58 protein-coding genes and 2 riboswitches (2 of these 60 cut by a window edge) are annotated in these 55,937 nt (G+C 53.6%); of the genes, 26 read left to right on the top strand and 32 right to left on the bottom strand.

Features of this window, described 5'->3' with window-relative positions; genetic code table 11:
• Window positions 1-337: the 5' portion of a cytochrome c oxidase subunit II gene (locus XYCOK13_RS06565; protein ID WP_213411074.1), read on the bottom strand. The gene continues 131 nt to the left of window position 1, outside the view; 337 of the gene's 468 nt are visible here — the first part of the coding sequence; the start codon lies at window positions 335-337; the stop codon falls past the left edge of the window.
• A 29-nt stretch (window positions 338-366) separates the two neighbouring features.
• Complete coding sequence (locus tag XYCOK13_RS06560; RefSeq protein WP_244865038.1) at window positions 367-537, bottom strand: cytochrome c oxidase subunit 2A; 171 nt, start codon at window positions 535-537, stop codon at window positions 367-369.
• Window positions 538-742: 205 nt separating this feature from the next.
• Window positions 743-852: riboswitch (TPP riboswitch) on the top strand.
• Between the two features lie 102 nt (window positions 853-954).
• Here XYCOK13_RS06560 and XYCOK13_RS06555 point away from each other — a divergent pair.
• The 6 genes from XYCOK13_RS06555 (at window position 955) to XYCOK13_RS06530 (ending at window position 6,161) form a co-directional block, all read left to right on the top strand.
• A complete protein-coding gene (locus XYCOK13_RS06555) occupies window positions 955-2,007 on the top strand; it encodes an ABC transporter substrate-binding protein (RefSeq protein ID WP_213411073.1) in 1,053 nt (350 codons plus the stop codon).
• Between the two features lie 81 nt (window positions 2,008-2,088).
• Window positions 2,089-2,382 carry a thiamine-binding protein gene (locus XYCOK13_RS06550; RefSeq protein WP_213411072.1) on the top strand — a complete coding sequence of 98 codons (294 nt, stop codon included), beginning with the start codon at window positions 2,089-2,091 and terminating at the stop codon, window positions 2,380-2,382.
• 5 nt (window positions 2,383-2,387) lie between these two features.
• A complete protein-coding gene (locus XYCOK13_RS06545; RefSeq protein ID WP_244865037.1) occupies window positions 2,388-3,182 on the top strand; it encodes an ABC transporter permease in 795 nt (264 codons plus the stop codon).
• A complete protein-coding gene (locus tag XYCOK13_RS06540) occupies window positions 3,179-4,009 on the top strand; it encodes an ABC transporter ATP-binding protein (RefSeq protein ID WP_244865036.1) in 831 nt (276 codons plus the stop codon). Before XYCOK13_RS06545 ends, XYCOK13_RS06540 begins: the two co-directional genes overlap by 4 nt.
• Window positions 4,002-4,817: a TatD family hydrolase gene (locus tag XYCOK13_RS06535; protein ID WP_213411071.1), complete on the top strand. Its 816-nt coding sequence runs from the start codon at window positions 4,002-4,004 to the stop codon at window positions 4,815-4,817. The genes XYCOK13_RS06540 and XYCOK13_RS06535 overlap by 8 nt, the downstream gene beginning before the upstream one ends.
• 111 nt (window positions 4,818-4,928) lie before the next feature.
• Window positions 4,929-6,161, top strand: a complete 1,233-nt coding sequence (locus XYCOK13_RS06530; protein WP_213411070.1) for a glycosyltransferase — start codon at window positions 4,929-4,931, stop codon at window positions 6,159-6,161.
• A gap of 44 nt (window positions 6,162-6,205) precedes the next feature.
• On the opposite strand, the gene wecB is transcribed toward XYCOK13_RS06530, so the two are convergent.
• Window positions 6,206-7,282, bottom strand: coding sequence for a non-hydrolyzing UDP-N-acetylglucosamine 2-epimerase (gene wecB / locus XYCOK13_RS06525; protein ID WP_213411069.1), 1,077 nt, complete (start codon window positions 7,280-7,282; stop codon window positions 6,206-6,208).
• A 176-nt stretch (window positions 7,283-7,458) separates the two neighbouring features.
• Between wecB and XYCOK13_RS06520 the strand changes: the two genes are divergently transcribed.
• From XYCOK13_RS06520 to XYCOK13_RS06500, 5 genes are all read left to right on the top strand, one after another.
• Window positions 7,459-8,457 (top strand): glycosyltransferase family 4 protein, encoded by a 999-nt coding sequence (locus XYCOK13_RS06520; RefSeq protein ID WP_213411068.1) that lies wholly within the window; start codon window positions 7,459-7,461, stop codon window positions 8,455-8,457.
• Between the two features lie 222 nt (window positions 8,458-8,679).
• Window positions 8,680-8,770, top strand: a riboswitch (cyclic di-GMP riboswitch).
• 84 nt (window positions 8,771-8,854) lie between these two features.
• Window positions 8,855-9,049 carry a hypothetical protein gene (locus XYCOK13_RS06515; RefSeq protein ID WP_213411067.1) on the top strand — a complete coding sequence of 65 codons (195 nt, stop codon included), beginning with the start codon at window positions 8,855-8,857 and terminating at the stop codon, window positions 9,047-9,049.
• 151 nt (window positions 9,050-9,200) lie between these two features.
• Window positions 9,201-10,013, top strand: coding sequence for an archaetidylserine decarboxylase (gene asd, locus XYCOK13_RS06510; RefSeq protein WP_213411066.1), 813 nt, complete (start codon window positions 9,201-9,203; stop codon window positions 10,011-10,013).
• 4 nt (window positions 10,014-10,017) lie between these two features.
• Entirely contained in the window at window positions 10,018-11,283 is a 1,266-nt protein-coding gene (locus XYCOK13_RS06505; RefSeq protein WP_213411065.1) for an MFS transporter, read from the top strand.
• 146 nt (window positions 11,284-11,429) lie between these two features.
• Complete coding sequence (locus XYCOK13_RS06500; protein ID WP_213411064.1) at window positions 11,430-12,740, top strand: aminotransferase class I/II-fold pyridoxal phosphate-dependent enzyme; 1,311 nt, start codon at window positions 11,430-11,432, stop codon at window positions 12,738-12,740.
• Between the two features lie 418 nt (window positions 12,741-13,158).
• On the opposite strand, the gene XYCOK13_RS06495 is transcribed toward XYCOK13_RS06500, so the two are convergent.
• From XYCOK13_RS06495 to XYCOK13_RS06480, 4 genes are all read right to left on the bottom strand, one after another.
• On the bottom strand, window positions 13,159-14,400 hold the full coding sequence (locus tag XYCOK13_RS06495) for an ABC transporter permease (RefSeq protein WP_213411063.1): 1,242 nt from the start codon (window positions 14,398-14,400) through the stop codon (window positions 13,159-13,161).
• The gene (locus XYCOK13_RS06490) at window positions 14,397-15,143 is read right to left on the bottom strand and encodes an ABC transporter ATP-binding protein (RefSeq protein ID WP_213411062.1); all 747 of its coding nucleotides are present in this window, start codon (window positions 15,141-15,143) and stop codon (window positions 14,397-14,399) included. Before XYCOK13_RS06490 ends, XYCOK13_RS06495 begins: the two co-directional genes overlap by 4 nt.
• A 136-nt stretch (window positions 15,144-15,279) precedes the next feature.
• Window positions 15,280-16,722 (bottom strand): S-layer homology domain-containing protein, encoded by a 1,443-nt coding sequence (locus XYCOK13_RS06485; RefSeq protein WP_213411061.1) that lies wholly within the window; start codon window positions 16,720-16,722, stop codon window positions 15,280-15,282.
• Between the two features lie 126 nt (window positions 16,723-16,848).
• The gene (locus XYCOK13_RS06480) at window positions 16,849-18,180 is read right to left on the bottom strand and encodes a DEAD/DEAH box helicase (protein WP_213411060.1); all 1,332 of its coding nucleotides are present in this window, start codon (window positions 18,178-18,180) and stop codon (window positions 16,849-16,851) included.
• Window positions 18,181-18,343: 163 nt separating this feature from the next.
• Here XYCOK13_RS06480 and XYCOK13_RS06475 point away from each other — a divergent pair, with 163 nt between their 5' ends.
• Both XYCOK13_RS06475 and XYCOK13_RS06470 read left to right on the top strand, forming a co-directional pair.
• Entirely contained in the window at window positions 18,344-18,595 is a 252-nt protein-coding gene (locus XYCOK13_RS06475) for a DUF2573 family protein (protein ID WP_213411059.1), read from the top strand.
• A gap of 72 nt (window positions 18,596-18,667) precedes the next feature.
• The gene (locus XYCOK13_RS06470; protein ID WP_213411150.1) at window positions 18,668-18,907 is read left to right on the top strand and encodes a YkuS family protein; all 240 of its coding nucleotides are present in this window, start codon (window positions 18,668-18,670) and stop codon (window positions 18,905-18,907) included.
• Window positions 18,908-18,966: 59 nt separating this feature from the next.
• Here XYCOK13_RS06470 and XYCOK13_RS06465 read toward each other — a convergent pair whose 3' ends face one another.
• On the bottom strand, window positions 18,967-19,752 hold the full coding sequence (locus XYCOK13_RS06465) for an SDR family NAD(P)-dependent oxidoreductase (protein WP_213411058.1): 786 nt from the start codon (window positions 19,750-19,752) through the stop codon (window positions 18,967-18,969).
• 112 nt (window positions 19,753-19,864) lie between these two features.
• Window positions 19,865-20,323: a chemotaxis protein CheX gene (locus tag XYCOK13_RS06460; RefSeq protein WP_213411057.1), complete on the bottom strand. Its 459-nt coding sequence runs from the start codon at window positions 20,321-20,323 to the stop codon at window positions 19,865-19,867.
• Between the two features lie 154 nt (window positions 20,324-20,477).
• On the opposite strand from XYCOK13_RS06460, the gene XYCOK13_RS06455 reads away from it, so the two are divergent.
• The 3 genes from XYCOK13_RS06455 to XYCOK13_RS06445 all read left to right on the top strand — a co-directional run bounded on the left by XYCOK13_RS06455 (window position 20,478) and on the right by XYCOK13_RS06445 (window position 23,593).
• Window positions 20,478-21,380 (top strand): LysR family transcriptional regulator, encoded by a 903-nt coding sequence (locus tag XYCOK13_RS06455; protein ID WP_213411056.1) that lies wholly within the window; start codon window positions 20,478-20,480, stop codon window positions 21,378-21,380.
• A 30-nt stretch (window positions 21,381-21,410) separates the two neighbouring features.
• Window positions 21,411-22,217 (top strand): histidinol-phosphatase, encoded by an 807-nt coding sequence (locus tag XYCOK13_RS06450; RefSeq protein WP_213411055.1) that lies wholly within the window; start codon window positions 21,411-21,413, stop codon window positions 22,215-22,217.
• A gap of 437 nt (window positions 22,218-22,654) precedes the next feature.
• Window positions 22,655-23,593, top strand: coding sequence for a cation diffusion facilitator family transporter (locus tag XYCOK13_RS06445; RefSeq protein ID WP_213411054.1), 939 nt, complete (start codon window positions 22,655-22,657; stop codon window positions 23,591-23,593).
• A 102-nt stretch (window positions 23,594-23,695) separates the two neighbouring features.
• On the opposite strand, the gene sdhB is transcribed toward XYCOK13_RS06445, so the two are convergent.
• From sdhB to XYCOK13_RS06430, 3 genes are read right to left on the bottom strand one after another with little or no spacing between them, the layout of a single operon-like run.
• Window positions 23,696-24,457: a succinate dehydrogenase iron-sulfur subunit gene (sdhB, locus tag XYCOK13_RS06440; protein ID WP_213411053.1), complete on the bottom strand. Its 762-nt coding sequence runs from the start codon at window positions 24,455-24,457 to the stop codon at window positions 23,696-23,698.
• Window positions 24,458-24,459: 2 nt separating this feature from the next.
• On the bottom strand, window positions 24,460-26,220 hold the full coding sequence (gene sdhA, locus XYCOK13_RS06435; protein ID WP_213411052.1) for a succinate dehydrogenase flavoprotein subunit: 1,761 nt from the start codon (window positions 26,218-26,220) through the stop codon (window positions 24,460-24,462).
• Window positions 26,221-26,237: 17 nt separating this feature from the next.
• The gene (locus XYCOK13_RS06430) at window positions 26,238-26,903 is read right to left on the bottom strand and encodes a succinate dehydrogenase cytochrome b558 subunit (RefSeq protein ID WP_213411051.1); all 666 of its coding nucleotides are present in this window, start codon (window positions 26,901-26,903) and stop codon (window positions 26,238-26,240) included.
• Window positions 26,904-27,063: 160 nt separating this feature from the next.
• Between XYCOK13_RS06430 and XYCOK13_RS06425 the strand changes: the two genes are divergently transcribed.
• Window positions 27,064-27,996: a LysR family transcriptional regulator gene (locus XYCOK13_RS06425; RefSeq protein ID WP_213411050.1), complete on the top strand. Its 933-nt coding sequence runs from the start codon at window positions 27,064-27,066 to the stop codon at window positions 27,994-27,996.
• A gap of 37 nt (window positions 27,997-28,033) precedes the next feature.
• Here XYCOK13_RS06425 and XYCOK13_RS06420 read toward each other — a convergent pair whose 3' ends face one another.
• Window positions 28,034-28,717 (bottom strand): potassium channel family protein, encoded by a 684-nt coding sequence (locus tag XYCOK13_RS06420; protein ID WP_213411049.1) that lies wholly within the window; start codon window positions 28,715-28,717, stop codon window positions 28,034-28,036.
• A gap of 160 nt (window positions 28,718-28,877) precedes the next feature.
• Between XYCOK13_RS06420 and XYCOK13_RS06415 the strand changes: the two genes are divergently transcribed.
• Window positions 28,878-30,449, top strand: a complete 1,572-nt coding sequence (locus XYCOK13_RS06415) for a CPBP family intramembrane glutamic endopeptidase (protein WP_213411048.1) — start codon at window positions 28,878-28,880, stop codon at window positions 30,447-30,449.
• 117 nt (window positions 30,450-30,566) lie between these two features.
• On the opposite strand, the gene uvrC is transcribed toward XYCOK13_RS06415, so the two are convergent.
• Both uvrC and trxA read right to left on the bottom strand, forming a co-directional pair.
• The gene (gene uvrC / locus XYCOK13_RS06410; RefSeq protein ID WP_213411047.1) at window positions 30,567-32,408 is read right to left on the bottom strand and encodes an excinuclease ABC subunit UvrC; all 1,842 of its coding nucleotides are present in this window, start codon (window positions 32,406-32,408) and stop codon (window positions 30,567-30,569) included.
• Between the two features lie 227 nt (window positions 32,409-32,635).
• Window positions 32,636-32,953, bottom strand: a complete 318-nt coding sequence (gene trxA, locus XYCOK13_RS06405; RefSeq protein WP_213411046.1) for a thioredoxin — start codon at window positions 32,951-32,953, stop codon at window positions 32,636-32,638.
• Window positions 32,954-33,161: 208 nt separating this feature from the next.
• On the opposite strand from trxA, the gene XYCOK13_RS06400 reads away from it, so the two are divergent.
• A complete protein-coding gene (locus XYCOK13_RS06400; RefSeq protein WP_213411045.1) occupies window positions 33,162-33,308 on the top strand; it encodes a YqzM family protein in 147 nt (48 codons plus the stop codon).
• 126 nt (window positions 33,309-33,434) lie between these two features.
• Here XYCOK13_RS06400 and dnaI read toward each other — a convergent pair whose 3' ends face one another.
• The 4 genes from dnaI to XYCOK13_RS06380 all read right to left on the bottom strand — a co-directional run bounded on the left by dnaI (window position 33,435) and on the right by XYCOK13_RS06380 (window position 37,222).
• The gene (gene dnaI, locus XYCOK13_RS06395; protein WP_213411044.1) at window positions 33,435-34,400 is read right to left on the bottom strand and encodes a primosomal protein DnaI; all 966 of its coding nucleotides are present in this window, start codon (window positions 34,398-34,400) and stop codon (window positions 33,435-33,437) included.
• Between the two features lie 42 nt (window positions 34,401-34,442).
• Window positions 34,443-35,918: a DnaD domain protein gene (locus XYCOK13_RS06390; RefSeq protein ID WP_213411043.1), complete on the bottom strand. Its 1,476-nt coding sequence runs from the start codon at window positions 35,916-35,918 to the stop codon at window positions 34,443-34,445.
• Between the two features lie 63 nt (window positions 35,919-35,981).
• Window positions 35,982-36,863, bottom strand: coding sequence for an alpha/beta fold hydrolase (locus XYCOK13_RS06385; protein WP_213411042.1), 882 nt, complete (start codon window positions 36,861-36,863; stop codon window positions 35,982-35,984).
• 59 nt (window positions 36,864-36,922) lie between these two features.
• On the bottom strand, window positions 36,923-37,222 hold the full coding sequence (locus XYCOK13_RS06380; RefSeq protein ID WP_244865035.1) for a YuiB family protein: 300 nt from the start codon (window positions 37,220-37,222) through the stop codon (window positions 36,923-36,925).
• 147 nt (window positions 37,223-37,369) lie between these two features.
• On the opposite strand from XYCOK13_RS06380, the gene hemQ reads away from it, so the two are divergent.
• The gene (gene hemQ / locus XYCOK13_RS06375) at window positions 37,370-38,116 is read left to right on the top strand and encodes a hydrogen peroxide-dependent heme synthase (protein ID WP_213411148.1); all 747 of its coding nucleotides are present in this window, start codon (window positions 37,370-37,372) and stop codon (window positions 38,114-38,116) included.
• A gap of 52 nt (window positions 38,117-38,168) precedes the next feature.
• On the opposite strand, the gene XYCOK13_RS06370 is transcribed toward hemQ, so the two are convergent.
• The gene (locus tag XYCOK13_RS06370; RefSeq protein ID WP_213411041.1) at window positions 38,169-38,423 is read right to left on the bottom strand and encodes a hypothetical protein; all 255 of its coding nucleotides are present in this window, start codon (window positions 38,421-38,423) and stop codon (window positions 38,169-38,171) included.
• 21 nt (window positions 38,424-38,444) lie between these two features.
• Entirely contained in the window at window positions 38,445-39,635 is a 1,191-nt protein-coding gene (locus tag XYCOK13_RS06365; RefSeq protein WP_213411040.1) for an NAD(P)/FAD-dependent oxidoreductase, read from the bottom strand.
• Window positions 39,636-39,965: 330 nt separating this feature from the next.
• On the opposite strand from XYCOK13_RS06365, the gene XYCOK13_RS06360 reads away from it, so the two are divergent.
• Together XYCOK13_RS06360 and XYCOK13_RS06355 are read left to right on the top strand one after the other, a co-directional pair.
• Entirely contained in the window at window positions 39,966-40,961 is a 996-nt protein-coding gene (locus XYCOK13_RS06360; RefSeq protein WP_244865034.1) for an NAD(P)/FAD-dependent oxidoreductase, read from the top strand.
• 87 nt (window positions 40,962-41,048) lie between these two features.
• Window positions 41,049-41,279: a hypothetical protein gene (locus XYCOK13_RS06355; protein WP_213411038.1), complete on the top strand. Its 231-nt coding sequence runs from the start codon at window positions 41,049-41,051 to the stop codon at window positions 41,277-41,279.
• A gap of 3 nt (window positions 41,280-41,282) precedes the next feature.
• Here the strand turns inward: XYCOK13_RS06355 and sda are convergent, their stop codons facing one another.
• The 3 genes from sda to XYCOK13_RS06340 form a co-directional block, all read right to left on the bottom strand.
• Window positions 41,283-41,426, bottom strand: coding sequence for a sporulation histidine kinase inhibitor Sda (gene sda / locus XYCOK13_RS06350; RefSeq protein WP_213411037.1), 144 nt, complete (start codon window positions 41,424-41,426; stop codon window positions 41,283-41,285).
• A gap of 292 nt (window positions 41,427-41,718) precedes the next feature.
• Window positions 41,719-42,018, bottom strand: coding sequence for a hypothetical protein (locus XYCOK13_RS06345; RefSeq protein ID WP_213411036.1), 300 nt, complete (start codon window positions 42,016-42,018; stop codon window positions 41,719-41,721).
• Between the two features lie 284 nt (window positions 42,019-42,302).
• Window positions 42,303-42,656 carry a HesB/IscA family protein gene (locus XYCOK13_RS06340; RefSeq protein WP_213411035.1) on the bottom strand — a complete coding sequence of 118 codons (354 nt, stop codon included), beginning with the start codon at window positions 42,654-42,656 and terminating at the stop codon, window positions 42,303-42,305.
• Between the two features lie 283 nt (window positions 42,657-42,939).
• Here XYCOK13_RS06340 and mqnE point away from each other — a divergent pair, with 283 nt between their 5' ends.
• Together mqnE and XYCOK13_RS06330 are read left to right on the top strand one after the other, a co-directional pair.
• Window positions 42,940-44,043, top strand: a complete 1,104-nt coding sequence (mqnE, locus tag XYCOK13_RS06335) for an aminofutalosine synthase MqnE (RefSeq protein ID WP_213411034.1) — start codon at window positions 42,940-42,942, stop codon at window positions 44,041-44,043.
• Between the two features lie 35 nt (window positions 44,044-44,078).
• Window positions 44,079-45,140: an NAD(P)/FAD-dependent oxidoreductase gene (locus XYCOK13_RS06330; RefSeq protein WP_213411033.1), complete on the top strand. Its 1,062-nt coding sequence runs from the start codon at window positions 44,079-44,081 to the stop codon at window positions 45,138-45,140.
• 210 nt (window positions 45,141-45,350) lie between these two features.
• Here the strand turns inward: XYCOK13_RS06330 and XYCOK13_RS06325 are convergent, their stop codons facing one another.
• Window positions 45,351-45,602, bottom strand: coding sequence for a YuzB family protein (locus XYCOK13_RS06325; RefSeq protein ID WP_213411032.1), 252 nt, complete (start codon window positions 45,600-45,602; stop codon window positions 45,351-45,353).
• A 291-nt stretch (window positions 45,603-45,893) separates the two neighbouring features.
• Here XYCOK13_RS06325 and XYCOK13_RS06320 point away from each other — a divergent pair, with 291 nt between their 5' ends.
• Window positions 45,894-46,139 carry a NifU family protein gene (locus XYCOK13_RS06320; protein ID WP_213411031.1) on the top strand — a complete coding sequence of 82 codons (246 nt, stop codon included), beginning with the start codon at window positions 45,894-45,896 and terminating at the stop codon, window positions 46,137-46,139.
• A 65-nt stretch (window positions 46,140-46,204) separates the two neighbouring features.
• Here the strand turns inward: XYCOK13_RS06320 and XYCOK13_RS06315 are convergent, their stop codons facing one another.
• The 3 genes from XYCOK13_RS06315 to XYCOK13_RS06305 form a co-directional block, all read right to left on the bottom strand.
• On the bottom strand, window positions 46,205-46,906 hold the full coding sequence (locus tag XYCOK13_RS06315) for a Cthe_2314 family HEPN domain-containing protein (protein WP_213411030.1): 702 nt from the start codon (window positions 46,904-46,906) through the stop codon (window positions 46,205-46,207).
• A gap of 159 nt (window positions 46,907-47,065) precedes the next feature.
• Window positions 47,066-48,010, bottom strand: coding sequence for a COX15/CtaA family protein (locus tag XYCOK13_RS06310; protein ID WP_244865033.1), 945 nt, complete (start codon window positions 48,008-48,010; stop codon window positions 47,066-47,068).
• Window positions 48,011-48,182: 172 nt separating this feature from the next.
• Window positions 48,183-49,709, bottom strand: coding sequence for a copper amine oxidase N-terminal domain-containing protein (locus tag XYCOK13_RS06305; RefSeq protein ID WP_213411029.1), 1,527 nt, complete (start codon window positions 49,707-49,709; stop codon window positions 48,183-48,185).
• Window positions 49,710-49,878: 169 nt separating this feature from the next.
• On the opposite strand from XYCOK13_RS06305, the gene XYCOK13_RS06300 reads away from it, so the two are divergent.
• Window positions 49,879-51,102: a DUF2515 family protein gene (locus tag XYCOK13_RS06300; RefSeq protein ID WP_213411028.1), complete on the top strand. Its 1,224-nt coding sequence runs from the start codon at window positions 49,879-49,881 to the stop codon at window positions 51,100-51,102.
• On the opposite strand, the gene XYCOK13_RS06295 is transcribed toward XYCOK13_RS06300, so the two are convergent.
• The 4 genes from XYCOK13_RS06295 to asnB form a co-directional block, all read right to left on the bottom strand.
• Window positions 51,095-52,717: a putative polysaccharide biosynthesis protein gene (locus XYCOK13_RS06295; RefSeq protein ID WP_213411027.1), complete on the bottom strand. Its 1,623-nt coding sequence runs from the start codon at window positions 52,715-52,717 to the stop codon at window positions 51,095-51,097. The two genes, XYCOK13_RS06300 and XYCOK13_RS06295, sit on opposite strands and share 8 nt — an antisense overlap.
• Before the next feature lie 72 nt (window positions 52,718-52,789).
• A complete protein-coding gene (locus tag XYCOK13_RS06290) occupies window positions 52,790-53,278 on the bottom strand; it encodes a DUF456 domain-containing protein (protein WP_213411026.1) in 489 nt (162 codons plus the stop codon).
• A gap of 19 nt (window positions 53,279-53,297) precedes the next feature.
• The gene (locus tag XYCOK13_RS06285; RefSeq protein WP_213411025.1) at window positions 53,298-54,035 is read right to left on the bottom strand and encodes a Cof-type HAD-IIB family hydrolase; all 738 of its coding nucleotides are present in this window, start codon (window positions 54,033-54,035) and stop codon (window positions 53,298-53,300) included.
• Window positions 54,036-54,063: 28 nt separating this feature from the next.
• Window positions 54,064-55,937: the 3' portion of an asparagine synthase (glutamine-hydrolyzing) gene (gene asnB / locus XYCOK13_RS06280; RefSeq protein ID WP_213411024.1), read on the bottom strand. 13 nt of this gene lie beyond the right edge of the window; 1,874 of the gene's 1,887 nt are visible here — the last part of the coding sequence; the start codon falls outside the window, past its right edge — the gene reads right to left on this strand; its stop codon occupies window positions 54,064-54,066.

The raw sequence follows: 55,937 nt of genomic DNA, 5'->3' as shown, positions 1-55,937 counted from the left end.
TGTTCACATTCGTATTCGGGATGGCAAACCCGTGAACAACATCCGGGCTGGTCACGGTGAAATGCACGGTTGCTCCAACAGGCACGACGAGATCGTTCGGCTTGTAGCCAAAAACATAGGCGATCATAACCGCTTCATATTCGTTCTCACCTACCTGCTTCAGACCCGGCTGGTCGAAGGGAGGCGTCGTGTCGACCTGTTCCGGATCAATAGCATGGGAATGGCTTGGCGGGGCCATGCCCATCGAGAATGTCGATACGCCCAGGACGACAAGAAATACGATCAGCATGGCAATCCCGAAGGCGAGCCAAATTTTCTCCAACTTGTGAATATGCACGTTTCTTCCTCCTTTTGGTTCGCAAAACCTTATTGTCTGGCCAGAAATAAAAAGAAGACCAGCAGCCACGATACCGCCAAAAACCCGCCCAGTATCATGACGGACACGAATGTCCCCTTTAACGTCGGCTCTTTGGCAGTCTGCTGCTCTACAGGCTTGCGCGCCTCCGTGCTGCCCTTCGTCATTACAGGATCTGACATGGCTTATCCCCCTTCCCGCTTTCGGCCAAGCATGAACGGCTCAGCTTGCTACCGGGTTCATTGTAAGCCCCTCGCTATCGGTTAACTGTGAGCAATGTCACACCTGCCCTCGCCAATTTTTAAACATTTTGTTACAGCGGCAGCCAGAACTTAGCTGGACACATGCGGCCGATTTGCTATAATAGAGGCTGGAGTTGACGAACCAAAAAAGCTTCAGGGGTGCCGGAATGGGCCGGCTGAGAGTGTATCCCGCAAAGATACTGACCCTCTGACCTGATCTGGGTAATGCCAGCGTAGGGATTCCGAGCGCACTTTTGTGCTTACGCACGCTCTCGCTTCCCTATGGGAAGCTTTTTTGCGGTCCGGCGGCTTCAAGCTATCCAAGCAGGACTCATAGATAAAGGAGTGGAAACAGCCATGAAGAAGACTTGGATTATCCTGCTCTCTTTCGCCTTGGTCGTCATACTGGCGGCAGGCTGCGGGAACAGCGGGAACCAGAGTGGAACACAGGGCGGGGAACAGCAGTCGAACGGGGGACAAGAACAGAATCAAGAATCGCCCCAAACCTTAAAGAACGTCACTGTCATGCTGGATTGGGCACCCAATACGAACCACACGGGCATGTATGTGGCGCAAAGCAACGGATATTATGCAGAGGAAGGACTTGACGTTACGATCATTTCTGCAGGCGAAACAGGCGTAGAAACGGCTGTGGCAGCAGGCAATGTAGAGTTCGGCGTCAGCTATCAAGAGAACGTGACCGTTGCCAGAACGAGCGAAAGCCCGATTCTGATCGTATCGATCGCGGCAGTCATTCAGCATAACACATCCGGCTTCGCATCCCCGGCTGACAAAGGCATTGTGTCGCCGAAGGACTTTGAGGGCAAGGTGTACGGGGGTTGGGGCTCTCCGTCCGAAATTGCGACGATTCAATCGGTTATGCAAGCAGCAGGCGCCGACTATGACCAGCTGACTGTTCTGGATACTGGTTATACGGAGTTTTTCACAGCGGTTGAGAAGGATATCGACTTCGGTTGGATCTACTACGGCTGGGACGGCGTGCAGGCCGAGCTGAAGGATGTGCCTCTCAACATGATCTACCTGCGCGACCTCTCCGAAAAACTGGACTATTATACGCCGGTGCTCATCGCCAGCGAGCGAATGATCGAAAACGACGCGGACACAGTACGGGCATTCCTGGCAGCTACCTCCAAAGGTTACGCCTACGCAATCGAGCATCCTGAAGAAGCTGCGGACCTCCTGCTGAATGCCGAGCCTGACCTGGACGCCGAACTGGTGAAGGCGAGCCAAGTTTGGCTGGCGGACCAATACCAAGCCGATGCGTCTCGCTGGGGCGAACAGAAGCTTGAAGTATGGAAAAACTATGCGGATTGGATGCTCGAGCATGAATTGCTGGAGCAGGAGCTGAACGCTGAACAAGCGTTTACTAATGAGTTTTTGCCGGAGTAAGGCAGATTGCACCAGACGCCGGGGACGCTGACAGCGTCCTGCGGCGTCTCTTTCCATTTCCAACTCGAGGAGGACCAAACTATGGCCAATGCACTAGTCAGCATTCAAATTTTACCGAAAACCAAGAACAATGAGGACATCATCCCCTATGTAGACCGGGCGATCTCCGTTATTCAGGCATCCGGCGTCAACTACCGGGTCGGCCCGCTGGAAACGACAATGGAAGGCGAGCTCGCCAACCTGTTGGACATCGTCAAGCAAATGAACGAGGAAATGATTGCGTACGGCAGCCCCAATGTCATCTCGCAGGTGAAGATCTACTACAATCCTGCCGGGGCTTCCATGGACAAGCTGACAGAAAAATACGACGGGTAAACCGCATGAAGATGCGCGCATTTCTTTACAAATGGTGGCCTCCGGCACTGGTCTTGGCGCTGCTTCTGATTGGTTGGCAGGCTGCCGTGGACATTTCCGGCGTCGAGAAGTGGCATGTGCCCTCTCCCGTTGACGTTGCGCAAGAATGGGTGAAAAGCTATCCGCAGGTGCTTGCGCATACCTGGGTGACGGTTAAGGTGATGCTGGCCGGAACGTCGATCGGCATCATCGTCGGCATTGCGGGCGCTCTGCTGCTGCACGTCTCTCCATTCATGAATCGGGCTTTCTATCCGCTCATGATACTGTCGCAGAACATTCCCATCATCGTGCTAAGCATGCTGCTTATTTTCTGGTTCGGGTTCGGCTTGACGCCCAAGATCGTCATCATCGTACTGGTCTGCTTCTTTCCCGTGCTTGTCGCTACTATGAACGGACTCGCACAGACCGATCGGTCAATGCGCAGCTACATGCTGATGACTGGCGCCACCCGCATGCAGCTCCTGTTCAAGCTGGAGCTGCCTTATTCGCTGCCTTATTTGTTCGCAGGGGTAAAGATCGCCGCTACCTACAGTGTCATGGGAGCAGTCATTGCCGAATGGGTCGGCGGCAGCCAAGGCATCGGCAAATTCATGATGCTTTCTTACGCCTCATTCCGCATGGATCGGGTGTTTGTCAGCGTTATGGTCATTATCGTACTCAGCCTTCTCATGGTCGGCTTGTCCCGGCTGCTGGAATGGCGATTTACCCGCTGGAAGGCAAGCAGCCTGGCCAGAGGCAATCAAGGAGGTGACAGACCGTGAGCGCGAGAACAGGACATCAAAACCTGGAGCCCGCCGGTCCGGCAGCCGTCAAAGTCCAATTCGAAGGCATCGTGAAAACATTTCAAGAAGGGGGCCGTCAGACGCGCGTGCTGGACGGCATCGATCTTCATGCCCGCGAAGGGGAATTTGTTTCCATACTGGGACCGTCAGGCAGCGGCAAGAGCACGCTGTTTCTGCTGCTGGGTGGCCTCTACCGCCCCGATCAAGGCCGCATTGTACTGGATGGCCGCGACATCTCCGGCGAGCGCGGACTCGTCAGCTATATGCCGCAGGACAGCGCCATGTTTCCTTGGCGGACAGTGGAACAGAACGCTGCCCTTCCGCTCCAGCTGGACGGGGTTCCAGCAAGGAAAGCGCTGGCGACCGCGCGGGATGCGTTGCAAAAAGCCGGACTGAACGGCTACGAAAAGGCTCTCCCGCATCAGCTTTCCGGCGGCATGCAGCAGCGCGTTGCATTCGTGCGGGCTCTGCTTGGCGCAAGAGACGTCATGTGCCTGGATGAGCCTTTCGCCGCTCTGGATGCGCTTACCAGGCAGGAAATGCAGCATTGGCTGCTGCGGCAGTGGGAACAAGAGCGGAGAACCGTCCTGTTCGTCACCCACAGCATTGAGGAGGCCTTATACTTGTCCGACCGCCTCTATGTCCTGTCAGCCAAGCCAACCCGCGTGCTGCAGGAGATCGAAGTGCCGTTCCCGCGGCCGCGAGATCAGCGCCTGCTGCTTGATCCCGCATTTGCCGCATTGCGGGGAGAACTGTACGAATTGTTGCTATCCGCGAAGGAACAGGAGGAATCCCGCCATGATTGACGCCCATATTCATTTGGATATGTACGAGGACAGCCAATTGACAGACATGCTGGCACCGCTCATGCAAGCAAGCAACGGTCCGCGGACGGAAGCCATGCAGGTGACAGGGCTGATCACCGTATCCAGTCAACTGGAATCCTGCCGCCGCAACCTTCAGATCGCTAAGCGCTATCCCGGCCTCGTCCATCCCGCTTTCGGCTTTCATCCGGAGCAGCCTCTTCCCGATGATGCTGCCGCCGCTGATTTGTTCCAGTGGATGCGCAAGCATGCCGACGATATGGTCGCAATCGGTGAAGTCGGACTTCCTTATTACACTGCGCTCGAGAAGCGTCGAGCAGGCGAGCGCTTCGACGCCGAACCTTATCAAGAACTGCTGGAGCAATTCGTACGGTTGGCCGGCGAGTTGAACAAGCCCATTGTGCTGCATGCCGTTTACGAAGACGCAGCTGCCGCCTGCGAGCTGCTGGAAAAGTACAATGTCAGCCACGCCCATTTTCATTGGTTCAAGGCCTCCCGCCTTGTGACCGAACGCATCATTGCCAATCAATACAGCGTCTCCTTCACGCCGGACATCTGCTATGAGCCGGACATTCGGCAATTAGCCGCCGTTATGCCGATCGACAAAGTGATGGCCGAAACGGACGGTCCGTGGCCCTTCGAAGGCCCATTCAAGGGTCAGGCCACCGTCCCCCGCATGGCCCAGCGTGTCATTCAGGAAATTGCCGGCTTGAAGCGCTGCTCCTTCCAGGAAGCGCACGCCCTCATTACTCAAAACACCGCCTCCTTTTACCGGCTTCCCCCATTTTGACGGGCAGCGGCGACGGCCACCCAATTTTCGCAGCGCGGTACGATCGCTGTTCCTTCCGGCTTGCAGATGTAATACATTGTACAAGACGACTTCTGAAAAGGAGTGAATACAATGCCTATTAAGATCTGCAAGCTGATCCAGCACCATCCCTTCCAGGATGCACGCATATTCAAAAAGGAAGCCAAAAGCTTGCTGAAGGCCGGATATGACGTGACAATCGTCGCCCCGCGAATGAACGGCTATTTATTCGACATAGATGGAACCCCTTATACCCGAGAGTTTTTAAGCCCGAGCTTCATCCATGAAGGCGTCAGAGTCGTGACCTATGAAAAGCATCAGGATACGTTGGATCAGATTGTTGCCAACGTGCTGTCAGGCAAATGTACTACCAAAAATGTCAACATGCTGATCAAGGTTGGAATGGAGCAGCAAGCCGACGTTTATCATGCTCATGAGTACCTCTCCCTTTATGCCGGGGTGTGCATCAAGCGAGAGCTAAGAACCCAAGGCAAGCATGTGAAGCTGATCTATGACAGCCACGAATTCACGCCAGACCTTTATGCCAGCATTCGTGAGGACAAGAAAAGCAAGCTGTACAGCGCCTTGCTCGAGATGCTGAAAGAAGTGGATCACATCATTGCGGTCTCCGAATCCATGAAAGCCTGGTATCTGTCCATAAACCCGAAGCTCCGCGTGGATGTCATCTATAATTCCCCGCCCATGCTCCAAAGCCGTCCAGCCAAAAACTTCTTAAAGCCGCACCTTACCGTATGCTATGAAGGCAACGTTGATCCGAAGAGAGGGAGCGCAGACCGCATACTGGAGATGACGAGAATCGCCAATCAATCGATGGACCTCCGCTTCAAAATCATCGGGGGCGTCCGCAGCCATCAATCGCTCCCGATTCCGCCCGATCTGGCACATAAGGTCATCCCGGCGGGGTGGGTCGATTACAAGGCAATTCCCCAGCATATGGCTGATGTGGACATCGGCTGGATCGATTACAAGCTCCCTTATACGATGAATCATATGTTCGCGCTGCCCAATAAATTTTTCAGCTACTTGAACAACGGGGTGCCTATTCTCGTCAACAAGTGCCACGAAATGGAAAGCTTCGTTCGCCGGCATCATTGCGGTCTGGTCCTCGACAACCCGCTGCCTGCGGCGGCCGACTATGTAAACGCCATCCTCTATCTGAACAGACGACGAGATTTATTGCAGCTCATGAGCGACAATGCGTTCCAAATCATGCAGGACACCTATGCCTGGGATAAAATGGAGACCATCCTCTACTCCGTCTACAAGCGCGTGCTGAAACCCGATTACTTGGCCTATATTCTATGAAGATTCAAAGCCGCTTCCCATCGCGGGGGAAGCGGCTTTTGCCTTTACAGATCCGGCGAAATCGTCATCAGAATCTCCGCTATTTGGTCCGCTGTTTTGCCATCTCCGAACAGATTCCTGAAGGAAACAGGCTGTTTGAACTGCTCGACAGCGGCCACAATGCGCTGACTGTCTGCTCCAGCCAACACATTGCCTCCGTGCGCCACAGTCTCCACCCATTCGGTCTCGCTGCGCATGGTCACACATGGAATGTGAAGCATATAAGCCTCCTTCTGCACACCGCCGGAATCAGTCAGGACGACACTAGCCTGGCTGATACATGCGAGCATATCCAGATATCGCAGCGGCTCCATTACATGAAGCTTCTCGCCGTCCAACAATGGCAGCAAGCCGAACTTCTCCAGGCACTTCTTGGTCCGGGGATGCAGCGGAACGAGGACAGGACGATCCAATTGATGCAATGCCCGCAGAATGGCGCGCATATGCTCGGGATTGTCCGTATTTTCCGCTCGATGAATGGTGGCCAAATAGTAGCTGCCCGGAACGAGTCCCAATCTCTCCAGCACCGAGGATTGTCTGAGCGCCACATCCTTATAAGCCAGTACAGCGTCACACATAACATCTCCTACCATGTAGGTATGGCGCGTAATTCCTTCTTTTTTCAAATTCCCTACGGCAGTACCGGTAGGACAGAACAATACGGTGGAGAGATGATCTGTAACCACCCGATTGATTTCCTCCGGCATTCTCCGATTGTAGCTCCGCAGCCCCGCTTCCACATGAGCGATCGGAATGTGCAGCTTGGCGGCGGCCAAACTGCCGGCCAATGTAGAATTGGTGTCACCGAAAACGAGCACGAAGTCCGGCTTTTCCTTGACCAGAATCTCTTCTAGCTCCATCAGCATGCGGGCAGTCTGTCTGGCATGCGTATCTGAGCCTGCCTGGAGTTCATATTCGGGATGAGGCAAACTTAATTGCTCGAAAAATACAGCCGACATGTTCGCATCATAATGTTGGCCGGTGTGGATGATGATTTCTTCCATATGCCGGCGCAATGCCCGGCTCAGCATCCCCGCTTTCACAAATTGCGGTCTGGCTCCCACGATTGCAGCAGCTTTCAAGACGGCACCCCCCTGAAATGATTCCTGGCTTTCTGCAGTTTATGAGAAACCATAGAGATTGCTTGTACGGTGAACCATTTTCCGAAACAATGCTGCATGCGTCCAAGCGATGGAAGTCATGCAGCCATAAAGTAAGGGAAGAACCTCGGATGGACACCCCGAAAGGAGAGCGAAGCATGAGAGTGTTGCATTTGACCTATGGCCAGCAGATGATTGCGTTATGCCAGGTGCTGCGCAAAAAGGGGATCTCCGCTACATCGTGTCACTTTTACGGGAACAGCTACGAGTTCAAGCCGGATGTATGTCTGCACTTGGAACGATATGCAGCCAAGCAACGGCCGGCGATCGCCCAAAGATACATGAACAAAGTGCTGGACCGTTACGATATTTTCCATTTCCATTTCAGCTCCACCTTTCTTCCCGACAATAGCGATCTAAAGCTGCTGACTTCCATGGGCAAGAAAGTGATCATTCATCATCGCGGCTCTGAAGTGCGACGACTGTCAATCGCCAAAAAGCTGAATCCCTATGCGCGTGTGAAGCCCAGATGGACAGACGAGCGTATATTAGCAGATCTGAAGCGAATCAGCGAATCAGCAAGCCATGCGATCATCCCTTATTATGAGTTGCTTCCATATATAAAACCTTTCTACAAATATATTCATTTCTTGCCGAATGCGGTAGATCTGAATGCGATTCAGCCGGCTTATCCATCAGGCACCGGGCCCGTACGAATCGTGCATGCGCCTACAAACCAATATGTGAAGGGTACAGAGTTCATCGAAGCTGCAATTGCTCAACTGAAGCGTGAAGGACTAGACTTTCAGTTCACCTTAATTCAGAAAATGCCGCACGACAAAGCAAAAGCCGCCTATCAGCAAGCGGATCTGGTCATCGATCAGCTCCACATCGGAGATTACGGCATGGTCAGCATTGAAGCCATGGCGATGGGCAAAGCGGTAGTCTGTTACATGCGCAAGGATTTGATTCCGAAATACCCGGGGCTTCCAATTGTTTCTGCCAATCCGGACACTTTGACAGACACCCTTCGCCATCTTCTTCGCAAGCCGCACCTGCTGCGGAAGCTGGGCAAGCAAGGGAGAGCCTATGCCCAGCAGCATCACAACTTAATTACCGCCGCTGACAAGCTGATCCGCATTTATCGCAAGCTGTAATGCATGAGCCTAGACCACTGGACCAGTGACTGGCAGGGCCATGCCTTGCGATCAGGTTGGGCGCGGTCAGCAAAACCGGCCCTGTTTGCTGCGCTCGCAGCGCGACAACGGGGCCCTTCCGTTTCAGCGCGAATCCTCCTCATATCCGTGTTCCTGCTTCGGGAGAATACGTGACAAACCAATAGCTTTGTGGTACGATAGGGATTAGCAAGTTATGGAATTTATACTTAAGGGCAAATCCATTCGAAAGAAGGAGACGCAAAGCCACGGGTCTAAAGCGATTGCAGGTCGCAATGACAGCCGGGCTGCACGTGGGATTCGAAAGCACGAAGTCCAACGTCAGGATGCGCGCCCTTTTCGGCGCTTTTTTGTGTGTCTCCCAAAAGGAGAGATGTCTGTGAACCCAGCTGGCAAAGTTTCCGAAACAGAATTGCTGCTGCGCCTGATTTCGGCCTGCCACTACTGCGAATCCATCAGCACAGATGCCGCAAACAAGACACCCGTAGCCTGCACCAAGCTATCCGGCGCCGCACAGCCCATTCAGGTGAATTTCAAGACATGCTTGGGCTGCCGGGAGTATACAAAGCCATAATTTCATAGACTGCTGAAAAAACAGCCTTCCCGGGCTGTTTTTGTTATTGCCGAAAAATAAGCCCGCCCCCTTCCCCTATTGCGTGTCTGCCCATTCTATGTCAATATAATCGAGTATACCATGCCATTGAAACGCGAGAGGAGTGTTGAGGGTGGCCAAAGCTTTTTACCGGCTGTTGACCGAGCTTTCGTCCCATGCGGCAATTTCCCGAATGGCCGGCGCTTTCGCCCGCTCCGGCTTGAGCCGCAGGTTGATTCCCCGATTTGCCAAAGTGTACGGAATTCCGATAGAGGAAGCAGAGAAAACCATCGACCAATACGAATCGCTGAATGCTTTTTTCACGCGAAAACTAAAGCCGGGATTGCGGCCAATCGATCCGGACCCGAATGCGCTTGTCAGTCCTGTCGATGCCCTGATTACAGGAATGGGGCCCATATCCGATGGAACCGTCTTAAACGTTAAAGGACAGCATTATACTGTCGGGGAACTGCTGAATCGCTCCCCGCGCATGATCCATTATCGCAACGGTTTTTGTTATGTTCTGTACTTGAGCCCGTCCGACTACCATCGCATCCACGCCCCGCTATCCGGCAAGGTCGAAGAAACAGAAGCCATTCCGGGCAGGGTGTACCCGGTCAACGACTTTGGACTTAGATACATGAACAGGGTGCTCAGCCGAAATGTCCGGACTGTCACCTACATTCGCGGCAGCAAGGGCGAGACCGCTGTCATTAAGGTAGGAGCCTTCAATGTCAGCAGCATTCGCTATGTCCAAGACGCTGCGCCCCAATCAGTGGAACGCGGCGAAGAGCTTGCTTATTTCGAATTTGGCTCCACGGTTGTGCTGCTGATCGAAAACGGCACCTTCGTTCCCGAGCCGGATTTGAAAGTTGGCGACAAGGTCCGTGTGGGTCAGTCCCTCGGCATCTTGCGAGCCAAAACCAACTCACGTAAGGAAGGATAACAGCATGAACACCACACCTAGTCCCGCTCCTGCCGCCAGCCAGGCTGGAGAAGCGCGGACCGCAACCGCCGCCCGTCCGTTCGTCTTTAAGATTCTGATTGCCATCAGCCTCATCCATCTCCTGAACGATACGATGCAATCCGTCATACCTGCTGTATCGCTCATTCTGGAAGAGACGATGTCTCTGACCTATACACAGGTCGGGCTGATCGCCTTCACCTTGAATTTGACTGCCGCTCTGCTGCAGCCCGTCATCGGCTTGTATTCCGACGCTCGGCCTACGCCTTTTTTGCTGCCGCTGGGCATGGTGTTCTCCTTGCTTGGCATGCTGGGGCTCAGCATGGCGCCGAGCTACGCCTGGGTCATCGTATCTGTTATGCTTGTCGGCATCGGCTCCGCTGTATTCCACCCGGAAGCGGCCCGCGTTGCCTTCTTGGCTGCCGGACCGAGACGCGGACTGGCGCAATCCATTTACCAAGTAGGCGGCAATGCCGGACAATCCCTCGCCCCGATCCTGGCGATTCTGATCTTCGTTCCGTTCGGCCAATTCGGAGCGATCTGGTTTACTTTTGCAGCGGCATTGGCCATTGTCTTCCAGTTAATGATTGCCCGCTGGTATCGGAATGCGATGCAGGAAACAGCTGTCCCGACCAAGAGCAAAAAGCGCCGTGCGCATGCCGATGCCTACAAAGGCCGGATCCGTTTGGCACTCCTGCTCGTCATCCTGTTTATTTTCGCCCGTTCCTGGTATCATGCCGGCATCTCATCCTTCTACCCGTTTTATCTGATTGAGAAGTACGGCATGAGCATTGAACGCACGCAAGTGTTCATCTTCCTGTTTGCCGCTGCAGGAGTAGTCGGTACGTTCATCGGGGGCCCCCTAGCAGACTGGTTCGGCAGAAAGAAGGTGCTCATCGCTTCCATGCTGGGCGCCGCACCGCTAACCGTCTTGCTGCCGTTCGCCACCCCGTTCTGGTCCTATGTGCTGCTTACGCTGATTGGACTTATTTTGCTGTCAAGCTTCTCCGTCATGGTCGTCTATGCCCAGGAGCTGATTCCCGGCAAAGTTGCCACGGCATCGGGATTAACGATCGGACTGGCTTTCGGACTGGGCGCCGCCGGCTCCTTCGTCTGGGGCAAGCTGGCGGATATCATCGGTCTGGAAAATGTCATGCTGTGGGCAAGCTGGCTGCCCCTAGTCGGGCTGATCGCCTTCCTGCTCCCTTCCGATGCGAAAATCAGCGAATGGACGAAGGAAGAAACCGCGTAAATTCCGTACTGTCGCTGCACCTGTGAGGGGTTTTCAAAAAAATACAGTCAGCCGTAGTCTTCTGTCTGTGCGAAGTGTTATAATAATCCCTAAAAGCTAACTGGAGACAGAACAGCGCGAACAGATTACGGAAGGATGGAATTCAGATGAATCCACTTTGCAAGCAGTTGAACGAAACATTGGAGCGCGAGAATCCGCATGTATACAGCATGCTTTCCTCGCTAGGCAAATCGATCTACTTCCCTAAAGAAGGCATCTTGAGCCAATCGGCGGAAGCTGGTCAAAAGGCCAAAAAATTCAATGCCACCATCGGCATCGCTCTGGAGAACAAGGAGCCGATGTACTTGCAGACGATCCAAGACCGATTGTCCTCGTTCGCACCGAAGGACTTGTATCCTTACGCGCCTCCGGCAGGCAAGCCGGAGCTGCGGGAACTGTGGCGGAGCAAGTTGATCGAAGAGAATCCAACGCTCCGGGACAAGAGCTTCAGCCAGCCGATCGCGACCAATGCGTTGACTCACGGCTTAAGCATCGTGGCCGACCTGTTCGCCGATGAGCAGGATGCGGTGATTTATCCGGAGAAAAATTGGGAAAATTACGAGCTGACCTTCGGCATTCGCCGCAAAGCGAGCATCGTGACTTATCCGCTCTACAATGAGGAGCGCCGTTTCAACGTGGCAGGCTTGAGGGCAGCCATTCTGGCGCAGCAGGAGAACGGCAAGGCCATCGTCGTGCTCAACTTCCCGAACAACCCGACCGGCTATACGCCCGGAGCTGAAGAAGGACGTCAGATTGTAGAAGCCATTCGCGCAGGCGCCGAGGCCGGAATCAACATCGTTGCCGTTACCGATGACGCTTACTTCAGCCTATTCTTCGAGGATTCCTTGCAGGAATCGCTCTTCGGCTCGCTTGCCGGCCTCCATGATCGAGTGCTGGCCGTTAAGGTGGACGGCGCGACGAAGGAAGAGTATGTATGGGGCTTCCGCGTTGGCTTCATCAGCTACGCCTCCACCAGCGAGGTCGTCCAGCATGTGCTGGAGCAGAAGACGTTGGGCATTATTCGCGCCACGATCTCCAGCGGTCCGCATCCGTCGCAGACATTTGTGCTGGAAGCGCTGCGATCCCCGGACTTCGCCCAGCAGAAGGCGGAGAAAGCCGCGATCATGAAAGGCCGCGCCAATCGGACGAAGGAAGTGCTGGACAGCGGCAAGTATGATGAGGCGTGGGAATATTATCCGTTCAACTCCGGCTACTTCATGTGTTTGAAGCTGAAGCATGTCCATGCCGAAACGCTGCGCAGCCATCTGCTCGATGCCTATGGCGTAGGGACCATTGCGCTCGGCGAGAGCGATTTGCGAGTAGCATTCTCTTGCATTGAGGAAGCGGATATCGAGGAGCTGTTCGACCTGATTTATCAGGGCGTGCTCGACTTGCAGAAGGCAGAAGCGACATCCTGAACACCGCAGCATGCCTGACCTGCACAAGCTGAGGCTTGCCTCCACTTGGACGGTCGCACCGCACACCATCGCTTGACGACCAGATCGAAGCAAAATCAAAAAAAGCTGGCTCCATCAACTTAGGTGAGAGTCAGCTTTTTCTTTCTGCGGGCGCTCTGCCTTCTAACGGAAATCAGCAGCGCTAACCCGCTGTTTCAAGCCGTGTTGGCGCATTCTTGCGGAACTGAGCGACCTTATTTCCTTCGTCTAGGTCGGCTTGCACAGTGGTAAACTCCAATAGATGCGAGGATTTCCGTTAGAAAAATTAATGAGCAACAATCGGGGAAATAGCGTCTGTCCGTTCCGTTAGCGCGCATCAACAGCGGTTGGCTCCCTCGCTGCCGGTTTTCGCTTATCGCCAAATTGCACGCCCTCTCCTTCACGCATTCTCCCTTGTCCGCTCAATGGCCAGAATGCTGCGTCCTGTTCGCCAGCTCCAGAGCCATCCTGCAGCCAGCGCCGCCAGGCATCCATACAAGGGCAAGCCTGTCTTGAACCAGAGCGGCAGCGATACGAGCGGCACCAGCACAGCATGCAACCAGAAGGCGACGCGCGAGAAGGACATGGCGCGCAGCTCTGCCGGCAGCGGGTAAAGGTGCACCCAAGCTACAGGCTCCGTCTCCCGCCAGAAGCCGGCAATTTGCAAAGCCGTCGAATAAACGGCAAGCCCGTACACAACCAGCGCCATTCGATAGTCGCTGACAACGGCCATGACCACAACAGCCATCAGTGCCAATCGCGCCAGCATGGACAGACGCTCTGTGCGGAGCAGCTGCAGCCAGTATAAGTACCGATACGTTTCTGACGGGCGAAGGGGAATCTGCTTCGTCCAGAAGGTCGCGACAGGCCGCCTGGATACGTTCGCCCGTTCCGCCGGGATATCGACAAAGCCCCTTAGAAATGAATGCAAGCGCCTTATCGAGGCCAGTTCCAGCCGATGCAGGTAATCCCAATGAATCGCATAAGCATGCGCGCGGCTTGTCATCAGAAGATGCAAGCTGAAGCCAATCGCCGCCAAGCCTGCCGCCGCCGGCAGCTGCCAGACGAAGAGGCCAATGAGCGAAATGGCAATGCTCGCCCATCGCCAAAACGCGAGCCACCGCCTGGTCCAGTCATCCCGCAGCTGGCTTTCCCGCCAGGAGGCATACATGCTGAGCGCTTTGACGATCAGAAGGAAGGCCGTCCCCAGCCAGAACCAGCCCTCCATGAGCGGTGTGCCTTCCAGACGTTCCCGAAGGCGGTAAAGCGGCCACAGAAATAGCCAAACGACCAGAAGCGCCACCGCCTGCCAGACGTACGAACGGTACAAGGCTGTTCGGAAATAGCCCTGCATCGCTTGCGTCGCCGGCATTAAAAACAGGCTGTCCGCTTTCTGGACGTATGTGCGTATAGGCGACACGGCCAGGGGAAGGGTCAGCAGCAGGACAGCAATTGGCGTCAGCGGAAAATCCGGCGAGTAAGTCTGCAGCAAATTCGCATAAAAAGCCAGTAAGGTGACGCCGCCAAAACCTGCAACAATCGGCAAGCCGCTGCGCGCGACATAGAGCAAATACGGCAAAATGCGCTTGCGGTAAGCGGATGCCCTTTGCCTGTACAGTTTGCTTGTATCCAGCGGCTTCATGACTGTTCCGCTCCATCTACTATCCGGTAAAATACATCCTCCAGCCGCTCCCCTTCTTTGCCGCCCCAGGCATTGCGTATTTCGTCGAGCGTTCCCCATGCGCGAACCCGCCCCTCGTGAATGACAACGTAGCGGTCACAATACTGCTCCAGCGTTGCGAGAATATGAGAGCTCATCAGAATGCCCGCGCCCTGGCTGCGCACCTCACGCAGCTGATCCAGCAGCGAGCGGATGCCCAGCGGGTCCAGCCCGAGGAAGGGCTCGTCTATTAAATACAAATCCGGCTGCACGAGGAAAGCATTCATAATCATCAGCTTCTGCTGCATGCCTTTGGATAGGTGTCCCGGAAATACGTCGGCCTTTGCATCCATGCGGAATTCGCCCAGCAGCTGCTGGACGCGGCGCTCCGCCGCAGCCGCCTCGATGCCGTAGGCCATCGCGGTCAGCCGCAGATGCTCACGCACTGTAAGTTCCTCGAATACCAGCGGATGCTCCGGCACATATGCATACGCCGCGCGGTACGTATCCGGTTGTTCCTTCAGCGTTACGCCCTTGATTCGAACCGAGCCGCTATGCGGAATGAGCAGGCCGAGCAGATGCTTCATCGTTGTGCTTTTGCCGGCCCCATTCAGCCCGACCATGCCGACCATTTCGCCCGGTCGCACCGCAAAGCTGATATCGTGGAGGACCGGCCGATTCCGGCTATAGCCTCCCGTTAATCCGTCCACCTGCAAGATGTTCATTGTCGGTCACCCCTTTGCCCACTATTATAACGGTTCGACCGAGCGTTGCCAAAAGCAGCAAAGGCCGCCCCTTAAATCGGGGCAGCCTTCGGCGCTTGGGCTAGTTGCCTATCCATAAGCAAGCGACATAGCTGGCTTATGGAATTTTAATCGCGGTTACAAGCTGATTGCGGCCTTCAAGGATGACTACAGTTGTGCCAAGCAAGTCATCGAGGCTTCCTTCCAGCTTCACATCATCCGATACGTTGTACACGGAAGTTTGCGACTGATTGTCTATCGTTTGCAGAATGGAGATCGTTGCGATATTTCCTTTCGAGTTCAGCGTCAGACCCTGGAACAATCCGGTCGCGGAGAAGGTATTGGCCTCGGCAGCCTCGGTCACGACAATCCAGACGACCTTGCCGTCCTGCACATAAGCAGAGATTTGATCGCCCCTTACCAGAGCGTTCGCAGCCACTTCGCGTCCTTCTCTATAGATCTTCGTGTCCTTCGTAAGCGTATAGGTTTCATCCTTGCCGTTCCGTCTGACTTGCAGCAGGTTGCCGGATACATCCGCACGGACGGTTCCTTCGAGGGAAAGTGTGGCCCCCGATTCTCCAGCCCGTTTCGACACTTCTGCGAAGATGACCACATTGTTGAAGATGCGGATCGTAATCTCGTCTCCCGCCTTCAAATCGGCCGCTTTCGCACGCTTGCCTTCGATCCAGATGAATGCGTTCGGATCCAGCATGAAGCGTTCGGTCTTGCCGTCATGCGTCAACAGCAGCACGCCGTCTTTCACCTCTGCGCTGACCGTCCCCTTAATCGCGCCATCGCGGTATTCCGGCAGCTGCATGCCGGCACGGTCGAGGAACGCGGCGATCTCGGCGCGTGTGACCGGTTTGTTCGGCTGGAAGGTCTTGTTCTCATAACCGAAGACAATGTTTCGGTCTACGGCAACGGCAACATAGCCTACGGAACCAGCCGGAATCTTGTCGGCGTCCTTGAAGTTCAACTGCGTATTCATTTTGGCTTTCGCTTCATTCTCCAGTCCTAACGCCTTCACCAGCATCGTCGCAATCCATAGACGGTCCGCCGGCTTCTCCGGCTGCAGCTTATCCTCTGTTTCGCTGAACAGATCGTTCTCCGCCGCTACAGCTATGTATCCGACAGCCTGCGGATACTTGCGCGCGATTTGTTCCGCATCCTTGAAATTCAAGCGCGTGGCCATTTCCTCTTCGGATTCGGCTTGCTCGCGCAGTCCCATCAGCCTTACGGCCGTCACGACGGCTTCCAGACGCGTAACCGGCTTGTTCGGACGGAACGTGCCATCCTCGTACCCTTCAAATACTTTCATGCTGGCCAATCGCGCAATATTGGTGGTGGCCCAATCCCAGTCTTGTCCCAAATCGGCAAAGTTGATTTTGATCTCTACTTTTCCTTTGCCCTGGAAGCCTTGTTTCTGAAAGCCTTTAGTTGGTTTGCCCTTGCGATCCTGCTTGTCGTCCTTCCCCTTGGCCATCGCTTCCGGCGATGCGCTGATCAGCACGCTCGCTGCCAACAGGCCCAACAAAGATTTTTTCCATATCGCTCTATTCATATCTCCCTACACTCCCCATAGTCTCGTTGTCGAAGCTCTCGCGAAAAGCTTCATTATGCCGGCTCTACTACAAGAGATCGGAGACCGGCCTATCTTTAAGGGGGTGTGGATGAAAGATTCAAGCGATTAAGATTTCTCGCGGCTCTGCTTCTCCTTCAGCCAGCGGGGAGCCCCCTTGTTTTTCTTGGCTCGCTGGCGGCTGGCTGCCTTGTCCTTGTCTTTGGCAGGCACAGCCGGCTTAGCCTGCGCCTTGCGCTGCGCAGCGGGCACGGCTGCATCCCCTGTACGGTTTCGTTCCCGTTTGGGCTGGGCCGTCCCTGCTTCGGTCTCCACGATTGCCCCTCGCTCTATTCGCTTAGGCCGAATCGGGATACCCAGCGCTTTGCTGAATTTATCTGCAAGAAAGCTCTGCCGCGGCGTCAGAAGCAGCACGACGGTCCCCTCTCGGCCCATCCGTCCCGTACGCCCTGCGCGATGGACGTATTGATCGGCATCCGTCGGAGGATCAAACATAATGACATGGCTCAAGCGAGGGATGTCCAGACCGCGCGAAGCCACATCCGTCGTTACCAACAGCTGGGTGCGGGCGCTGCGGAAACGGCGCATCGCCTCTGCCCGTTCCCTGCTGCCCGCCTCGCCGTACAGCATCTCTGCAGGCAGCCCGTGATAGGCGAGTTTTTCCGCAACCTCGCGAATACGGGCTGTTTCCTGCACGAAAATCATGGCCGACCGGACGGATAAATGGCGGATCGCCTTGCGCAGTGTATCGATTTTGTCGCGCTCCTCCGACACAATCGACAGATGCTCCACACGAGTCTGCCTGCCCCCATCTTCTTCGGACGCTTCGATATGCATCGGATCGGCCATCCACTTCACTGCTGCCTCTTTGATTTCCGGCGTGATTGTTGCGGAGAACAGCAGCAGCTGCCGGTCGCGAGGGGCCCGGGAAATGAGCTTGTCCAGCTTGGCGATTTCCCCTAATTTGATCAATTGGTCCGCTTCATCCAGCACGATCGTACGGACCTCATGCCATTTCAGCTTGCGTGTGCCGCTCAGCTCCTCCAGCCTGCCGGGAGTACCGACAAGGACATGCGGCTTCTCCTTCAGCTTGTCCAGCTGACGCTGAATGGACGCACCGCCTATCGCCGACTGTACGCGAACACGGAGCAGGCTGCCATACGTCTGAAATACGTCGGCAATCTGCATCGCCAACTCCTGGGAAGGCGCCACAACGACCGCTTGCAGCTTGTCCGTATCCGCCTCCATGCGCTGCAGGACGGGAAGCACATAGGCCAATGTCTTCCCTGTACCGGTTGCCGACTGCGCAGTCAGGCTCCTTCCTTCCAGAATCGGCTGCATCGCCAGCCGCTGAATTTGCGTCGGCTCCTTAATCTGCTGCTCATCCAGCTTGGCAGCCATGGCCTCATGTATAGTCATCTGTGCGAATTCACGCATCATCCCAGCCCCTTCTGTGTCACTCTTATCAACGTAATCATAGGCGAGTCCAAGGAACAACGCAAGCGCAAAGCTCAAGGAATTGACCGGAATGACGCAGTGCGGTATCCTTGGTTGCAAATGCAGTCATTGTAGAACGATGTGAAGAAAGGCAGGTCGGGTCCATATGGATGAGACAAGCAGGGAACAGATAGAAGGATTGATTGAAGCATTCGCTGAACGGCTTACGGGAAGAACCGATCCGGAAACCGTGGAAAAAATCAAGCTGTGGGCGATCTATTCCCACATACACAAGACGATGCCGCCGCTTACCGCGCATTGGACACAGGAGCATCCGCAGGCGAAGGCGGACATGCGTCGCCTGTTCGAGGAGATCAAGCAATGGAACGAAAGCTTCCGGGAGCAGAACAAGAAGTAAACAGAAATGGCATAAAAACCGCCTCTTTCGCGCAACGTAAGGTGGAGAATAATGCGAAATGGGGTGAAGGTAGTGGCGAGGATTGCAGTTGAAGAATCGTTGAACCAAGTGAAGGAAGCGCTGCAGAGCGCCGGACATGAAGTGGTGGCCATGAATGAGAGCTCCGCCCAATCGTGCGACTGCTGCGTCATCACCGGTCAGGACGAAAATGTAATGGGAATGGCAGACACCACGACGCAAGCTTCCGTCATTAATGCCGCCGGAATGACCTCCGAAGAAATTGTGGAGCAAGTGAACCGCCGATTGCAATAGCATCGTACAGGAGGCTGCCGCTCGAATTGACATCGAGCCGCAGTCTCCTTTTTTTGTTGCTATTTTTTATCCGTCATCTTGCGCACCAGCGCGGACGAAATGCCGGGGAACAGCTGCGTCAGCTTGACACCCAGGCCTCCGATGGCCGGAAGATTGACTTCCGCCCTCGGCTTATACAGGAGGTTGACGATAGACCGGGCGACCTGCTCCGCTGTCAGCACATACCACGACGGCACCTTGTTCAAATAATTATTGTCCGGATCGGTCCGGTCAAAAAATGCTGTCCGCACCGGTCCCGGATTCACGACAGATACGCGGATGCGCGTTTCTTGCTCAAGCTCTTGGCGCAAGCTGCTCATAAATCCGATTACCGCATGCTTGCTGGCGCTATAACCGGCCGATTTGGCTGTGCCAAGCTTGCCGGCGATCGACGCTACCGTCACGATCCTGCCCTCTCCTTGTTGCCGCATATGCGGCAGCACCGCCTTGGTGAAGCGGACCACGCCCATATAGTTCACATCCATCATCCGTTCGTAGTCGGCGAGCGGCATTTCTTCTACTCGCTGAAACAGGCCGAAGCCGGCATTGTTGACAAGCGCGTCGATCTTGCCGAATCGAGCCATTGTCTGCTCGACCGCACGTTGGACCTCTTCCGTAGAGGCAACGTCAGCCGTTAAGGTAAGAACCCGGCTGCCGGAAGGCATGGACTTGGCGACTGCCTCCAGCTTGTCTTCGGACCGGGCGACAAGCACAGGTATGGCCCCGACATCGGCCAGCTGTCTGCCCAACTCAGCACCGATCCCGCTCGACGCTCCCGTCACCAACACGACTTTATCGCGAAGCATGTGCATCCTCCTCTATTCTGTTTTGAAGCGGTACATGCCGCTGTTGCATGTTAACAGGAAAAGGCCGGCTTACCCGCCGGCCGCATATGTATAAGTATGGCACTGCTGCTTATTATGTAATCAAAACCTGAATATCCAGATTGCCGATATCCCCCATCTGAAGAGGAATTGTCAATGCCTTGGCCGGCGAAAAGCCTGCGGATTCGGCTGCATGGATCACCTTCGGCGGCGTGATATCGACCTTCACCCCTTTGTTGTACAACAAAGTGCTGGCGTTGCCGCTTATCATATTGCCGAGCTCTGATATCGCGCTCTTGGCCATATCGTCGATTTCCGAAACCGGGTAGCCTCCCATCATGGCTGATACCATCTTCAAGGCTACTTCTTCATGCAGACCAAATACAATGTCGCCGGTCATCTGACCGGTCATGCCGATTTGAATCCATATGTACTTTTCGACAAACTTGACGTCCTTCACATTCAGTTTGCCCGTTGTGGGACGGATGTTGATTACCTGCTCAATGACGATACTTGCTGATTCCAGGAACGGATTAATGTTTTCTGCATTCATGAGCGGTCTCCTTTAATTAGGTCACAAAGTTGTCGCTTTTTATCATTATATCGCAGATTTTGCGAATCGCCAAGGAAAAATAAAACAACTCTCGATTGCTTGACTAGGCTTGTTCGCCTATAATGAAAGTAATTTCACTCGGGAGGGAAGCAGCTTGAACATCAACCAATTGGAGACCCTGATTGCGATATCCAAGACGATGAGTTTTCGCAAAGCGGGGGAATTGCTCAATCTTACTCAACCTGCCGTATCCGCCCAAATCAAAAGCCTGGAAGACGAATTTCAAACTGTGCTGGTTGACCGCAATCAACCGGTCACGTTGACGGATAGCGGCAAAGTGTTCCTGGAGCACGCCGAGCAGATGCTCAAGATCGTGGAAGAATTGCGGGGACGCCTCGCTGACCTGAACGCCACGCCCCAGGGACATATTCACTTGGGAACGACCACCTCCATCGCCATGCAGATCCTGCCCAGGGTTCTATCCTATTTCCAAAACCAATTCCCGCTCATTAAAACAACCATTCACTCTATGCCAACGGCACAAATTATGACTAGCGTCGAAAGCGGCATCATCGATATCGGCATCGCCTACCTGTTCGATAAAAACCCGGTTTTGGAAACATCCATTCTGTATTATGATTCTTTCGAGTTAACGGTCTCTCCGGATCACCCGCTTGCCGGGAAGACTCATATTCCGATTGAAGCGCTGCGCGATATTCCACTGATCATGCTGTCGCCTGAAACAGCGGGTCGCCGGTTTGTGGATCAGCTGTTTGCCCAGTTCCGCATCGAGCCGCAAGTCGTCATGGAGCTGTCGAGCAGCGAAGAAGTGAAGCGCATGGTGGAACTGAATCTGGGCGCAGCGATTATATCCAAGCAATCCATCATGGACGAATTGCAGAGTGGGAAACTGCACATGATCAAGGTGAACGAATTGGAAATCAGCCATCCGGTAGGCGTAATCTATCGGTCAGGCCGATACCTGAATTCCGCCCTTATGCAGTTTTTGAATGACTTGAAGGGGATGCCGGAGACGCATTTCCTTGGCACCGAATAAGAAGAGCGCGCACGGCCAGAGGAGGTTCCCATGAAATTTGACTTGCATACTCACAATGAACGATGCGGACACGCAATCGGCACGATCGAAGACTATGTCGTCTCGGCCATACGCAAAGGCTTGCACGTAATCGGCATTTCCGACCATTCCCCGTATTTCGCCGAAGAAGCGGACCACCATTTTCCCCAGATCGCCATGGCCAAAAGCATGTTCGCCGCCTACGTCGAGGAGGTGCTGAGGCTGAAGGCGAAATATGCGGGACAAATTGAAGTGCTCCTCGGCGTAGAATCCGACTACTTCCCGGAATCGGCACACCTCTATCAGGAAGTCTATGACCGGTATCCGTTCGACTACTTAATCGGATCTATCCATCATGTTGAAGGGGTCAGCATCTTCAATAAAAAAAGATGGGGCAAGCTGGACGAACGCCGCAAGATCGAAGTGAAAGAAGCGTATTATGATTTGATCGAGCAGTCAGCAAGATCCGGCATGTTCGACATTCTGGGCCATATCGACGCCATGAAGGCCTTCTACCCCGCATTCAGCGACATTCCAACAGGACGCGTCGATCAGACGCTGCAAGTCATCGCGGAAACCGGAGTAGCGATTGAAATCAATACGTCCGGGAAAACAAAGGCGGTGGGAGGCTGGTATCCTTCCGACGATATTCTGGAGAGAGCCTGCCGCTACGGCGTGTCTGTAACCTTTGGCTCGGATGCTCATGATCCAGACCGGGTCGCCGATGAATGGGAGCTTGTACGGGATCGGCTGAAGGATATCGGATTCCGGGAATGGGTGTATGTCAGCGGCCGCAAGCCGCACCGGGTGCCGCTCTAACCGAAAGAGGCAGACATGGGATTAGGCAATTGGGACGGCCGATTGCGCCGAATGCGGGACAACTGCCCGCAAACGGGCGCTCCGTTGCACGCATATGTTGTATACATAGTCAGGTGTATTTGGCGTTGACACCGGTATCCGGCTGTTCTGATCGGATTCGGCGGATACGAATACCTGCAACCGATTGTGAGTGATTCAGTCCGTTCACGACGACATTCAAAGGCAATGGATAAAATAGCGCCAGTCATTTCCGTCAAGCAGCCACCGAGCAAAAAAAAGCGCCTGCCTTGCGGCAAGCTCCATGGGTGAATCTATATCAAAAGGGGGTCTTGCTCATTATATTACCCTACGGACATTAACAAGCCATAACAGCAATGTTTCAATTCTGTAACATTTGCCATGGAAACGCGACTACATCCAGGAAAGCAGGTGAATGCATGACGGATTACCACCATCTCCGGCATGTGAAGGAACAGACCCGCTCGAAACGCGCTCTGTGGATTACTCTCCTGTTGACCCTGTTCTTCACCATTGTCGAAATAATCGGCGGCCTTCTCTCCAACTCGCTTGCCCTGCTGTCCGACTCCGCCCATATGGTCTCCGATGTCATCGCTTTGGGATTAAGCATGACCGCTATCTACCTGGCGTCCCGTCCTCCCAACTCCCGCTTCAGCTATGGGTACTTGCGCTTTGAAATCATCGCCTCCTTCCTCAATGGTCTGGCGCTTTGCCTGATTTCCGTCGGTATTTTCATTGAAGGCATTCGCCGCTTCTTCTTCCCGGAAGATGTCAAGCTCGAACTCATGCTTGCCATTGCCATCATCGGCTTCCTTGTAAATCTTGTGCTAACCGTAGTACTGAGTCGCAGCATCAGCGGGGAGAACAACCTGAACGTGCAAAGCGCGCTCTGGCACTTCATCGGCGATCTGCTCAGTTCGATTGGCGTCATCGTCTCGGCTGTCTTGATATACCTAACCGGACTCGTCTGGTTCGACCCGCTCATCAGCCTCGTTATTGCACTCATTATCTTCACCGGCGGCGCCAGGATATTGCGGGAATCGTACTTGATCCTGATGGAGTCCGTCCCGGAGCGCTTTGATCTGGAAGAGATCCGTTCGGCCATCTTTGCTGTTGAAGGCGTGCAAGACGTGCACGAGCTGCATTTGTGGACGATTTCCACGGATCATCATTCCTTCAGCGCACACGTCTTTATTTCCGAGCGCATTCAGCCTTTTTGCGTGATTCTCGCCATTACCGAGACGATGAGGAGGCAGTTCGGCATCGCACATGTGACGGTGCAGGTCGAGCATGCCCGCATCCATCCCCATGGCGAATATGGGGAGCAATTTCTGAAGCAGCAGGAGAAAGAGGCTTGAAGTGGAGTGCGAAACATTATAAAAAACAAGGAAAGCTGCCCCGCACGCTCCAAATCGGCGGGACAGCTTTTCCTTTTCCTTCGGCTATATGAGTAGACTGACTTACATGCTCAGCCATTTCTTGAACATATGCTTGGTTGTGTCCTTGTTCAAAGCCGCAATCGAAGTTGTCAACGGAATGCCCTTCGGACAGGACTGCACGCAGTTCTGCGAATTTCCGCATCCTTCGATACCGCCGTCTTCCATCAGTGTCTCCAGGCGCTCTTCCTTGTTCATCTCGCCTGTCGGATGAGCGTTGAACAAGCGAACCTGCGAAATCGCATACGGTCCAATGAAGCTATTGTTCTCGCTCACGTTCGGGCATGCCTCCAGGCAGACGCCGCAGGTCATGCACTTGGACAGCTCATACGCCCATTGGCGCTTCGATTCCGCCATGCGCGGACCAGGACCCAGGTCGTAGGTGCCGTCAATCGGGATCCAGGCTTTCACGCGCTTCAAGCCATCGAACATGCGATTCCGGTCCACGACAACGTCGCGAATGACGGGGAAAGTCTTCATCGGCTCAATGCGGATCGGCTGCTCCAGCTTGTCGACCAGCGCCGTACAAGCTTGGCGCGGCTTGCCGTTGATGACCATCGAGCAGGCCCCGCACACTTCTTCCAGACAGTTCGATTCCCAGCAAACCGGTGTCGTCTTTTGACCTTGAGCATTTACCGGATTCCGCTGAATCTCCATAAATGCGCTGATCACGTTCATGTTCGGACGGTAAGGAATTTCGAACTCTTCCTTGTATGGCTTTTCATCCGGGCTGTCCTGACGGGTAACGATGAACTTAATCGTCTTGCTTGCAGTAGCTTCCGCCATGATCATTTGCCTCCTTTCTGCTTGTCTGTCGTGTAATCGCGCTTGCGCGGTTCAATAAGCGATGCATCGACTTCCTCATATTCGATAACCGGTCCGTCCGGTGTATACTTCGCCTTGGTTGTTTTCATAAAGTTCTCGTCGTCACGCTCTGGGAATTCCGGCTTGTAATGAGCCCCGCGGCTTTCATTCCGCTGCAGGGCGCCGATCGTCATCACGCGGGCCAACTCCAGCATATTCCACAGCTGACGGGTGAAGGAAGCGGCCTGGTTGCTCCATTTCGCCGTATCCACCATATTAATGCGCTTGTAACGCTGCATAAGCTCCTGAATTTTGTTGTCGGTTTCCTGCAGGTTCTTGTTGTAGCGCACGACCGTCATATTGTTGGTCATCCACTCGCCAAGCTCCTTGTGAAGCACATAGGCGTTCTCGTCACCATCCATTTTCATGATGTCCTCGAACTTCTGCTCCTGCAGCTTCTGCTCCCGGTCAAAAATCGCGGAGGAAATATCGTCTGTCGCTTTATTCAGCCCTTTGATATATTCGATCGCTTTCGGTCCTGCCACCATGCCGCCATAGATCGCCGACAGCAAGGAGTTTGCGCCGAGGCGGTTGGCCCCGTGATATTGGTACTCGCACTCTCCTGCCGCGAACAAGCCGGGGATGTTCGTCATTTGGTTATAGTCGACCCACATGCCGCCCATCGAATAGTGGACAGCCGGGAATATTTTCATCGGAATTTTGCGCGGATCGTCGCCCATGAACTTCTCATAGATTTCGATAATGCCGCCAAGCTTTACATCCAGCTCTTTCGGATCTTTGTGGGACAGGTCAAGGTAAACCATGTTTTCGCCGTTGATGCCCAGCTTCTGGTTGACACAGACGTCAAAGATCTCGCGCGTAGCAATATCACGCGGCACCAGGTTGCCGTATGCCGGGTATTTCTCCTCCAGGAAGTACCAAGGCTTTCCGTCCTTGTACGTCCATACCCGTCCGCCTTCGCCGCGAGCCGATTCACTCATGAGCCGCAGCTTGTCGTCACCCGGGATGGCTGTCGGATGGATCTGGATAAACTCACCGTTCGCATAATATACGCCTTGCTGGTAAACTGCGCTGGCTGCCGTTCCCGTATTGATGACCGAGTTCGTCGATTTGCCGAAGATGATGCCAGGGCCGCCCGTTGCCAGAATAACCGCATCTGCACGGAACGAGCGGATTTCCATGCTGCGTAGATCCTGCGCGGTTACGCCGCGGCATACGCCGTCCTCATCCAATATGGCGCCCATGAATTCCCAGTGCTCGTACTTCGTCACAAGCCCGGCCACTTCCCAGCGGCGTACTTGTTCGTCCAGCGCATACAGCAACTGCTGTCCTGTTGTCGCGCCGGCAAATGCTGTACGGTGATGCTTCGTGCCCCCGAACCGACGGAAATCCAACAGCCCTTCCGGCGTGCGGTTGAACATGACGCCCATCCGGTCCATCAGGTGAATGATGCCGGGAGCCGCCTCGCACATCGCTTTAACCGGCGGCTGATTGGCCAAAAAGTCGCCGCCGTATACCGTATCGTCGAAATGCTCCCATGGGGAGTCTCCCTCGCCTTTGGTATTGACTGCCCCGTTAATGCCGCCCTGCGCACAGACGGAATGCGAGCGCTTGACAGGCACGAAGGATAAAAGATCGACGTGAACTCCCGCTTCTGCCGCTTTGATTGTAGCCATGAGGCCCGCAAGCCCGCCGCCAACTACGATGATTTTTGAATTTGCCATGTCTCGTTCACTCCCCCTTATCCGATTATAGTCGATGCCGCTTGCCCGATCGCAGCAAACTCTTCGTTTCTAAATGCGTTGAGCGCCAAAATAAACATAACCGACATAATGACGAAAACCGTCATCCACACATACGTGGAAACACGCTGCGCGCGCGGTCCGACTGTGATGCCCCAGGCAACCAGGAACGACCACATGCCGTTCGAGAAGTGGAAGGTCGCAGCCAGGATGCCGATAATGTATAACGCAAAGAACAATGGATTGTTCACAATGTTATGCATTTGCTGACCGAGATCATCATGAGAGATGTTGCCGAGGGCTACTTGAAAACGCGTGTCATAGAAGTGCCACACGACGAAAATCAGCGTCGCTACGCCGGTGAAGCGCTGCAGGCTGAACATGATGTTGCGGCCATAGCTGTAATTGCCTATGTTATGCTTGGCCTGGAAGGCGATATACAAGCCGTATACACCGTGGTAGAGCAACGGCAGCCAGATGCCGAAAATCTCTAAGAAGAGAACGAGCGGCAGGCTGTTCAGCCAGTGGATCTGCTCAATAAAAGCTTCCTTCCCGCCATTAAAGGCTTCAAAATTCGTAAGCAAATGCTCGATCAGAAAAAAACCGAGCGGAATCACCCCAAGCAAGGAGTGCAGCTTACGGGAATAAAACGAATTGACCTTCATTTCATTAAACCCCTTTCGCCAAACACTTGTGATATGGGCTACCCCAATATTTTTGTACACTTTGTGACATCTATCATCATACCTCTCGATCGCTTATAATGGAAGTGCGAAATAATTATAATTTATAATAACAAATCCGTATAAGGCGTGTGAGAAAGCTATGAATGAAGCCCTGCATGTATTTTGTACCGTCGTCGAGCAAAAAAGTCTGAATCAGGCAGCCCGGCTGTTGAACCTGTCGCAGCCTGCGCTGTCCCGGAAGATCCGGCAGCTCGAGGATTCGCTGGAGACCGCCCTCTTCGAACGAAAAGGCAAGCGGCTTGTGCTGACGGAGGCCGGCCGGGTCGCCTACGGCTATGCGCAGGACATGCTCCGGCTGGAGCGGAAGTTCCGCGACGAGCTGCTCCGGCTTCATCCGGCGCCCAAGCGCAAGCTGACAATTGGCGCCAGCCTCACCACCCTGCAGGCTACCTTGCCAGATCTGATTGCCGCGCTAAGCGAGCGCTTTCCCGATACGGACTTGAAAGCCGTCACAGGCAAAACGCATGAGATTGTCGAGATGGTTTGCGAGCATAAGGTCGATTTCGGGCTTGTCGCCTCGCTGATCGAACGCAAGGACACCGTTTGCATTCCGTTGTTCGATGATCATTTGTGTCTGGTGCTTCCTGCCCTGCATCCGCTGGCGGGCCGAGACAGCTTATCCATTCAGGATCTGAAGGACTTGCCGATGATCTTGTTTTCCCGCGGAACGTGGTACCGCGTGCTTATGGACGACTTGTTCCTGCGCTATGGGATTCATCCCGAGATCAAGATGGAAATCGATTCGTTCGAAGCCATTGTGCGGCTGGTCTCCACAACTCGCACGGCCACGCTGCTGCCGCAGTCCTACTTGCGCGAAAGCACCCTGAGCGATAACGAGCTGGTCGTTGTGCCCGTTCCCGAGCTGCTGCAAACCGTTCGCACCACTTCGCTCATCTACAGCAAGTCCGCAGGGATGCAGGATACGGTAAGCCCAATCGTGCGGCAGGCTGCCGCCATGTTCCAGCAGACCGCGGACCGTTCGCAGCGGCCTCATCCTTCCGGCTCCATCTAGAGCCGGAACGAGCGCAGTCCTGCTTTGATTTCGATGTTCATCGCCGCGCCGGCGGCTCTTCAATTACTTCCTCCTCGAACCGCTCTATCTGGCTGTTCGTGCCGATCAGCACCATAATATCCTGCTCCTGCACAACATCTGAAGCTGTTGGCGCGATAATCACGCCGCCATTTGCTGTGTTGATCGCAACGACGCTGCAGCCATATTCGGCTCTAGTGTTGAGCTCGCCGAGGGTCTTGCCCGATATGTGAAGGGGCACGGATATTTCCGCTATCGTGTAATCCTTGGACAGCTCAATATAGTCCAATAAATTCGGGGATACCAGCTGGTTGGCTACACGTATAGCCATATCCCGCTCCGGAAAGATGATTCGATCTACGCCAATTTTCTGCAGCACTCTGCCGTGCAGTTCGCTGAGCGCCTTGGCCACGACCATCTTGACACCGAGTTCCTTCAGCAAGATAGCGGTCAATGTGCTGGACTGAATGTCATCCCCGATGGCGACGACCACACAGTCAAAATTGCGAATGCCGATCGACTTCAAGTGCTCTTCATCCGTGGAATCGGCGGCCACCACATGAGTAAGCTCATCGCTCATCTCGTCTACGATGGCCGGTCTTCTGTCAATCCCCATCACTTGAAATCCTTGTCTGATTAGCTGCTTCGCCAAGTTCGAGCCGAACCGGCCCAACCCGATCACAGCGAACTGATTTCCCTTCATCTTGATCCTCCTGTGCATGTTCATCGCAGGTTTCGCTTATCTTAGATTATAGGTCTTACCGGGCCGTCGCACAAATTCACTAGAAGTCATACCCTGTTTATGCTAATTTAGATGAGGTGAAGGGATTTCCATACTTGATACATAGCGAGGAGAGTTGTCTATGCCTTCTGTGACTTCCCGATATGTAGTCGGTTTAGTCATCGTGGCCGTTATTTGTTTTTTTGGGTACTTCGGCATCAATGTGTATTTGAGCCAAACTGAAAATTTGCAAACCGAAGAAGCCTTGGCCGGGCAGATGCCCTTGTCCAAGCAAAAAGCAGCCGACAGCGCCCTTGCGTATTTCGACGAGCAGTGGGGGAGCGGACACGGGCTGCTGGAAGCCACCGTATATTTCAATACCGACAAGCACATGAACGGCTATGTGCAGAAAAATGATCTGGCCGATGTCTATACTAAGCCGCTGTCGGAATGGGCGCCCGCCGATTACTTCCAAGTGGCCGTAACCCGTGACGGGCAAGAAGCGGCTGTCCTTTACTTGCATATGTACAGTGGCGAAGTATTCGGCTGGGAATCGAGTGAGCCGATGACCGGCAAGCCGCGTGATATAACCGGTCTGCTTGAGGAAAAGGGATTTGCCAATGCCGATTTGCTGGAGCAGGAAATGCAGCCGGACGGCAAAACCCTTTACGTCTACAGGCTTCCGGATGAGCGCGTCGGCGAGGCAGAGCTGCGCTTCCGTGTCGCCGTACTGGATGGAGCCGTCGTCTCCTTCCAGCCTTATTTCGATGTGCCCGCTTCCTATATGCAATGGCAGCAGGAACAGGATGCCACCTCAACGGCGCTGCAGCTTGTCAGCATGGCTTCTTCCTTTATATTGGCCGTTGTTGCATTTATCCTTGTCATCGTCTATAGACGAAGCCTGACCTTCACCCGAAGCATTGTGCTGACGCTCGCCTACCTGGCCACAGCGCTTATGTACAATGTGAACCTGGTTCCGGCCTATGAAATATCCGGAGCCGGCAGCGCCACGTATCTCGTCTGGTTCCAGGGCGTTTACTTCTTCTTCTCTGCGTTCACGGTATATTTGTCCGGTGTCAGCGGAGAGGGGCTGTGGCGTATGGAAGGACGTCAGCTCTGGCCGCGTTTCGGCGAAGAGGGCTTCGGCATCCATGTCGCCCGCTCCATGGGACTCGGCTACTTGTTCTGCTTCGTCGTCATGGGCCTGCAAAATACACTGTTCCTGTTCGGCTACAAGTTCCTTGATATCTGGGCGATTCAAGACGCCATGATGTCGCCATATAACCTGCAGTGGGCTTATCTGTTTCCGCTGCTTGCCTGGGTGGCGGCAATTTCCGAAGAACTGATTTATCGCGTATTCGGTCTGGCGGTGTTCAAGAAGCTCGTTCGCTATACCCCGCTGGCCGCTTTGCTCTCCAGCATGGTATGGGGACTCGGCCATGTCGGTTATCCGATCTATCCGGTATACACCCGATTTGTCGAAGTGACCATTCTTGGCCTGCTGTTTTGCTATATTTATTTGCGGCATGGGTTTTACACTGCATTGTTCACGCATGCCATCATGGACAGCGTGCTGATGTCCTTCTCGATCATTCCGGTAGGAGGTCTGATGAACGGATTGGCCGCCGTCTTCTTCATCTGCTTCCCGGCCATCGTCGGCGGACTGCTGTATTTGCTCCATCGCTGGTTCCGCCGAGCGCCGAGAACGGCATGACGCAAAGCGGCACGCGCTGAACCAGCCTGGACCTGTCACAACGATGGGAAACTAAAAATGCCGCTCGGTGGGCAGTGAACTGCAACCCGCTGGAGCGGCATTTTCCTTATGCGCATGCTATACGGTGGAACGGTCTTCTCCCGCTGCTTCCGCGTCTTCCGGCTTGTTCAGGTGATCCAGGATTTTCTGTGCCAGCGCCTCGCCAATGCCGACAGCCCGGAAATCCTCGACCGCAGCTGCTTGCAGCTTCTTCAGTGAGCCGAAATGGCGCAGCAGCTTCTTGCGCCGCACTTCGCCGATTCCGGGGATGCTGTCGAGCTTGGAGACGACCATCGACTTCGCCCGCGTTTCCCGGTGGAAGGTTATGGCGAAGCGATGCACTTCGTCCTGTATGCGCTGGAGCAAATAAAATTCCTGGCTGTCGCGCGGCAGCGGCACGACCTCAGGCGGATTGCCGGCCAGCAGCTGCGCTGTTCGATGCTTGTCATCCTTGGCCAGTCCGCATACGGGAATATACAGCCCCAGCTCATTCTCCAGCACATCCGTCGCTGCGGCGATCTGCCCCTTGCCGCCGTCAATGACAATCAGCTCCGGCAGTGGCAGCCCTTCCTTCAGCACACGCTCATATCTGCGGCGGACGACCTCCCGCATCGACTCGTAATCATCCGGTCCGACAACCGTCTTGATCTTGTACTTGCGATATTCCTTCTTCGCCGGCTTGCCGTCGATGAAAACGACCATGGCCGATACCGGATGCGTCCCTTGAATATTCGAATTGTCGAATGCCTCGATGCGTCTGGCCGCCCCGATCCCGAGCCATTCGCCAAGACTTTCTGCTGCCTTGCTCGTACGCTGCTCATCGCGTTCCAGCAGCTTGAATTTCTCTTCCAGCGCCATGCGCGCATTGTCGCCGGCCATCGTTACCATCTGCTTCTTCAAACCGCGCTGCGGCACATGCACATGCACGTTCAGCCAGCTTTGCAGCTGATCGGCGATCGACTCTCCCGCTTTCTCCTTGTCCATGGCGTTCTCAGGCAGCAGCACTTCTTTGGGCAATGCCGGATTCTCGCTGTAGTACTGTGTGACGAAGCTGACAAAGTCGTCTGCTGCTTCGCCATAATACGGGAACATCGAGGCGCGGCGCTCGATCATTTTTCCCTGCCGCATATACAGAATCTGCACGCACATCCAGCCCTTGTCCACGGCAAACCCGAATACATCGCGGTCTACCGCATCGTTCATGTTGATCTTCTGCTTCTCCATCAGCATCTCGATATGGACGATTTGATCGCGCAGCTCCTTCGCTCTTTCAAATTCGAGCTTCTCTGCTGCCTCGTGCATCTTCGTTGTCAGCTCTGCCTTGATCTGCTCGTGCCCGCCATTTAGAAACCGGGTAATCTCGCCGACCATGCGGTCATAATCCTCTTGTGCCACTTCATACTCGCAAGGAGCCACGCATTGGCCGATATGATAGTACAGACACACTTTATCCGGAAGCGTCTTGCACTTGCGAAGCGGGTAAATCCGGTCGAGCAGCTTCTTCGTTTCCTGAGCCGCGTATGCGTTCGGATAGGGACCGAAATACTTGCCTTTGTCCTTCACCACACGACGGGTTACTTCCAGGCGCGGATGCTTCTCATGGGTAATCTTAATATATGGAAAGGACTTGTCATCCTTCAACAACACATTGTAGCGGGGGTGGTACTGCTTGATCAGATTGCATTCCAGTATGAGTGCTTCCATGTTGCTGGCTGTCACAATAAATTCAAAATCGCGAATTTCCGTCACCAGTCTTTGTGTCTTGGCATCGTGGCTCCCCGTAAAGTACGAGCGCACGCGGTTTTTCAACACCTTCGCCTTGCCGACATAGATGACCGTGCCATCCGCATTTTTCATCATGTAGCAGCCCGGCTTGTCGGGCAGCAGCGCCAGCTTGTTCTTGATATGCTCGCTCTTCATAACGATCCCCCTCCCAAATCCCCATTGTACCACACATTGGCCTGTCTGCAGGAGTGCAAATGATTCCCTCCGCCCACCCCGGCCAAACAAGGAATGAAGGGTATTCTCCCTCCTCCCCCGACCGTAGAAAAGCCCCTTTGCGCGCCTGGATGCAGGCATCATGCAAAGGGGCATTCACTACCGCGTATCTAACCGCAGATGAAGCGGCGAGATCAGCAGCTCGCTGCTTACATGTGACGAGTTACAACGTTCTTCAGCGCATCCTTGGATTGAAAGCCTACGATCTTGTCAACAGGCTGGCCATCCTTGAATACGATCAGCGTCGGAATGCTCATGACACCGAAGCGGGAAGCCGATTCCGGATTGTCATCCACATTCACTTTCGCAATTTTCAACTGCTCGCCAATTTCTTTATCCAGATCTTCAAGAACCGGGGCGATCATCTTGCACGGACCGCACCAAGGCGCCCAAAAATCCACCAATACTGTCCCTTGGCCTTCAACCTCGTTCTTAAAGGATTGATCGGACACGTTCACAATTGCCATTCGCTGCATCCTCCTAACTTGTACACGTTATGAAAAGTCAACATGTAAAGTATACCACAACGCGCCCAAAAAAACATATGCGCAGGCAGCCCAATCGTCATTTCCCAGAATTGTCACTTTCCCGTCTTTACAAGCTATCCAAACGTTGGGTATACTAACGAGTAGGTATCCTTAAGCAAGAGCGTTTTTTCGCAAGGAGGGTAAGACCGTGAGCGAAGTCAATCATCCGGAAGCGCATGTGAACGAAGAACCGCGCAACGACTTTATGGATGTCGGCGTCGGATTTGGCGTAACCTTTGGCATCATGCTGGTCATTTCCGTGGCCGCTGCCGTCATCAGCTTTTTGATGAGCTAACCATTGCCGGACAACAAGCAGAGGCTGTCCCACCGCGCTGTATGCGCGGCAGGGGCAGCCTCTTTTGTCGTCTTCCATATGAGGAGGAACGCCCGTTGCTTCTCCAGCTGTATCCAGATATGTTCATTATCCAGTCGTCGGCATGCCTGCCCGCTTATTGTAGCCTTCCACTGTGACCACATCGACAAAGTGGCGTATCCGGTCCATCAAGCGCTGGCCTTTATGCTCTTCCTCCCCATCCTTGTTCGTGAAGCTGAAGTGCTTCTCCATCGCGTTCAGATCATAATTGGAAGTATAGAAGGTCGGCTTGCGATTCATCCGATAATTCAGGATCGTTGCAACGACATGGTCCCGAACCCAAGGCGTCAGCTGCTCGGCACCGATATCGTCAAAGACGAGCAAATCTGTCTCCTTGAGCAATTCAATGGTCTCCTTGAGCTTGGCGGGCTCCTGGATCATCGACTTGACGTCCTCGATGAAATCCGGCATGTACACGATGATGCCGCTGTAACCGCAAGCGGCCAGCTCGTGAAGCAGGTAGCACATCAGAAATGTCTTGCCTGTGCCGAGCGCTCCGGCCAGATACAGACCGCGTGTCTGCAAGCCGTTTGTCTTCGTCTCGTGCAAATAGTCCTCAATATGCTCCACAGCTTTGATCCTTTTGCGGTCTATCTTCATGATCTCCTCGATCTGGTACCCGCGGACAAGCGCCCCTTCATCCATATAGAAGCTGCGAATACGCTTGCGCATCTCATCTTCCTGCTGCTTGCTGACCCATTTCTTGCAGGACACCTTCCGGTCGATGATCTGCGGCTCCCCTTGCAGAGGCTCCACCTCAAGCCTCGTGTAATGGCCCTGCATATCATTGGGGCAGGCCTCAAGGCCGGGGCAGGATGAACAATTCCGGTATTCCTTCACATACTGATACAAGCGATTCAAATAAAGGGCGAAATGGTGGTCCTGCAATTCCGGGTAGCGAATGCGCCATTTTTTCACCAGCGGGTCATTCAGCAATGTCTGCCTCTGGCTGGCCGACTGCTTCAGCATTTCTCCAACCGGCAATGATTTCAACACATCGGATAATGATTCCAAGGTTGCTCCCTCCTTCCCCAGACAAGACGAATGCGGATCAAATTACGACTTGTTTCTCCGTTGTCGCACCTTTTCCAGGATACGTTCCAGCTCCTCGTCCGACACCTCCGGCCCTTTCCCGGGTTCATGCTGAATGGTCGGAATCTTGGGCTTCTGCTGAGCGCTGCCGCCGAATCGCTTGCGCGATCCGGAAGATCTGGCGCCTGCCGCTTCCGGCTTGCTCTCTCCCGCGCTTTGCCGGCTGCGCAAATACGTGACGGCTTTCTCGTACGAATCGATTTGCTTGCCCAGCCAGTCCGCCGCAATCGAATCGATAAACGGCTTGTTCCAAGAAAGTTGTTCGGTCTTCAAATAATGAATCAGGACATTGATGACTTCTTCCTGCAGCTTGTAATTGCGATCGACCATATCGAATATGTTCAATACGTGACCGGGCACGGCCCCAGGGAAGAAACGCTCCAATACCTCGGTATGCGGCGAGTTGCGCAGCATATGATTGTACTGGCTGATGCTGCAGTGGTCGCGCAGCATTTCCGGAACCTCCAGATAGAAAGCCTCATCCACATCCTTTTCCGGAGCTGCCGCAATCTGCGGTTCCCGCCGTTCCTCGATGCGCTGAATCACTCTTTCCCGCTCCTGGGCACGCTTGACGGTTTGCCGGAAATAACCGTAAGCCTTGGCCTGCATCGCTTCAACTTGCAATTCTCCCGATGAAGAGAAGATCCCCTCTTCGTCCAGCAGCCGGCAAGTATCCGGCAACGACAGCTTATACTTTCTGGCAATAAAATTAACGGCCGTCAATTCCTCGGACCTGTGCTCCAGTCGTTCGACAAAGGGACGGTTAGCGGAATCGCGCGGAAACCGCATAATAATATCCGCAAAGCGGTATTCCCCTTGGGAGAACGCGTCGGCCTCCCGTTTGCCGGGTGCTGGAGGCGGAGGCGCCAAATCCGGCTCCTCCGCTTGCAGGTTCAATTCAAACCATTCATAGAACGGAACAGACACATCCTCCGCCTCTTCCAGCTGCAGGCCCGCCAGTTCTGGCGGCCCGTCCACGCACAGCTCGCTTTGAATGGCCAGCAGCATCTGCTTGCCAACCTTGTCTTGCAGCAGCAGCGTCAAATGCTGGTTGCGGAAAAATTCATAAGGCTGCAGCGGCGGCAGGAGAAGGTAGAGATAGACGAATTCATCCCGCTCCGCGATATACAGCCGCTTCGTCTGAAGCAAGCCGACCGCTTCCAAACGGGAGGCTCCGTCTGCCATCTGTCGCCTTCCCTTATCGCTCGGATCTACGTGCATGAGCAGGAACAGCTTCCGCTGCACCTCCCAATGCGAATAGCCCACGCGGTCGGCGGGCAGTTGCCTGTGCAGCAGACGGTAAAAGCTGACTGCGCCGGAACCGATCATGGGCTGATACAACAGTTGCAGGACGGTTTCATCCATGGCGCCAATCGAAAAATCGCGAAAGACGACAAATCGGTGATGCTCTGTAAAATCAAGTCCATTCGTTAGTTTCATCGTTCAACACCATTCGGCAAAAAAACTTTACCTTCATTCTACCATATTGGCAAGGGTTCGTCCCTACAAAAATTGCTCCTCCTGCTCGCGAAGCACCCGTTCAAAAAGCTGGTCGCCCATTTCATTCGCGATATCCGCTCTCCGCAAGGGGCGCTGGTCCTGCCAGTCCTCCTGACAAAGCCGAATCCAATGGCGAATGAGCGAATTCAACTTGCGAGGCGCCTTTGTAGGCAGTTGATGCGACACATTTTTAATGAAGAACAGATGACTGTCCGGCAGCGTCTGATGCAGCTGGTGCGCGTAGTTGCGAAAACACTTGTCCTTCTCTCCGTAGACGAGCAGCTGGGGCAGCTCCAGTTGGGCAGCTCGGCTGATGTTCTTGTGAATCAAGCTCGTTCGGTAGTACTCCCGCACCGTACGCGTGTCTGTTTGCCGCGCCCCCTTGAGCAAATTGCTGTACGTGATGGCCATATCGCTGTTTCCATATGCAATCGCTCTCGCCAGCAGGCCGCGCGTCAGCTGATTGGAGAGCAAGGCCGCAAGGCGAATGCGCGACTTGTTGATCCAATCATCCACCTCGGCCATCCCGCTAATCAAGATGCCGCCATAATACCGATCAGGGTTGGCCAGCATCGCTTCGATCGCGACCGTTGTTCCTGTCGAATAGCCGCACAAATACGCCTTCTCGATATCAAGCTTGTCCAGCAGCTGCCTGATATCCTCTGCCAACAGTGCATAGCTGAACGTCTGGTCGCTGCTTCCGCTAAAGCCATGCCCGCGCAAATCGAAGGCAATCGTGTGAAATTCGTCGGACAACGAGGCCATCTGATAATTAAAATTTTCCGAAGTAAGCAGCGGGGGATGGATGAATACGATGGCCGGCTCATGATCCCGGCCTTGTTGATGCACATGCAAATCGACGCCGTTTACGGATAACATAGGCATCCCATACGCCTCCTTTGACATTTTGGGCCTAGTATCCCCGAACCGCGTCGATTTTATGGTCAGAACATTTTATAACCTTTGGTGCGCAGCGTTTGAATGGTCTTGCCGCCAAGCCATGCGCCAATCAGACCGGCCAGCGCGGTCAAGTAATCTGTGAAGTGATAGCCGAGCAGGTTGCCTGTCAGTGTCAGGCTGCTGTCCCATTGCAAATAGACAACGACCGGGAGCAGCACAACCACGTATAAGTACATGGGCAAATAAGTGGTTTTCAGCAGCATGTTCAAGATAAATCCGATTCCGAATAACAGCACAAAGAAAATCAGCAGCAAGATGGGCAGCTGAATCAGTTCGACACCCAATTGGATTCCCTCCCTAACATCGTTCCTTCCTATAGTAGCGCACTGTTCGACGAAAAACAACGCTTGTCCTTCTGGCGGGTTTGCTCCGGTCTACTACTTTCGGCTACAATAAGAGGACAAGCATAAGAGAAGGAGTGAATGAAACCCATGAGTGAAGCGGCGCAAACTCTGGATGGCTGGTACGCACTGCATGATTTCCGTTCGATAGACTGGAGCGCTTGGCGATCAAGCTCGGCCGAGGAAAGGCGGGCAGCAGAGGCGGAGCTGCAAGCCGCCATTCGCGGCTGGAAAGCAACAGAAGCAGAGAAGCAGGGCAGCACAGCGATCTACAGCGTTGTCGGACAGAAGGCGGATTTTGTCATTATGCACCTAAGGGAAACATTGGAAGAATTGAACGAGCTGGAGACGGCGTTCAACAAAACTTCCTTTTCTTCTTTTACGTATCCTGCCTACTCGTATGTATCCGTCGTGGAGTTAAGCAACTACATGGGGCAGTCAGGCGGCGATCCGATGGAGAATCCGGAAATCGTTGCCCGGTTGAAGCCCCAGCTTCCTGAAGCCAAGCATATATGCTTCTATCCCATGAACAAGCGCAGGGAAGGCAGCGACAACTGGTACATGCTCAGCATGGAGGAGCGTCGGGGAATGATGCGCAGCCACGGCATGATCGGCCGCCAATATGCGGGCAAGGTGAAGCAAATCATTACCGGTTCCGTCGGCTTTGACGACTGGGAATGGGGCGTAACGTTGTTTGCGGACGATCCGCTTCAATTCAAGAAGCTCGTGTATGAGATGCGCTTTGATGAGGTCAGCGCACGCTTCGGCGAATTCGGTGAATTTTTCGTGGGCAATCTGCTGACGGAAGAGAAATGGAAACGCATGCTTTCCTTGTAATGCACAAAAGAGCTGTTCCTCTAGTCCTCACGACTTGGAACAGCTCTTCTTCTTACTCTTCTTCTTGGCGCTCGGCCCGTTGTTTTGATTCCAGGTAAGCTTCTGTCATCCTGTCCCTTTCCCTGCTCTTTTCTTTCAGCCGTTCAATGGCAGGCTGGACGAGACGATCTACTTCCTGCTGCACCAAGTAAGCCAAGTCATGGCGATTCTGACTCTCCAGGAAGCCGCCGACCTCCATCATGGCGTTATAGCGATCCAACTCTTCCCGAGTTAACAAACCGCGCACCTGTACGCTGCAGTGCCGCATGGATGCTCCTCCTTCGCAGTGCTATAATTTGGTTTTGCGAAGAACCAGCGGAATACCGCCAATGATATAAAGATAACGCATATCGATAATTTTTTTCATCATCGCCGCAACGAAGCCGCGCATTTTGTACTTGCCTACTACGCCAATCGCTTCTCCTCGCCCCAGTGAGGCCACCGTTCCTTTAATGGAAGGCTTGAACGGCTTCAACTGCGAATTGCGAATCGAAGCAACAAGATTGGATGCCGTAGCAGCCCCCTGCTGCATGGCAATTTGCGCAGTAGGCGGATAAGGGCGGCCTTCCGGATTCATGAAGATCGAACCGTCTCCTATAATAAAGACATCATCATGGCCGGGAGCACGCAAATATTCGTCTACCTTCACGCGTCCGCGCATCGTTTCAAATCCCGCTTCCTCAATCAAGCGATTGCCGCGAATTCCGCCGGTCCATACGACCGTTGCCGAAGGAATTTCTTCGCCACTGGCCAACACGACGCCCTCTTCGGTGCATTCCTTGATCGCCACGCCGATTCTGAATTGTACGCCCTTGTCCTCCAACAGCTGGCGCGCATAGTCTACCAGCTCCGCATCAAAGCCCGGCAAGATCGTGGGAGCTGCCTCCACATTATAGATGTTGACCTCAGCCGGATCGACATTGAATTCCTTGCAGAGCTCAGGGATGCGATTCGCCAATTCGCCGACAAATTCGATTCCGGTAAAGCCTGCGCCGCCCACGACGAAATTCAGCAGTTCCTTGCGATGCGGCTCACGCTTGTACTTGGCGAACTGGTATTCAATATGCTCCCGTATGAAATTAACGCTGTTAATGCTTCGGATGGACATGGCATGCTCCAGCATGCCCGGGATGCCGAATGTTTCCGGCTCGCCGCCCAGACCGATCACCAGATAATCGTAGGAAAGCGTCCCTTCGTCCAAAATAACCTTCTTCTCCTGCGGTCGTATTTCTTGAACGGTCGCTTTGATGAAATCAATCTTGAATTCGTCAATCAGCTTCAGGATATTCACACGAGCATTTTTGGGATCGTCCGTTCCTGCTGCTGGCATATGCAGATGCGTCGTTATATAATGATAATCGTGTTTGTTGACAAGCGTTACGTCAGCTTCGTTATAATTCAGTTCCTTCTGCAGGCGAATGGCAGTAACAACACCACCGTAACCTGCCCCCAGAATCACGATTCTCGGTATGCGGCTCATGCTTATCCCTTCCTATCCGTGTATGGTAGTCGATTTGTGAAAATATACACAAATCCAGCCGAATCCATCTCTCTATAACCGGGCAGACCCGTGCTTTCGTCGGCCAAGTTTTCTCCTCCTGACATGATATAATGTTCCCATTAAAAGTGCAAGTCTCGACATGATAAATTATGAAAAATCCTACATACTAAGTACATGTCATGACGATGTCAAGTCTTATTCCAAACATTCACCATTCTTTCATTTTTTCGCATGAAAATTTTGTTTTCATCCTGTTGGCGAACAGATATAATGAGTAACGGATTGAAAACGATTCGGAGGTGTCGAACAGTGTCGCAGCATCACGAAGAGATCGTGGATATCGCCATAATTGGCGGTGGTCCAGCCGGAATATTCGCAGCCTTCTACGCCGGAATGAGACAAGCATCGGCGAAGATCATTGAGAGCATGCCGCAATTAGGCGGTCAGCTGGCAGCTTTGTATCCGGAAAAGTACATTTACGACGTGGCCGGGTTCCCCAAGGTACGTGCGCAGGAATTGGTGGACAGCCTCGTCAAGCAGCTTAGCCTTTTTCCTACGCAAGTCTGCCTGGAGGAAATGGTCACGAGAGTAGAGAAAAAGGAAGAGCGTTTGTTTGAAATCACCACCAACAAAGCAACCCATTATTCCCGCTCCATCATCATTGCCGCAGGTGTCGGCGCATTTGAACCGCGCAAGCTTGATCTCCCCGAAGCCCCCCGTTATGAGCAGAAAAACCTGCATTATTTCGTAAATGATCTGAGCATGTTCAAAGGCCAGAAAGTCTTGATCTCCGGCGGCGGCGATTCTGCTGTCGATTGGGCATTAATGCTGGAGCCGATTGCCGAGAAGGTGACACTCGTTCACCGCCGCGACAAATTCCGCGCGCATGAGCACAGCGTGGAACAGTTGGAGAAATCCAAGGTGGAGATCATCACTCCAACAGAAATCACTGCCTTGCATGGCGAGGATCGAATTGAAAAGGTAACCTTGACGAATGTGAAAAACAAGGAAACCCTTGAGATCGATGTCGACGCCGTCATTGTCAATTTCGGGTTCATCTCTTCCTTGGGACCGATTGCGGAATGGGGCTTTGAAATTGATAAGGGTTCCATTATTGTGGACACACGGATGGAAACGTCCGTACCGGGAATATTCGCAGCAGGCGACATCACCACTTATCCGGGGAAAATCAAACTGATTGCCGTAGGATTCGGGGAAGCGCCGACTGCTGTCAACAATGCCAAGGTCTATATTGACCCTGAAGCCAAGTTATCCCCAGGGCACAGTTCAAACATGAAATTATAATGATAGCAAGAAAAGAAGGGCATCCTATACCGGACCAGTTATCCGGAGGGATGCCCTTTGTTTATGATATGTCCAGTGTGCAACGGAATGAAACGTTGGAGCAATCGCTGCCAGCAATGCGCAGCAGCTCTTGACGATCACGGCCGCTACCAAGACCAGTTCGGACCGTATGCACCTTATAGGCCTATTGATGATCTTAGGCTGACAAACGGCATTCCACAGGATGCGGAGCTGCATCGCTGCGTCCATCAAGCCTATTGTCCGCAGTGCGGCAACGCCTGTCTGGTTTCTGTTGCAGAAACGTCCGACTGGCAGTAGAAGTTAAGCGCCCTGGCGCCGATTAGGGACCTTGAGATCGCGGCGGTGAATCTCCATCAGCAACATGTTGATAAACTCTCGTTCCAATTGCATTTCTACCGCCTTGTTGTACGTATCCATCAATATTTCATTACTCAGCAACCGCATTTCTATCACCCGCGACTTCTTAATTTAATACCATTATCTTACCATCCTCCGCGACTCAGAACAAGCGTTCGTTATCCACAGCACCATGTGGATATCCTGTGCACAAGTTGTTGACAAGTGTAAAAAACTGTCTGTTTGCGCTGTTGATTTTGTGCATAAACTTATACACATGCTGAACAACCTCTATTCATCAAAAAAAATTATGAGAGTGAAACATTTTGTTTATCAACAAAAAAAGACGGAATCGTTTCCGCCTTTCCATACACGCTTATTCGAAATAGTCGGCGCAGGCCTACACTTGTCCTACATCATGCTGTCCAACAATCAGCCGTACCGGCTCCAGATAAGCTCTAGCTACCACCGGCTTCTCCGCCATGTCGTACTCAATGTCCACAATTTTGCATCGTTGCTTCTCGTTATATCGCAGATCATAGACTACTTCAAATTCCTTCAGACCCAACGCACTCGTGATAACCGAACAGCCGATGGATACGCTCGCCGTCTCCAATTCCCCGTGATGAAATACTTTCTCCTGCAACACTTCGTTGCTCATGTCGGTTACACTTACCGATTGACAAATCACATATTTCATCTTGTTCCCCCCTGTGTGTCAAGTCATGGGTCATAGTACAAACGAAAGCGCTTTAGACCCACTCCTTCTTCATCCATGAAAAGACGGTCTGTTGTCGTGCATACATTTCGTTCATTTGATTGTACTCAAAGTTTGGCCAAGTGACAAGGGCAATGGTCCTACACATGGCATATAGCAGGCAGCAACCGAGTCGCCAAATTTTTTCCCCACAGAAACGAAGTCCTCCTGAATTGTGTTTCCCCAACACCGTTCAGGAGGAACTTGTAAAATCGCGGTTTAATGAATCAGCATTCTTCCGGCTTGCCCGCTGCATCCTTCGTGCGAAAGGAACTTCCGCAGCCGCAAGTTGCGATTGCGTTCGGGTTATCGATGGTGAACCCTCCGCCCATGTCAGATTCCTTATAATCGATTTCCACGCCGTACAAGTACTTGGCGCTTTCCTCATCTACGACAACCCTCATGCCGCCAAGCTCCATCTCCTTGTCGGTTTCGGCTTTCTGATCATCAAACCCCATGCCATATGAAAATCCGCTGCAGCCGCCCTCTTTCACGCCTACACGCAGGAACAAATTGTCTGCCTCCTGCTGTGCCAGCATTTCCTGAAGCTTCTCTGCCGCGTTCTCGCTAATTTTAATCATCGAAAGTCCCTCCTTGCCTTACGGTATATATTCAGTATACAAGCAAAATCGCTGACGCTCAAGCGCCAAACGACACGCATGCAAGCTAACTGCTGCGCTGCATGCCAGCGCTTCCCCTTCAAATGCCATATTGCTCCGGCTACTGCTAAAGTTTATAATAATAGAATGGTTATCGAGAGTACACGATATGTCCTGTCGCCGTAGCGGCAGGAACATTCTGGTAAATGACTGTTTGAGAACTCGTATTCCCACCTTACTATTATCCAGCGGGAGGAAAGGACTTATGAGCATCGTATTGAATCAATCGGACAAGCAGATGCAGACGATCGCAGAGAAGGTTCGAAGCGGTCAGCGGCTGAGCCTGGAAGACGGCCTGTATCTGTATCAGACAGAAGACCTGCTGACACTCGGCCAGCTGGCCAACGAGGCAAATTTGCGCAAGAACGGGCGAAAGACATACTTTATCGAAAACATGACCTTGTATTTTACCAACGTATGTGAGGCAACATGCGCTTTTTGCGCGTTTAAACGCAATCCTGGCGAGGAAGGCGCGTATACCCATTCTCCCGAAGAGGTCATCGCATTTGCGGAACAGCATTATCATCCAGGGGTACGAGAATTCCACATTACGGGCGGTCACAATCCCGAAGTCCCCTTTGATTATTATGTGAACAGCATTCGCGCATTAAAGCAGCGTTTTCCCGAAGTGACGATCAAATCGTACACCGCAGCGGAAATCGAATTTTTCTCGCGCATCAGCGGCCTGTCCTATAAGGAGGTGCTTCAGCGGTTGATGGACGCCGGTCTCGGTACATTGACGGGCGGCGGTGCCGAGATCCTGTCCGAGCGCTATCGCAAAAAAATGAGCGTGAACAAGGCTACAACAGAACAGTGGCTCGATGTCCACCGCACGGCGCATCAACTAGGCTTGCGCACGCATGCCACCATGCTGTACGGCTCCATCGAGACATTGGAGGAACGCCTTCAGCATATGATTCAGCTGCGAGAGCTTCAGGATGAGACGAACGGCTTTATGGTCTTCATTCCGCTGGCTGTCCAGCCCAAGTCTGTCCATGCAGGAATCAAGCGGAGAACGACGGCCTTTGAAGATTTGCGCACCATCGCGATCAGCCGGCTGATGCTTGATAACTTCCAGCACATCAAAGCATACTTTATTAATATCGGAACCCAGTTGACGCAGCTGGCCCTGACATTCGGCGCTTCCGACGTGCACGGCACGATGATCAAAGAACGGATTAGCCACGCAGCAGGCGCGTTGAGCCAGGAAGGACTGACCCGCGACGAGCTGGTCTGGCTGATTCAAGGCGCCGGACGCATCGCTGTTGAGCGCGACACCTTCTATAATGAAATAAACGTCTACGAATAAAGAGAGAGCGAACCCGCAAAGGATAGGTGCTGGAGATGAAAGCAATTGTCATACTGGGCGGCGGATATGGCGGCGTATCCGTCGTACACCAGCTGCTGGAGCAAGACTTGCCTGCCGACCACGAGATTATTCTTGTGGATCGGATGCCCTTTCAAGGATTGAAAACCGAATACTATGCAGTCGCTTCAGGGACTGTCGCCGATGTTGACGTCCGCGTTCCATTCCCGCAGGACCCTCGGGTTCGCATGGTCTATGGCGTGATCACCGAGATCGACCTGGAAAATCGCAAGGTTCATCTGGAGGATCAGGCCATTGGATACGAACAGCTGGTCATCGCACTAGGCTGTACCGACAAGTACCATAACATACCCGGTGCCGAGCCATACACACACAGTATACAGAGCTTCTCCTCCACGCGGGAAACGTTCTGCCGAATCAGTGATGTGAAGCCTTATGGACAGGTGTCTATCGTCGGCGGAGGCTTGAGCGGTGTTGAGCTCGCTTCGGAGCTGAGAGAAGCGAGGCCGGATCTGAATGTGCGCATTCTCGACCGGGGGGCAAGCATCCTGTCCGCATTCCCGGACAAGCTGCAGGAATATGTTCGCGACTGGTTTCAAGCGCACCAAGTGGAGATGCTGGCACATGCCAACATTACGCGCGTGGAGCAAGGGGTGCTGTACAACGGTAATGAAGCTGTCTACACAGATCTTACTGTCTGGACGGCAGGTATTCAGCCAGCCCGGCCTGTACAGCTGCTTGATCTGCCCAAGGACGCGCAAGGACGGCTGGAAATCAACGTCTACCACCAGCTTCCCGCCTATCCGAATGTGTACGTTGTGGGCGATTGCGCCAGCCTTCCGTTCTCCCCTTCTGCCCAACTGGCTGAAGCGCAGGGCAAGCAAGTTGCAGAGGTCATGCAGGCTCTTTGGAAAGGGGAGACACCGGAGCTGGGGCAGATCAAGCTGAAGGGCATCCTCGGCTCGCTAGGCAAGAAGGCCGGATTCGGCTTGATGGGCAAGCGCATGATCATGATGGGACGAGTTCCGCGAGTGCTCAAAAGCGGGGTGCTCTGGATGTCCAAACAGCATTTTGGATAAGTCGAACAGGTAGCGCCATGCGCAACTCATACAATCTAACAGCAAAGAAGCCTCCACTAGGGAGGCTTCTTTGCTGTTCCATATGTGATCCGCTTAATCGGTCATGTATGACCGTTGAAGCCGTGCTTAGGCCAACAGAGAGAGCCCGTGTGTTGGATAACCTGCATGAAGCGCTCTTCAAGCCTTGGTATGCAGAGAAAGCCGCTTCTCTCACGTTTCATCCTCGAACATTTGCTGATAATCGCGGATGGCAATCTGAATCGCTTCCATTAATTTCTCCGGCGTTTCGCCCGCTACAATCTCTCCGTTCACATACGCATATGGGAGCGTAAAGCATTCGCCGCAATTGCCCAGGCAGCCGTATTCGATCACATCATATTCCGGATTGTCCTCCAGCTCTTGCAGAACCTTATCCGTTCCATGATGCATATTATTAACGCAAAACTCGATAATCGGTCTCACTGCATTCACCTGCTTCCCCAATGAAAACGGCAAGCCATGCTGGCTACGCGCCTATGTCACCGCCGCCTGTACCATCATAATATGTTCTGCGTTTCAGTTCAAGTCGCTCTTACACACAAGACATCAGCTTCGCGTTATGTATACAGCACTGGAATCCGTCAGCCAATTGGCTTAACACCCCGATGCAATGCGGATATTGCGCCGCACTCTCACGCATACTACTCATAATGCCTGATGCAAAATTGCTTTCATTTTGTTATAATGATTCTAAAGGAAGGAGTTGAGGCAAAGATGAGTACACAAACGGATCGCAATATGTATGATGAGGTTATGGAAGTGCTGGATAAACTTCGTCCCTTCCTCCAACGGGACGGCGGCGACTGCGAATTGGTCGACGTGGAGGACGGTATCGTAAAGCTGAAGCTGGTCGGCGCTTGCGGCAGCTGCCCAAGCTCCACGATCACCTTGAAAGCCGGTATCGAACGTGCCTTGACCGAAGAGGTTGAAGGCGTTGTGGAAGTGCAGCAAGTATTCTAAATCAAGAAAAAGCTGTCCCGGTTGGATTTACTCCAATCATGGGCAGCTTTTTTTTGGAGTCATGTTTATCCCTTACGCACGGAGCGAACCGCATGCACGAATACAGCCTGCATGGATTGCACGACCATATCGTAAGCGGCATCGAGATCGGCCATATTGGCTGCAATATTCTCGACCCGCATGGAATCCGCGAATTGCCGTCTGAGTGCGGCCAGATCGTTCAATATCTCTACATTCAAATAGTGTATTTCTGTATTTCGCTTCTCCCGCAAGCGCTGCATGGGCTCGCGATAACGCTCCTTCAGCTTGTAAAGCTGCTCCTCCAAGTCAGGGTGGATCTTGCGCTGATGCATCTGCCGCAGCACCGTAAAATATGAGAACTTGGGCTTGACCTTCTCCGTGTGCACCTCAAACATCTCGTTCAAAAAGTAGCCGAGCTTGTCTAATGCGGAAAACACCCGGATAAACGCATTCTTATAAAAGTACAGAAACAGCTTGTAGTCCTGCAGTTCCTCGTCCGTCATCTCCGACTCATATTGCTTGCGCACCCGCTGCCCAAATTTCGCCGCAGCGTACCGGCTTTGCTCCAACTCATCCAATACGGAAGCGAAGCTTGAGGCAAACAGCTCCAGACGATAAAACCTCTCATGCAATTGCTGCTGGTTCCGGACAGTTTGACAAAACCGGTCGATAGCCTGCAAGATATTCTGAAAAACGGCATCTTCGCCGTCCCGCCTGGTTTGTTCGTCAAACAATTGACGCAGCATCGTGATTCCTCCCTCGCTTGCGGCCGCTGCTTATGAACGGACAATCTGCATTCGATCTCGTCATCATTGACAGCCCGTCGTGAAAATATACATCCTCGGGACCAAGAGGATGGCTGAGCTTTGCTGTCTAGCACTAATTGTGTATAAAGGATAACCCGTCTATGTCCTGCTCCCCAATCGCCCTACCAAGATGCTCAGGTAGCAGAGCACACCGAACAACCCTGCTACAACTATCGTATGCAGCATGCTGGCAAAGAAATAAATCTGATCATGGTGAAGGGACAGTGCGACCACCCCGCCTGTCGTGACTTGCAGCGCGATCAATATCGCAGCAGCCAAGCTTGCCGCTCGAACCGGACGAACCTCCCCGTACCGTCTATACCCGATATGCCCAATCCAGGCAATGAGCACGAAAAGCAACAGTGCCGCTACCCGATGAATGAAGGCAATGCCAGTCCCGCCGCTCCAATCCTGCGGAATCACCTCGCCGCTGCAGAGCGGCCAGCCTTCACAACCAGCCATCGACTCTGTGTGGCGGACAAAAGCGCCCAGATAAACCACGACATAACAATAAACCAAACTGAACCAAACACCGTTGCGGAACCTTGTACTTACGCGAAAGCCGGCATCCAATGCCTCTCCCCAGCCATCAGGGTGTGCCGGCCGATCCATGCGAACCACCGTGATGGCGAGCAGCAGCGTGCCGGCAAAAGCAATGAGGGAAAAGCCAAAATGAAGGGCCATAACCAGTGAGGATTGCTCCCACTTCACCGCCGCGGCGCCCAGAAGAGCCTGCAGAATCGTGAAAAATAGCGCCGTAGCTGCATAAAGCTTGGCATCCTTCCGCTGCTTCATTCTTCGCCATACGGCGATCGTGGAAGCCAAAACCAGAATGCCGACGATCCCGCTTACCATCCGGTGGCTGTATTCAATTATCGAGGTTAAGGTATACGCAGGTAAGAATTTGCCGTTGCACAAAGGCCAATCATCGCCGCAGCCCATACCGGAACCGGTCTTCGTCACCGTGATTCCGCCAAGCAGGACAAGAAACATGCCGATGGCCGTTGCCATAATCAGCGTGCGAAAGAACCTGCCGTTTTTCATAGTTGTCACCTTTCTCTACACCAAAATCAATCCGCTTTTTTCGTTCACCAAATCCCATTATAGCGGTTATCCTCGTCCATAGCTACGCGAACTGTGACAAATATGCGAAAAACGGGGAGACCAGCCGCTTGCAGCAGCTTGTCTCCCCCGTTTCCGCTAAACGAACAGCTTGTCAAAATTCCCTGGTCAACACCAGCATTTCAAAACCTTCGTCATAATACCAATGAACGCCCAAGGCCTCGGCCATCTCCTTGGCCGGCACAAATACCATACCTTCCTTCACTTGCGGCTGTTTCTCCCAAGTGACATCCTCGCCGTTGATCCGAACTGTGCTGCTTCCCGCCGCCAGGATAATTTCCTGGCCGGTTGGATGATCCTCAATCGTAATCTGTTTCGACTCGTGATCCCAGCTCACATCCGCATACAGTTGTTCAGACACATAGCGAACCGGCATGTAAGCTGTGCCATCCTCCACATATGCCTCAGTTGCGTAGTAGGAATCCTCGACAAACATATAGACTTCTTGCTTCGTCTCGCCGGCTGCTTGCAGCAATTCATACAAATCCGACGATCTGTCCACATGTTTCAAAAATTCGTAACGGTTGTCCATGTCATAAAGCCCCACGCCTTCATGGACGTTAATGGCTGGCAAGACAACGTCTCCGTTGATGTTCCAGTATTGTTCCGAGCTCGTCAGTTCAAAGGCGGTGATTTGCGCATCCTCTGCATCAAGCGGCTTCACGAACAGCTTCATTTCGGTTTTGCGTATTTGCTGCTTTTCATCCAGGTAATAGTCCAGGATTAACCGGGTATCCGGATGCAAGGCGGATGCTGCTTCTTCCAAGCCCGACTGGATATCTCCCGAAACCGATGTCAGCCCCTGTTGGATGGATGTGAACAGCAGCTCCACGACAAACTCCCTATTATCGATAAGCGCTGCTGTCGTGGGATCAGCCTCCAGCTCCTGTCCCATGTGCTCCTTCAATACCGGGACGATTGCATCATACAAAGCGCCGATTAATTCGCGCAGCCCTTCCTCGTCCGCCGCAATATTGTTCAGAAACTGCTGCAGCAGGCCAAAGATGGCATCTCCAGGAACCTCCATATGGATGTGTGTAGCCTGGAGCTCTTCCTGATTGACTGTCGTCACCGCTTGTTCTACTGTTATGATCTCCGGATTTGGAAACCGTTCAATTGCATATTGGCCCACGATTGTGATGATCTCACCCTGAATAGCTATCAATTGCTCCTGAAGCTGCTGGAAATCCAACATCGAAACGCCAGCATCTTCTGCGAACATGGCATTGTTCATCACAATGGGTTGATCATAGCCATCCAGCTTGACCGCAAAGCCGTCGGCCTCATTGTACATGTCGAAGCCAATTTCCCCATGGGCGTATAGGAGCGCCCCGCTTATGTAGGAATCGGTTCTGTTTTTCAGCTTCATGTCATCGATGCGAAGTGTTATTTCATGGCCGAACAACCGGAGCAGCTCATCTTCGGGCGATGCTGCCGCACTTTCGTTCGGAATCAGCTTCAAGGTAATAACACCATCAGCCTCATAGGACTCCCGGTTCAGATTATCGACCAGCACTTGATTCAAATTTGTGCCGCCGACCGCCTCACAGCCTGCCAGCCACACGACCATAACGGCCAAAAGCACCGTCAACACGGTTTTCCATCTAAGTTGTTTTTTCATACAGACTCCTCTCCTCTCCCCATTTCACCTATATCCAACTGTTTGCGTTGTCTCACAAATACCTTTCAACAAGGCAATGCCTTTCTCCTCCTTCCCATGTTTTTCGACCAATCGGCATACACTATGGCATAATTCCTGATTTACAAACCCCATGAACGGAGTTTTGCCTATGCCTTTACTTACGAAAGAGAAGTCCGGTTGGTTTCAAAGATGGGTTCGAAGAGTAAAGCGTCTGCTGAATGTGCCCCCTGCGGGACACACCCCTGCCGAACTTGCCATAGACGCAGACGAATGGGCCGTTATCAAGCACAAACTAAAGCTTGCGCTGCAAGCCGACCAAGAGAAGGCCAAACCTATGACGAATAGCGAACAGGCCATTGTGGATCAAATACGTGCAGCTCTCCTGCATGCCAACCGCAACAATGTGAAGCGGACCCGGGCGTATTGGGATCTGGCTGTTCGCTGTCCAGAGCTGCACTGGGCCTTGCTGGCCCACGTCGTTTCCAGGAATGGCGGCTGGAATATGACGGATCTTCAGGGCGAATGGCTGCCAAAGTTGATGTCGCAGGAGGAGCGCCTTCACTTTTTTCGCTTTCTAGAGACGGCTAACGCTTACATTTTTCAGGATGCATACCCCCAGCTGCTGCTATATATAGAGAGCCGCAAAGCAGGCGAACCGTACTTCCACCTGCTCCCGCATTTTCATGTGTCCCGATTTATGCGGCCCTTCTGGGAATCTTTCTGGCGTACCGGCCACTCCCCCCTGTTAACGTTGGCGCTTATTGTGAACGAGCAGCATTATATTGAGGGGCGCATCGTCCAGCACCCGTATTTTCGCCAGTACGTGCTGGACAGCGCGCTATTCAAGGCGCAATCGCTGCTTCAGCTTAATCAAGTGCTCATCCCTCATGAAGCGATCCCTGCCCCTACATCGGCATCGGAGAAGCGGCTTTCCCTCTGCGGCGTTGTTGTTGAAACATTCAGCTCGCTGGAGGAGCGGATTCAGGTAGGCAAGGCGCTTTATGGCTTGCTGTATCATCCTTCGGTGCTGGAGGGCGTCAGGCGGTTTGCAACCCAACAGCGGCATACCGGTTCACGTGCGGACTATTGGCCTCACCTCTTCTCCACGATCCGGCCAGGTTCCAGGCCCTTGGACGGCAAGACCAAGCTCAACGGCTGCAAGCTTCAAAATCCTGGCGATCCTGTATACAGCCCGGCACTGACTCATGTCTGGCCAGACCAAGTTCTGGTGGAGCCTGCCCGCTACGATTGGTTCAGAGATACGAACGCATTCCGATACATTCGCTCACCGATTGCCCCGTCCTATGACGAAATGTCTGACGAATACTGCTTTGCTTTAAAGAAAATAGAAGCGGCCGCCATGCTTACATAGCGCGACCGCTTTCCTGATTTTTGATCCATCTTCCAAGCAGCTTTCTCAACGGGGCGGGGAAATGACGCACATCATCCGGCCGTATGCCGCCCAATGCCAGCATCAGCGCAGGATACATCCCAATGGCTGCTACCCCGACAAGTGCCGCATGCAAGAAGCCGTTCCACCTTGTTCCGAACCAATCGCCGAAGCTGTGCAAAGCCATCTCCAACGAAATCCCGACTGCCGCGATAATGACGGTTGCTGCCAGCAGTCCCAGCCAGCGGCGCCCGAGCAGCTGATAGCGCACACTTCTGCGCAGATCCAGCATATTCAGGCACATGGTGACGATGAAGCAGAGGGTGGTTGCAGCCAGTATGCCGTAAATGCCGAATGGCTTGACGAGCAAAAAGCTGAAAACAAGCTTGACCATCAGCCCAGCCGCTACATAGAGTACAGGACGGGCTGTCTGGCCCAGCCCCATCAAGACTGCTCCGGAGGTCATCATCATAATCTGAAACAGTGAGCCCGCTGTCAGAAATGCGATGATACCGGTTCCTGCCGCGTCACCGAACAAAAATTGATTGATCGGCCGGGCGGCCACACATAGCGCCAAGATGACCGGAAGGCCGCTAAGCACGGCAATTCGCAGCGCCTGCGAGGTTTTGGCCGCAACCTCCTGATGGTCGTTTCGGGCGAAAGCCGACGAGACGACCGGCACGATCGACATGCTGAGCGCAATGGCCAGAATCGGGGGAATGCCGGCCAATGACTGCGCCCGGCCCGTCAAAATCCCGAGCGTTTCCTTGGCCTGTTCAAAGCCTGTCCATGGCTCGAGCAACGGGATCACAATGGAGGAGTCGATGAAGTAAATCATCGGCACGGCCATGGAAATCAAGCTGATCGGAACGGATAAGCGGAACAGCATGCGATAAATATCTCGTCTTCTTAACCGTTCGCCTTCCACTGAAATCGTTCGCCTTTCTGACGAGGCTGCCCGCTTCAGCCGCAGCTGGAATACAATCATGACGATGAAGGCCGCCAGCGCGCCAGTCACGCCGCCGAATGAGGCTCCGGCAGCGGCCCATTTCACATCATAGCCGAGGCGCAAGATGACATAGGCCAGCACGACAGCCGTCACCACGCGCAAGATTTGCTCGAATATTTGCGACAATCCTCCGGCCAGCATCGTCTGTCTTCCTTGGAAATAGCCGCGCATGATGGCGATGAGCGGAAAAAGCAGCATAGCCGGAGCCAGCGCCTGGATCGCAACCGCCGCATCCACATCCTTCGCAATGTGCTCCGCATAGTAGGGCGCGCCGAACAGGAGCACGGCCGTCATCAGCACCCCTGTCGTGACGGCAAACCAAACGGCCGAACGATAGATGCGCTCGGCTTCCTCTGTCCGTCCCAGCGCGAGCTTCTCCGAAACCAGCTTGCTTAACGCACTCGGAATGCCTGCTGTTGCCACGATGAGCAGCAGCGCATACACATTGTAGGCAATTCCGTATGAAGCCATGCCGAGATCGCCGAGCATATTTTGCAGCGGCACTCGCTGCACGACGCCCAAAAATCGGGCAATAAAGGCCGCAGCAGCCAGAATGACTGTTCCTTTAATTAAAGAATCCTTCGTCAAAGCCGTTCCCCATTTCCCCTAGTTGTGCAGCACCATACTTCATTCTCCTCTGCTGCCTTGCCGGATTTCCGGCTAGGCGAAGAAGAGCCAAAAAGCAAACAAAACGATCATCATGCCTTGCAGCAGCACCTTGACCACAGTCGAAGCAAACAGCGATACAAGCGTGACCCACCCAATGCGCATCGCTTTGCTCCAGGATGAGCCATGCAGCAGCTCGCCCGCCGCCGCTCCGACAAACGGGCCAATCACCAAGCCAAACGCCGGAATCACAAACGGACCGAGTATAAGTCCGATCGTGCTTCCCCAAAATGCCTGCTTTGATCCGCCTGACCGATCGATGCCGTATGAACTGACGAGGTAGTCAGCCGCGAACAATACAAGAACAATCAATGTCTGGATAATCCAAAACCACCAGTTCAGCGCACCGAAGCCAAAGAAACCGCCGTATACGAAAAAAGCTGCGTAGATTGCCAGCACGCCCGGCAGTACGGGATACACGGCTCCAGCCATACCGATTACGAATAAGAGAATGACTAATATCCATCCAAGCACATCGACCATCGCTACCTCTCCCCGCCTCTCATAATGCGAAATGCTTCTCTAGTACATGAGCCACCCCGTCTTCCTCGTTGGACAAAGTCACCCAATCCGCCGCTTCCTTCAACTCCTGCTGAGCGTTGCCCATCGCAACACCCAATCCGGCTTCACGAATCATGGCCCAATCATTCATGCTGTCTCCTACCGCAGCCACCTGTTCCATCTGCAAGCCGAGCATGTTGCACACACTCCGCAGACCTGCCGCCTTGTTCACGCCAGCCGGATTTATCTCGAGGTTCGATGGATGCGAGTTGGTGATTTCGAAATCTCCCCCTCTCTCTGCCTCCGCCCGCAAAAATGCCAGCAACTCTGAATCCTCGGTATAATAGCCGAATTTCAGCCACGTATGCTCGTATACGGCCGCTGTCCAATTGCTTCGGTTGTACACGCCTTCCGCCGCATAGCCCCAAAACCAAACATCATGGTCAACAGCCAACTGATGAAGCCGTTCTATTTCCCGGGCCGCCATCACATGCTGTTCATACAGTTCATCCGGATTGCGCCAAATCTCCCCGCCATTAACCGTCACGAGCGGTGCTTGCAGCTCCAATTCCTCAATATACGGGCGAAGGGAGAACATCCCCCTTCCCGTAGACAAGCAGACGACAATCCCGGCTTCTGTCGCCCTGCGAATGGCTGCCTTGTTCGCCTCGGAAATTTCTTCATTGTCGTTCAGCAGCGTTCCATCCATGTCCAAAGCAATCAACCTGTATGCCGTCATGAATTTGGCCTCCTTTTTGTTCTCCCCGTCAAGCCCGGGAAGCCGTTTCTCTCAGCGGGGCGCCGATCTCTTCCCTCTGCAAGTAAGTCTGCTGCCACAGCGCGAACACGTAAAGCACCCACAAATGGCGGGAATAGTCGGCTGTGCCCGTCCGATGGGCCTTCATCAAGCGTTCGGCCGCATCAATGTCAAACCATTCAGCCATGTCCCGGCTGCGAATCGTCTCCAGGATACGATCGCCGATCGGCTCCTTCATCCAATCGCGCAACGGTACGGGAAAACCGAGCTTCGGCCGGTTCAGGATGAAGTCTGGAACGATGCCCTCCATCGCCCTGCGGAATACATATTTCGTAGTGCCGTTCTGGAGCCGATAGGCGGCCGGGATGCGCCGGGCCAGCTCGAACAGCTCCTTATCCAGGAACGGAACGCGCAGCTCCAGCGAATGAGCCATCGTCATCTTGTCGGCCTTCATCAGAATGTCTCCCGGCAGCCATAGATTCATATCAATGTACTGCATGCGGCTGACCGGGTCCAAATGCGCCGACTTCTCGTAGAACGGTCGGGCAACCTCTTGCGGATTCCTGTACCTGTCCAGCCATTCCTTGCCGGCTGCCACCAATTCACCTTTCATGTCCTCACGGAAAATGCGCGCATTGCCTAGAAAGCGCTCTTCCAAAGGCGTCGTTGCCCGCAGCAAGTAATTGCGCCCGTAGACCGTGGACGGCAAGCGGCCGGCGATGCGGTTCAGCATGCGCATGAGAGGCGCCGGCATCCAGGCAAGCGGCCGCAGCGCAAGCGGCTCCCGATAGATACGATATCCGCCGAACAGCTCGTCTGCGCCTTCGCCGGACAGCACAACGGTGACGTGCTCCCTCGCCAAAGCCGCAACATGATACAGCGCAATCGCTGAAGGGTCGGCTACCGGTTCATCCTGGTGCCAAACCGCCCGTTCCAGCGTATTCAAATACTCTTCAGGAGTAATGACCTTCGCATAATGCTCTGTGCCGAGCGCCTTCGCGGTCTCGCGGGCAATCTCTGTCTCATTATGAGGACCCTCGAAGCCGACAGAAAACGTCTTGATCGGTTCAATTGATCGCATATACGCCGCTATCGCCGTGGAATCGATCCCGCTGGACAAAAAGCATCCCCTTTCCACATCGCTCTGCATATGATGACGCACCGAATCGAGCAGTCTTTCCCGCAGCTCTTCCACCATTTGATCCAATGTGCCCGATCCCGGTTCAAAAGTCGGATCCCAGTAGCGGGTAATGTCAACCTTACCCTGCAGATCGACGGTCATGGAATGGCCGGGCGGAAGCTTCTGAATGCCCTGCAGCATCGTATTCGGCTCCGGCACATACTGAAACGTCATATACTGCAGCAGCGCCTCCATGTTCAGCTTGCGCGAAAGTCCGGCCTGCAGCAGACTCTTGATCTCAGAGCCGAAGACCAGCCGCCCATCATGCAGCGCGTAATAAAATGGCTTGATGCCGAAGTGATCTCTTGCCGCAAACAGCCGTTTGCGCTCCATATCCCATAGTGCGAAACCAAACATACCGCGAAGATGGCGTACACAATCCTCGCCGTACTCCTCATATAGGTGTACGATAACTTCGGTGTCGGTATGCGTCTTGAATTGGTGGCCGCGCGCTTCCAACTCATTGCGCAGCGCTTTATAGTTATAAATTTCACCGTTGAAAATAATCCATATCCGCTCATTCTCGTTGGACAAAGGCTGATGGCCTTCAGCCAGATCGATAATCGACAAGCGGCGGAAGCCCAGGCCAACCCCCGGTTCAGACCAAAAGCCGGAATCATCCGGACCTCTGTGATGAATGATGTCAGTCATGCGTTTCAATTGTTCCAGCGCCGGTTCCCGGCGGTCAAAGCAGATCATTCCGG

The organism is Xylanibacillus composti, from assembly GCF_018403685.1.
Lineage (GTDB): Bacteria > Bacillota > Bacilli > Paenibacillales > K13 > Xylanibacillus > Xylanibacillus composti.
This window is presented reverse-complemented; position numbering and strand designations above follow the sequence as displayed.

Bases quoted from the DNA above. Each gene is read 5' to 3' on its own strand.
- sdhA (WP_213411052.1), bottom strand. From the start codon at position 26,220: ATGGCAAATTCAAAAATCATCGTAGTTGGCGGCGGGCTTGCGGGCCTC.
- mqnE (WP_213411034.1), top strand. From the start codon at position 42,940: ATGAGCATCGTATTGAATCAATCGGACAAGCAGATGCAGACGATCGCA.
- XYCOK13_RS06505 (WP_213411065.1), top strand. From the start codon at position 10,018: ATGAACACCACACCTAGTCCCGCTCCTGCCGCCAGCCAGGCTGGAGAA.
- XYCOK13_RS06355 (WP_213411038.1), top strand. From the start codon at position 41,049: ATGAAACGTTGGAGCAATCGCTGCCAGCAATGCGCAGCAGCTCTTGAC.
- XYCOK13_RS06500 (WP_213411064.1), top strand. From the start codon at position 11,430: ATGAATCCACTTTGCAAGCAGTTGAACGAAACATTGGAGCGCGAGAAT.
- XYCOK13_RS06560 (WP_244865038.1), bottom strand. From the start codon at position 537: ATGTCAGATCCTGTAATGACGAAGGGCAGCACGGAGGCGCGCAAGCCT.
- XYCOK13_RS06345 (WP_213411036.1), bottom strand. From the start codon at position 42,018: ATGAAATATGTGATTTGTCAATCGGTAAGTGTAACCGACATGAGCAAC.
- XYCOK13_RS06495 (WP_213411063.1), bottom strand. From the start codon at position 14,400: ATGAAGCCGCTGGATACAAGCAAACTGTACAGGCAAAGGGCATCCGCT.
- XYCOK13_RS06460 (WP_213411057.1), bottom strand. From the start codon at position 20,323: ATGAATGCAGAAAACATTAATCCGTTCCTGGAATCAGCAAGTATCGTC.
- XYCOK13_RS06445 (WP_213411054.1), top strand. From the start codon at position 22,655: ATGACGGATTACCACCATCTCCGGCATGTGAAGGAACAGACCCGCTCG.
- XYCOK13_RS06475 (WP_213411059.1), top strand. From the start codon at position 18,344: ATGGATGAGACAAGCAGGGAACAGATAGAAGGATTGATTGAAGCATTC.
- uvrC (WP_213411047.1), bottom strand. From the start codon at position 32,408: ATGAAGAGCGAGCATATCAAGAACAAGCTGGCGCTGCTGCCCGACAAG.
- sdhB (WP_213411053.1), bottom strand. From the start codon at position 24,457: ATGGCGGAAGCTACTGCAAGCAAGACGATTAAGTTCATCGTTACCCGT.
- XYCOK13_RS06340 (WP_213411035.1), bottom strand. From the start codon at position 42,656: ATGATTAAAATTAGCGAGAACGCGGCAGAGAAGCTTCAGGAAATGCTG.
- XYCOK13_RS06365 (WP_213411040.1), bottom strand. From the start codon at position 39,635: ATGAGCCGCATACCGAGAATCGTGATTCTGGGGGCAGGTTACGGTGGT.
- XYCOK13_RS06550 (WP_213411072.1), top strand. From the start codon at position 2,089: ATGGCCAATGCACTAGTCAGCATTCAAATTTTACCGAAAACCAAGAAC.
- XYCOK13_RS06370 (WP_213411041.1), bottom strand. From the start codon at position 38,423: ATGCGGCACTGCAGCGTACAGGTGCGCGGTTTGTTAACTCGGGAAGAG.
- XYCOK13_RS06415 (WP_213411048.1), top strand. From the start codon at position 28,878: ATGCCTTCTGTGACTTCCCGATATGTAGTCGGTTTAGTCATCGTGGCC.
- XYCOK13_RS06465 (WP_213411058.1), bottom strand. From the start codon at position 19,752: ATGCTTCGCGATAAAGTCGTGTTGGTGACGGGAGCGTCGAGCGGGATC.
- XYCOK13_RS06320 (WP_213411031.1), top strand. From the start codon at position 45,894: ATGAGTACACAAACGGATCGCAATATGTATGATGAGGTTATGGAAGTG.
- XYCOK13_RS06385 (WP_213411042.1), bottom strand. From the start codon at position 36,863: ATGCCTATGTTATCCGTAAACGGCGTCGATTTGCATGTGCATCAACAA.
- XYCOK13_RS06290 (WP_213411026.1), bottom strand. From the start codon at position 53,278: ATGGTCGATGTGCTTGGATGGATATTAGTCATTCTCTTATTCGTAATC.
- XYCOK13_RS06520 (WP_213411068.1), top strand. From the start codon at position 7,459: ATGAGAGTGTTGCATTTGACCTATGGCCAGCAGATGATTGCGTTATGC.
- XYCOK13_RS06285 (WP_213411025.1), bottom strand. From the start codon at position 54,035: ATGACGGCATACAGGTTGATTGCTTTGGACATGGATGGAACGCTGCTG.
- XYCOK13_RS06330 (WP_213411033.1), top strand. From the start codon at position 44,079: ATGAAAGCAATTGTCATACTGGGCGGCGGATATGGCGGCGTATCCGTC.
- XYCOK13_RS06430 (WP_213411051.1), bottom strand. From the start codon at position 26,903: ATGAAGGTCAATTCGTTTTATTCCCGTAAGCTGCACTCCTTGCTTGGG.
- sda (WP_213411037.1), bottom strand. From the start codon at position 41,426: ATGCGGTTGCTGAGTAATGAAATATTGATGGATACGTACAACAAGGCG.
- XYCOK13_RS06420 (WP_213411049.1), bottom strand. From the start codon at position 28,717: ATGAAGGGAAATCAGTTCGCTGTGATCGGGTTGGGCCGGTTCGGCTCG.
- XYCOK13_RS06390 (WP_213411043.1), bottom strand. From the start codon at position 35,918: ATGAAACTAACGAATGGACTTGATTTTACAGAGCATCACCGATTTGTC.
- XYCOK13_RS06545 (WP_244865037.1), top strand. From the start codon at position 2,388: ATGAAGATGCGCGCATTTCTTTACAAATGGTGGCCTCCGGCACTGGTC.
- XYCOK13_RS06555 (WP_213411073.1), top strand. From the start codon at position 955: ATGAAGAAGACTTGGATTATCCTGCTCTCTTTCGCCTTGGTCGTCATA.
- XYCOK13_RS06485 (WP_213411061.1), bottom strand. From the start codon at position 16,722: ATGAATAGAGCGATATGGAAAAAATCTTTGTTGGGCCTGTTGGCAGCG.
- XYCOK13_RS06425 (WP_213411050.1), top strand. From the start codon at position 27,064: ATGAATGAAGCCCTGCATGTATTTTGTACCGTCGTCGAGCAAAAAAGT.
- XYCOK13_RS06300 (WP_213411028.1), top strand. From the start codon at position 49,879: ATGCCTTTACTTACGAAAGAGAAGTCCGGTTGGTTTCAAAGATGGGTT.
- trxA (WP_213411046.1), bottom strand. From the start codon at position 32,953: ATGGCAATTGTGAACGTGTCCGATCAATCCTTTAAGAACGAGGTTGAA.
- XYCOK13_RS06305 (WP_213411029.1), bottom strand. From the start codon at position 49,709: ATGAAAAAACAACTTAGATGGAAAACCGTGTTGACGGTGCTTTTGGCC.
- XYCOK13_RS06535 (WP_213411071.1), top strand. From the start codon at position 4,002: ATGATTGACGCCCATATTCATTTGGATATGTACGAGGACAGCCAATTG.
- XYCOK13_RS06450 (WP_213411055.1), top strand. From the start codon at position 21,411: ATGAAATTTGACTTGCATACTCACAATGAACGATGCGGACACGCAATC.
- XYCOK13_RS06530 (WP_213411070.1), top strand. From the start codon at position 4,929: ATGCCTATTAAGATCTGCAAGCTGATCCAGCACCATCCCTTCCAGGAT.
- XYCOK13_RS06310 (WP_244865033.1), bottom strand. From the start codon at position 48,010: ATGAAAAACGGCAGGTTCTTTCGCACGCTGATTATGGCAACGGCCATC.
- XYCOK13_RS06490 (WP_213411062.1), bottom strand. From the start codon at position 15,143: ATGAACATCTTGCAGGTGGACGGATTAACGGGAGGCTATAGCCGGAAT.
- hemQ (WP_213411148.1), top strand. From the start codon at position 37,370: ATGAGTGAAGCGGCGCAAACTCTGGATGGCTGGTACGCACTGCATGAT.
- XYCOK13_RS06315 (WP_213411030.1), bottom strand. From the start codon at position 46,906: ATGCTGCGTCAATTGTTTGACGAACAAACCAGGCGGGACGGCGAAGAT.
- XYCOK13_RS06480 (WP_213411060.1), bottom strand. From the start codon at position 18,180: ATGATGCGTGAATTCGCACAGATGACTATACATGAGGCCATGGCTGCC.